Raw genomic sequence first — 55,716 nt, 5'->3', positions numbered from 1 at the left:
CGCGCACCTCACCCTTGCCGGCGACGGCACGGCCGTCGGGCGGTTCCTGGAGGACGACGTCTACTTCATGACCGCCCGCCCCCACGGCCCGCCCCCGATGTCCTCTCCCCTTCTCGGGATCGGCGACGGCAGGAGCAGCCGGGTGGACCCGCGTGTCCTGGACGGTCCGGCCGGGCTGTTCGCGGCGCAACTGGCCGCGCCGTCGGCGGTGAAGCTGGGGGGTGGGGAGAAAGTCGTCCTGCTGGACGTGGCCACCGGTTCGCAGGCCACCACCCGGCCCGACCCGGCGGGCGGGTGGACGGTTCGCCAGCACGGCCCGCTGCGGCTGTGGGACGCGGTGGAGGACGCCGTCCTGGTCTGGCAGGACGCGGGATCTCCGCACCAGTCGGCGTACGGGCTCACCGTGAGCGGGGAGCGTCAGCGTGTCTGGCTGGGCGACCCCGGCGGGCCGAGCTGGGACCTGCCCATATGAACTTCCCGGCCGCGAGATCTCGCCGCAGGCCGGTTCGTCCTGAACCGCCCTCACCGCCCCATCACCGTCATCTGGGAATGACATCTGGCGAACGCGACCGATGCCACGCCGTTTACGCCGACGACCCAAAGGAGAGCGGACCGTGAGACCGCAGTGGAGCGATCTTCCCGGAGGCGTACGCGACGCCGTCCAGGCCCGGATCGGTCACGTCCTCAAGACCGAACCCGTGACCACGGGGTTCATGCCGGGGCTCACCGCCCGCCTGTACACCGATGACCACAGGATCGCTTTCCTCAAGGCCGTTCCCGTCGACAGCCCGGCCGCGTCACTGTACGCGCGAGAGCGAGAGACGGGTGCCGTCCTGCCACCCGGTCTTCCCACGCCTCGCCTGCTGTGGAGCGGCGAGGGGGAAGGGTGGATCGTGCTGCTGCACGAGTACGTCGGCTGAGCCGAGAACCGATGCGTCGATCAGCCGACCTCGGCCACGATGGCCGGCTTGTACCCGGCGCTGAACCTACGCCGCTTGGGCCGCTCGGCCCGAGGCTTGTCCGGCTTCGGCGCTGAACCCACGCTTCCATCATCACGCACGCCGACACCCAGGTCGGCAATCGTCAAGGGCACGATCGTCAACAGTCCTGTCTCGCCCTACACGCAGCTCTGAAGGGTACTTCCTCCCGATGTCTCGCCTGCCCCTGCCAAAGAGGGCCTCGCCGGCCTTGCCCGGCAGGGGCAGCCGGTCGATCGCAGCGGCACCGGTGTAATAGAGGTCTATCCTGTGGCATCGCTCAAATGCTGGGGTCTGCCCCACAACGGTTACAAACGCTCAGCGAATCGGGCGGACGGGCACCGCCGGCTTGGCGAGCTCGGAGAATGCCGATGTATACCGGCAGGGCGCCCTGTGGACGCGTTAGTTTTGATATGTCCATATAAGAAAACAGGGGGCGGCCGCAAGTAGCCTTCCTGCGCTGGGGCCTGTGCGGCTCCAGGAGAACGGAGCCACGCCGTGAGGGCTGAACAGCACGAGAGAGTCGTGACACATGCCGCGGGGCGGACCAAGCGGCGGGGAAAACTCATGCTCGTCGTCGCTCTGGTCGCTCTGGTCGTCCTGGCCGCCGGCGGGTGGGCCGCATGGTCTTTCCTCATGCCCGCGTACCAGGGTCGTGACGACCCGTACACCGTGCTTTCCCGAAGCGAGGCCCTCCTTACCGGCGGGGACCAGAGGATCGACCGACTGAACCGCTTCGTGAGCAAGCGGGCCGAGCTGCACATGCCCAACAGCAGTTGGGCAAGTTGGGCTTCGAGCGATATAGGCGCCAACATACAACTGGATGTGAAGTACGAGCTGTATACCGCGACTTCCCGGAGCTCTGGGCGGGAGGCCGCCGCGGTCCGGCTGGACAAGCGGATCGCCCATGCCAAGGACCATTTCGTGAAGGTCACCAAGGTTCCTGACATCGGGGACGAGGCAGTGGAGATCAGAGTGCCGTCGGGGTACGAGGTGTTCGTCCGTGCGGGGAACGTGACGATCAAAATCGGTTACTCCGTCTACGGGACGGACGGCACCAAGGAAGGGGAACAGGTCCAGAAAACGGCCCGCCGAATGGCCGCTCTCGCTGTCGAGCACATCGAAAAGGCGAATCCCAGGGCAGCCTGACAACTCGCTCCGCCTTTGTCCGTCGGCGAACGCGACCGGTGCCACGCGGGCGCGCTCAGAACTCGGGCATCTCCCCGGTTACGGGAGTGGTTTCTCTGGGAAACACCGCACTGCCGCCCGGCCTGCCCACGCCCCGTCCGGACACCGGGAGCCGATTCACCGATCAGCTGACGCGGGCGGCGATGGCCCGCGCGCACGCCAGGGACTCGGTATGCGTCGTGTCCACCTCCACGCCGTAAACCACGCCGTCGTGAACCACGTCCGCCTGCGACGCGGCCATGCCCTGGACCCGGTCTCCACGTGCGACCTCGCGGCCCGCGGCGACCGCGGCCTCACATCTCACGCCGACCCACAGCACGTCCAGCTCGCCCAGAACCTTCCGCCACCGCCGCTGGGACGAGGCTCCACCGAGGAAGACGTCGTCGACGATGACCCTGGCGCCGGCACGGGCCGTGGCCGCGACGCCCCGCATCCAGGCCGCCTGCAGCGCCATGAAGTCCGCCCCGACGCTCACTCCGCCGTCGGCCCCGATCTCGAGCCCCTCGTCCGACGCACGCATCCGCGCGGGCATCGCGTCGACGAGCGAGTCCACGCCGAACGCCAGCCACGGATCGGGAAGAACGGCCTGCAGGCACCGTACGATCCCGGACTTCCCCGAGCTGGAACCACCGTTGATGATGATCACTTGAGTCGCCACCCCGCCACAGTAGAACCTCTTCCACACGGCCCAAAGCGGATTTCGGTCGACCCCGCCTCGCCGTCACGACCCGGTGAACGTTGCCGCCGCGAGGCCGGGGCGTCCGGTGGCGTCAAGATTTCGGCGCGGGCAGGTAGAGATCCGGTCCGCGGCTCCGACTCCCTACCGAGCGGGCCCCATTCGGGGGCTGCCGGAACAGGAGCGAAGCGACATGACAAAGGTGACGGCACAGATGTCGGTCTCACTCGACGGCCACTACGCCGGCCCGCGACACAGCGGCGAGGCGAGGGACTGGCTGGAGTCGGCGGAGGCCGCGGGCTTCTTCCGGGTCACCCGGTGGGTGATCGACGCCGCGGCCTGGCGTGAACGGCAGGGCTTCGCGGGCGGCGAACGGGACGTCAACTCCGACATCATGGCCGAGACGTTCGAGGCCGCCGGGGCCTACGTCATGGGGCGGAACATGGCGGACGGAGGCGAGGTCCCCTGGGGTGACGAGCCGCCGTTTCGCGCGCCGGTGTTCGTCGTGACCCACCGCCCCCGCGAGACCCTGGTGCGCAAGGGCGGGACGAGCTTCACCTACGTGACCGACGGCATCGCCAGTGCCGTGGAGCAGGCACGCGCCGCCGCGGGGGGCAAGAACGTGGCGGTCGCCGGAGGGGGCACCCTGCTGCGCCAGGTCATCCAGGCCGGTCTGCTGGACGAACTGGAACTGCATATCGTCCCGACCGTGCTCGGCAGGGGGATGCGCCTGCTCGACGCCGACCTCGGCGCGGGCCTCGGTCTCGACCTCGCGGAGAAGGAGGCGATCGAGCTCACGCCCACCAGGGTGATCCACACCCCCGAGGTCACGCACATCCGCTACACCGTCAACGGGCGGGCCGCCCTCGTCCTCGACGACCGCGGTAGGGGCAGCGGGGTGAACGCCCCGTAACCCTCCTGATCGATCGGCGCGCCTTCCCGGCGTACCGGTGGTCATAGGCTGCCGGGATGAACCGTACTCGGCGGGCCGTCGGCGCCGTCGTGGGATCCGCGGTGGGCGACGCGTTGGGCGCGCCTTTCGAGTTCGGGCTCGCCGGGGTGTTCTCCGCCCGGTTTCCCGTTCCCGGCCAGGACGACGAGATGTGCGGTGGCGGTGGCTGGGACGCGGGTGAGGCCACCGATGACACGCAGATGGCCGTGCATCTGGCGGAGTCGCTGCTGGAGCGTGGAGGGCTGGACCTGCCGGACATCTTCGCCCGCTTTCAGCGGTGGGCGGCCTGCGAACCCAAGGACATCGGGCTGCAGACCGAGGACGTCCTGACCAACGGCATGCCCTGGGACCGCGCGGCCGCCACCCACTTCCGGACCAACCACCGCGCCGCCGGGAACGGCTCGCTGATGCGGGCCACCACCTCCGCGGTGTACTTCGCCGGTCACGGACAGGGCGCCACCATGGACGCCGCCCGCCGTATCGCCGCGCTCACCCACGGAGACCCCGCGGCCTGGGAGGGAACGGCCGTCTTCCACGACCTGCTGCGCGTGGCGCTGGAGGGCGGCGATCCCGTCGCTGCTCTCCCGGACAGCCTCGCCCTCGTCGATCCCGACCAGCGCGAGCGATACTCCACGGTTCTCGCGCCTCGGTGGCATCCCGGTGAGGCCACCGAGTTCAACGGTGCCGTCTGGCCCTGCCTCGGCTCGGCGGTCTGGGCGTTGCGTACGACGTCCGGTTACGAGGACGCGGTACGCGCCGCGATCGACCTGGGCGGTGACACCGACACCGTCGCCGCGGTCACCGGCGGCCTCGCGGGTGCGGTCTACGGATTCGGCGCGATCCCCGAACGCTGGACCGGACCACTGCACGTCCCCCTCCCGGGCTCCGGCGAGCGGGTGCTGCGCCTGCCGGAACTGGTCGATCTCGCACGCCGCCTGGCGGGGTGAACGTACGGCGGCCACCCATGCACCGTTCGGGTTCTTCGTACTGTCCTCGGCCCAGTCGCCGTCTCCGCTGAAGTGGTTGAACCGCGGCCGCTCCCGCCCAGTGGTCAGAAGTCGTTGCCGGGCAGTGCGATCCCGGACGCCAGGTGCCTTCGCGCGTCATCGTGTTCGAGTGAAAGCAGAGTGTGATGGACCTGTGGCTCATAGCATCGACGCTATGAGCTGGGGTACCGTAGAACTGGAACCAGAGGTTCGGAAGTGGCTTGAAGATCTCTCTGCGGCGTCGTTCGCGAGGGTGGCTTTCTATGTCGATCTCCTGGCGGAGGAGGGACCCCTCCTGGGGGAGCCGTACACGAAGCAGCTTGACGGGAAACTTCGCGAGCTCCGGTTTCACCTCGACGAGTTCGCCATGCGTATCACCTATTGGATCGCGCCTTACCGCCGGATCGTGCTCTTGACCGTGTTCCATAAAACGCGGACGCGTGACGATCGTGAGATTGAGCGGGCTCGCCGGGCCATGCGTCGCTGTGTCCGACTGGCGCACACTCTCGACGAGGAGGAAGAAGCGATATGAGTGAGCGAGAGAACTGGCAGGAGCTCAGAGATCGCCGGATGGCCGAGCCGGGTGCGGCTGAGGCTTATGAGGCCACGCGTCTCGCCCATGAGCTGGGCAAGACGGTCCGGGCCATGCGTGAGGGGCGAGGGTGGAGCCAGAACGATCTGGCTCGCGCGGCCGGCATGACCCAGTCGGCGGTGGCGCGGTTCGAGGCGGGGGGAACCATCCCCACGTTGCCGGTGCTGGAGCGCCTGGCGCGCGCGTTGGACGCGGATGTCGAGGTCCGTCTGACACCTCGGGTTCCCGCTGCCTGAACCGGTGCTGCGCGTCCAGGGCGGTGGTGGCCGCGGCAGGGAGGGCGCCGGTGAGGCCACCGATGACACGCAGACGGTGTGCGTCTGGCGAAGTCGCCGCCGGAGCGTGAGGAGTGGATCTGCCGGACCGTCGCATATCCCTCCCGGGCTCCGGCGAGCGGGTGCTGCGCCCGCCGGAACTGGTCGATCTCGCACGCCGTCTGGCGGGGAGAACGACCGGCGACGACCGTCAGTGACTTTCCTGGCCGTCGCTTTCCGCCCGTACGCCGAAGGGGTTGTCGATGGCGTACCTCCAGTACCCGTCCTGCCCGCGTCGGGCGACGTCGGTCGCAGTGCCCTGGATGTGCACGGGCCGGCCGTCGCGGGACGTGCCGTCGATGACCCAGTCGACGATCAGGAGGGCGAGGTCGCCCGTGGTGTAGACGTGTCGTGGCCGGACGGCGATCGGCAGGCCCAGGGCCAGGAACCGGCCGTTGGCGGCGTCGATCTGCTGTCCGGTCAGCGCTGAGCCCGGCTCCGGGACGAACACGGCTCCACTCTCGTAGACCTCCGCCACCGCCTCCGCGTCACCGTGGTTGAAGCGCTCGGCGAAGACCGCGGGCACGTCCTCGGGGCGTTCGGCCAGCTGTCGCATCATCGACCTGTTTCCTTTCAGTCGGGTGGAGACCACGGTCGGGTAGAAACCGCGGTCGGGTAGAAATCAGTCAGACGCGGCAACGCTAGGAGGCGCCTTCGTGGCTCACCAAACGGTTGGTTTCCCGGGCCTGCCCGACGACCCTCGCGCGAGTGTCACCCAACCCACCCCGTCATGCCCGGTGGAGATCACTCTGGCGGCCCTGCACGGGCGCTGGACGACCCTGCTCATTCGTGAACTGCTGCGGGGCGACCGTACGTTCAGCGAACTTCGCCAGGCGCTGCCCGCGCTGTCGGACAAGGTGCTGTCCGATCGGCTGGCGCATCTGACCGAGGTCGGTGTGCTCGACCGCCACCGCCGGCCCGGCTGGCCACCCCGGGTGCGCTACAGCCTCACCTCCCGCGGGCGTGACCTCGGCCCCGTCCTCCAGGCGATGTGGGACTGGGGTGCGGGGCGACGACCGTGAGATACGTGAATCGCCAGGCTTCGGCCGGACGTCTTCGGCAGGGTCGGTCCGGGTTCGTGTCGGTGATGGTCGTTGCGGTCGCCGAGCGTTGTCGATCTTTTGCAGGGGGCTGCCGTGGCAGCAGGTCGGTCGTCCCTGCGGAACGGTGCGGCAGGCGTCAGGTGCGCATCCCCGCCTCGGCGGTGTCGAGGAGGGCGAACCGCTGGGCGAACGCGGACAGTTCCTCGCGTTGCTGTTCCGGTTCGGTGGCGGTGGCACTCACGACGATGCGGGTCACGCCTTGCGCGGCGAACGCGTCGACCTGGTCGACGGTCATGTCGATCGCCCCCGATCGCGTGTACTCCAGCGTTTCCGGGTCGCGGCCGGCCTCGACGGCGGCGGCCCGGGCGAGGTCCATCTGGAGGGCGCGCTCGTCCGGGGTGAGCGCGCCACCCGGGAAGTAGCCGTCGCCGCGTCGTCCGGCGCGGCGTGCGGCCGCCCGGCTCGATCCGCCGACGTGGATCGGCAGGTGGGTGACTCCGTAGGGCTTCGGGAACTGGCACAGTTCGTCGAAGGCGAAGAACTCCCCGTCGAAGCTGACACCCTCTTCGCCACCGGCCCAGAGCAGCCGCATCACGTCGATCGCCTCGTCGGCGCGACGCCCGCGGGTGCCGAAGTCGACCCCCACCGCCCTGGCCTCACCGGGCAGGGCGCCGAGCCCCACGGTCAGCAGCCGCATCCGCCCCTTGGACAGCACGTCGATGGTCGCCAGGCGCTTGGCGAGGATCACCGGATGGTGGTACGGCAGCAGCACACCCGTCCCGAGCAGGACTGGTCGAGCGTCCACTGGCACGTCTGGCGACGATCGGGCCGGATGGGGCGCCGCAGGTCCAGCCGTGGCCTTCTGGATGAACGCCGACGCCGGAACCATCGACATCGGTGGCCCGGCGTTGACCGAAAGCCAGAAGTTCCGCAACCTCCAGGCGGACCCGCGAGCATCCTTTGATGACCACGACGATCGATGTCCGCCGGCTGTGAGGACGTGATCTAACGAGGCCGGGGCAGCCAAACGGCCAGTGACGCACTGGTCGTCACGGTGACCGCGGTGGTGATCGCCGCGATCAGAATGGCGGTCGCCGCGGGAGCCAAGGACTGGCGCCACAGATCTTGGCGGGCCTCGCTCCGGGTGAGCCCAGCCGCCTGGAGCATCCTGTGCTCCCAGTACAGACCGAGGGTCAGGCAGGTGACCGCCAAGTTGCCTGTCCGGATGGCGAACCAGGGCAGGGCTCCCGGGATGTTCGAGGTGATGAGGCTTCCCCAGAGTTCCACCAGATATATGGGAATTGTCGTGAGGAACAGGGCAGCCGCTTTCTCGAACGGTCCGCGACCGCGCAATGCCGGATAGAAATAGCCGAACACGAAGGCCATCAACGCCGGTTGCAGGACCCAGAGGAGTTCGCGTACCAGTTGGATGGCCAGGAACTCGTTTATCCAGTCTGGCCCGAGCGAATACAGGTAGTAGCCTGCCAGCGGCAGATTGACCAGCAGACCGATCCCGAGCGCGGACGCCGCGTTCTGCCGGGGGGTGAAACCCGCGGACGAACCTTCCGCTGCCGACCCGACCGATATGTGGGTAGGGCCTCCGCGAGACCGGTGTGGTTCGAGCCCGCGCATGCGCTCCGCGACTTCCGCGGGCGTGATCTCCCCCGCGGCCAGTTTGCCGGGGGCCTCCCGGCTCAGAATCCGGGCGGCGGCGACGAGCATGCGTCGCTGTGACTCCAACCGCATCACCCGCGTGTATACCGGTGAGGACACCCCCGCGAGCCGAGCGGCTCGCCGCGTGCGCGCGGGCCACTGAAGCCAGGCGCAGACCGGGATCGCGACCGCCAAACCGACTACGGCGATCTCGGAGTAGACGAGTGGAGTGAGGATCACAACGCAGTAGGTCAGCCCGGCCGCCTGCACCGAGCGCTCGGTGAGGTTTGTGCCACTGCCGCCCCGAGACCACAAGAAGGCGGCGGTCCCGTACAACAGGAGCACCAGGGAAAGCGAGCCGAAGCCCTCGGTGAAGTAGTTGGTTCCTGGGATACCAAGAGGGCCACTGCTCCCCCTCGAATCGGGGTCCACGAAATTCGCCAAGGACAGGAAGGCCACACCGCTCAGCAGTGCGAGCATTCTGGTGGAGAAATAAGGGAGTGCCGTCCCCGCGATTCCCGCGACGGCGAAGGAGAGCGGGGCCCAGAGTATTCCGAAAATCACGAGCGTGACGAACGTCTGAAATAATTCGGCACTCTCGGAACGCATGGCGTATCCGTGTTCGAAACTCCAGATCCAGGCGTAGATCTCGGTCGCCAGCAGGAGCGCGCAGGCCGATGCCGCCAGGATGCCCCAGCGACGCAAGGTGAAGACACCAACGGTGAGCAGGGCGGCCAGAGCCGCAAGGGCCCGCCACCAGACGATGTGCCCGTCCATCCACATCTGTGTGACTCCGAGCAGGGCCACGGCGCCCGCCAGTGAGAGGGCCGTGTCGCGAGGAGACCACGGTCGCACGCCTCGGGACAACCGGGCTGTGACGACCGCTCCGATCGGCAGGACGCCGAGGAGGAAAGCCGCTCCCAGTGCTTTCTCCACGCTGTCATGTCCGTCGAGCAGCACTCCGGATGTCAGTGTGAGAAGCATCGCCGCGATGGCGATTCCTCTGACCGCGGGTCGCATGGTTCGCCACAGGGATACCAGCAGGACCACCCATATGGCGATGAAGACGACCGGATACAGCCCTCGCCGCGGGCGTGGGGCCCCATTGCCGATCTCCTCCGCTCCGTCTCGGAGCATGGTGATGAAAATACCGTCGTCGGGCGCCTGATCGTAGACGGCATTTTGCCGATCCTGACCGGTCGGCAGGATTTCATTGTGGAAGCCGAGGACGGCACCGCCGGTGACACTGAACCGGACGGAATGCGAGTCCAGTTCCTGGAGCAGCGGGCCGTCCCACTTCGACGGTTGGCCAGGGCCGAGGAGCACCGAGATCTGATCGAGGAGCGCTGATGAGCGTTCGAGACCGAAGTAACCGATCAGGCGGAGGGTACCTTCAGCGCCGCCTACGGGAAGGGTCACCTCGGGAGCTCTGTAGTCGGCGATGGTCCCGATCCTGACCGCGCTGTTCCACACATGTACGGTCACGGTGGCCACGCTGGAGAACAGGTCAGCCGGGCTGCTTCCCACGTCGTCGACCGTTCGCGTGTCAATGAAGATCGGATCTGCGGCCTTGAGCGTCGCGACGTGCTCGACTCGTACTTCCGCCTTGTTGCCGGGAAGGAACCGGACCGCGACCTCTGTCCGCACGGATCGTGGCCACTTCTCACCGCCGGCGGATTTATCGGCCTCCTGGTCTGAATAGTCAGTTGTATCGGTCGGCTCTGGCGCCGGAGGTTCCACGGATTGGGCTCCGACCGCGACGCCGGCCGCCGTCAACAGGACGGCGACGGCCAATGTGATCTTGCGCCACATAGCTCACCTCATGTGATTCGGCACGCCGGACGACTCAAGCCTTCATGGTGAACCACTTTCAGTACGGTCCGTTGGAGAACGCGTAACCGAATGGGGACGGCACTGGCTGGAAGAGAATGGGCGGGGCGGGGTTCAGGACAGCCGCGGGCTCCCGTTCCAGAGGCGCCGTCAGGAGGGCAGTGCTTTCGCCAAGTGAGAAAGACGGGATCGAGTCATGTCAGGGGAACCAGGTGCGACCACGCGTTTCGAAAACGTGTGCCGCAACGCCGGCATGGCGCTGGCATCGTGTGAGGGCTATTTCGTTCACCGGATGTCGTTCGACATCGTCAACGGCTGCGACGCGCTGGAGATCGGACTCAGGCGGGGTCCGGAATGGCCGGACGTCACCATCTCGCTGGAGAGCCTGTATCACCTGTCGATCAGCAAGCCTCCGGAATCCTCGAGCTGCTTCGTCGACGAGATTTCGGTGCTGTACCTTCCGAAACCACCGCGTCCGTGGCCTGACGGGGTCGTCGTCCGACGCCACCGGGGGTTACCCGAACTGGCTGTGCTGAGGCTGGTCGGCCCGATGGAGATCAAAGTCGTCGCGTCGATTCTGACCGTCTTCACCGCGATGAGCGACGACCGGGCCGCTGCCGGGCCGATGGCATGAGAACCGATACCTCTGGAACTCGTCAGGGCATCGGCCCGTCTGGCTCGGCGACCTGGACGGGCCGAGCCGGAACCGGTTGGTCTGAATCGACGGCCGACGAGGAAGAAGGGTGACGTGAGTGAGCGGGAAGGGCGACGACGTGTTGGTGAAGGTGAACACCGAGAAGGTGCTGTGCTACGTCGTACGCGACGGGCGGCTGCTCGTGTTCCGGCATGTCGACGAGAGCTACGAGGAGGTCGGGATCCAGGTTCCCGCCGGGACCGTCAAACCCGGTGAGACGCCCGAGGCGGCGGCGCTGCGCGAGGCGCGGGAGGAGACGGGCCTGCCCGAGTTAGAGATCGTGCGGAAACTCGGCACGACCAAGTACGACATCACCCCGTACCGGTTCGAGGTCCAGCGTCGCCATTTCTTCCACCTGGAGCTGACCGGGGACGCTCCGGAGCGGTGGAACAGCCAGGAGGACCATGACGGGGAGGGAGAACCAACCCGTTTCGAGTGCTTCTGGATCCCGCTGGAGACCGCCCACGTCCTCCAGGCCGGTCAGGGCGCACTGGTGGGTCGCCTGTTCGACGTCGATCCACCGGCGAGGGAAGCGGCGGAAGCCCAGGGACCGCCGGGTGGCCTGACCGGGGGTGGCTGAGGCTCGCGCCCCGACGTCGATGCCGGCACGGTCGGTCCGGTTTTGTGTCGGTGGTGGTCGTTACAGTCGCCGAGCACTGTAGATCTTTTGCTGAGGATTGTCGAGGAGACCGGATGACCGAGCCCGATGTGACGATGGCCAGGATCGGCCAAGGTGTCGAGCTGGGCCGGCGGGGTGAGCGAGAGGCCGCTCGGAAGCTGTTCTCCGAGCTGTGGGAGGAGATCGGTGTGACGGGCGACCCCCTGCACCGGTGCGCTCTCGCTCACTCGATGGCCGATGTCCAGGACGAGGTGCAGGAAGAACTGCTCTGGGACCTGCGCGCCCTGGAGGCGGCCGACCTGGTGACCGACGAGCGGGCTCGGCAGGCGGGGGTCGCCGGTCCAGTGAGCGGTTTCTACCCTTCCCTGCACCTCAACCTGGGTGACGCCTACCGCAGGCTCGGCGACCTCGACCGGGCGCGCGACCACCTCGAACGCGGGCGTGCCGCCGTTGGCGCACTCGGTGACGACGGGTACGGGCAGATGATCAGGCAGGGCCTGGAGCGGCTCGCCGGGCGGCTGTCGACCTCCTAGACGAGTGGGTCCCGCGTTCGATCGGTGACGAGGGCGGGCCGGATGGTGGCGGCCGGTGCCAGGACGCGCCCCGGGTCACCCGGCGTGGCAGGAGCCCGACCAGCGAAGGCAGACGGGAAGGCGGCTCTTCGCGTCGAGCACCACCCGGTCGCCCAGCGGTTCCCGGAGCCGGACGACGCCCTCGCCGGACGCGCCGACACCCGTGCACAGGCCGATTCTGCGCTCGCGGATCTCGATTCCGAGGACCACGACGTCGGGCCGCTCGTCGGTCCGCAGGTGCACGGTTGGCCTCTTTTCGCCGAGGCAGATGCCGTAGTCGTAGCTCACCCGCAGCGTGCGCTCGTCGAGCACCTCGAAGCCTTCGACATCGGGGGACAGGTGGTTGCCGACCGCGTCCTCGACGGTGCCGAGCGTGGCCCGGTCGACCGCGAGGTGGTCGATCGGGCCGGGCAGGTTCGCGAAGGACAGCCGCCACGCCGGGACGGTGGCCATGCCGCGCAGGGTCCGCAGGCGCATGGTCGTGAAGGTGGCGGCGGTCATCTTGTACGCCCGGTCGTCCCGGGCGGAGGCCTCCATCTCGTAGGGGGACAGTTCGATCAGCGCCTGGCGTGCGCCGATCACGGGGACCCGCATGGTGGAGCCGTCGTCCCAGCGGATCCGCGCCTCCTCGGGGGTGGCGGGGAGCGGGCCGGCCACGGCGAAGCCGTACTCCTCGTCACTCGAGATCTGCTTTTCCACGTCGTGCCGCATCTTGCTCAGGCCCTCCGTCGGGACGAAGCCGTCACGCCAGATCTCCGCCGCGCCGCTGGTCCGCCAGGTCCAGACGGCGCGGATGGCGTGGTCATCGAAGGTGATCTGTCCGACGAGGAGGTGGCCGCCGCTGAGGAGCAGGGTCACCATCAGGAGCGTCAGGAGTAATCGCGGCATCCGAAGATTATTGGGGTGCCCTGGCAGGCTTGGGGGCTACTCGGCCGAATGCCCGTTCCGCGAGAGGGAGCCCGGCCGGGCCGCGATGATCGTACGGTCGGGTGTATGAGCGTCGAAGATCGGAAGACCGGCGGCGAGGGGAAGGGCGCCCGTCGTGCCGGGCGCCGGGCGTGGGGACGGGAAGCGCCGGACGGAAGGTCCGGCGGGCCTTCGAAGTCACGGCCGCGCGGGTGGGTTCTCGCGTCGGCCGGCGTGCTGGTGGCGGGGGTTCTGGCATTCCCCGCCGTGGTGCCCAACACCGTGGGCAATCTCGGCAGCCTGCTGGAGACCTTCCTGCCCTGGGCGGGCATGGCCGTTCCGGTGCTGCTGGGTCTGGCGCTGCTGCGCCGCTCGGCCCTCGCGGCGGTGTCCCTGGTGCTGCCCGCGGTGGTCTGGGCCGTGGTCTTCGGCGGGCGGATGCTGCCCGCCGACCGGGCGGCGGCGGGCGACCTGACCGTGCTCCAGCACAACGTCGGCGAGGAGAACCCCGACCACGAGGGGACCGCGCTGGCCCTGGTACGGGCCGGGGCCGACCTCGTCGCCCTGGAGGAGCTGACGCCTGCCGTCCGGCCCGTCTACGAGAACGCCCTAGCGTCCGGCCACCCCCATCGCGCGGCCGCGGGCACCGTCGGCCTCTGGTCCAGGTATCCCCTGGCGGACCCGCGGCCGGTGGACATCAGGCCCGCGGGCGTCGGGCCCGACTGGAACCGCGGGCTGCGGGTCACCGCGCGGACGCCGCACGGGGACGTGGCCGTGTACGTCGCCCACCTGCCCTCGATCCGCATCCGGCCGCCGGACGGTTTCGGGTCCGGCCGCAGGGACGAGAGCGCCGCCAAACTGGGGGCGGCCGTCGCCTCGGAGAAGCTGGACAGGATCATCCTGCTGGGCGACCTCAACGGCACCCTCGACGACCGCGGCCTGGCCCCGCTCACCTCCCGGCTGGCCTCGACGCGGAGGGGGTTCGGTTTCAGCTGGCCCGCCGCCCTCCCCCTCGCCCGGATCGACCACGTCATGACCCGTACGGCGATCCCCGTCGCCGCGTGGACCCTGCCCGCCACCGGCAGCGACCACCTGCCGCTCATGGCCCGGGTCGACCTCTGACGCCCGGGTCGACCTCTGACGCCCGGGTCGGCCTCTGGCGCCCGCGTCGGCCTCTGGCGCCCGCGTCGGCCGTGTCGATGTCGTTCGAGCTGTTCGTACTTTTCGCTCCGTTCATGCGGTTCATGCCGTTCGCTCTGTTCGCTCCGTTCGCCTCGGGCTCCGGCCCCGCAGGTGGCGGGATCCGTGCCCTTCCGGGAGGCCGGGCCGTCAAGACCCGGCGATCCGGGCTTGGTTATGCTCGGGCGGTGAGCTCCCCGAGAACGCTCGTGCTGTGGGACATCGACCACACGCTGATCGACGCCGGCGGTGTCACCGCCGACACCTATGACCACGCGTTGCACGCCACCACCGGCCGCCGGCTGGAGCACTCGGTGCAGGTGGCTGGGCGGACCGAGCGGGCGATCATCACCGAGATCCTCCAGGCGCACGACGTCGAGGTGTCGGACCGGCTCCTCGACTCCTTCTACGTCGCCCTCGCCGAGGCGTTCGTCGTACGCGAGGCCGTCATGCGGGAGCGCGGCCGGGCACTGTCGGGGGCACGTGAGGTGCTCGCGGCGCTGGCGGAACGCCGGGACGTGGTGCAGTCGGTGCTCACCGGCAACACCGAGCCGGTCTCGGTCGGCAAGCTCACCGTGTTCGGGCTGGAGGGCTTCGTGGACTTCGAGGTGGGCGCGTACGGCACCGACCACGAGGACCGCGCCGCGCTGGTGGCCCTCGCGCAGCGGCGCGCCGCCGGCAAGTACGGGGAGCCCTTCACCGCACGCAACACCGTGCTGATCGGTGACACGCCGAACGACGTCCGCGCCGGCCACGAGGGCGGGGCGAGGGTGATCGCGGTGGCCACCGGCTTCAACGACGCGAGCGTCCTGGGCGAGGCCGGACCCGAGCTGGTGCTGGAGGACCTCGCCGACACCGACACCGTCGTACGGTCCGTGCTGGGCGTGCCGGACCGGGCGAGCGGCGACCGTTAGACCAAGACAGCCGTAACCAGACCTGGACGGCCGTAACGGCCCGCACCACCGGCCACCGGCCTGCTTCCGAGGGGCCTGCGCGGTTCGGTCTCCCGTCCGGGGAACCGGTGGGGGAACCGGCCAGTCCTGTACGGGACGAGCCGGAGCTACGCGGGGTCAAGCCGGGGTCACGCGGGGATGAGCCGGGCGAGCCGCCCGCGCAGCACCGCCAGGGCGCTCTCCGCGTCGCGCTGCCCGGCCAGCACGGCGATGCCCAGTCCGGCGGCGGTGGCCAGCAGCACGATCGCCTCCGTACGGGGGTCGAGGTCCGCCGCCATGTCGCCGTCGTCCTGTGCCTGGGCGAGCCGGCCGGCCACGAACGACTCCATCGCGTCCGGTGCGGCCAGGAAGGGGTGCGCGGCCAGTGCCTCGTCGGTGACGGCCAGCACCGCGTAGGACGTGTAGGCGAGGTGGAAGGTCCGGCTGCGTTCGTCGGCCGGGATCGACTCGGTGAGGATGACCTCCAGCACCTCGCGCGGCCGGTGCCTCCCGGCCAGCTTCGCCTTCAGCCGCTCCGCCATCTGCTCCGCGAGCCGCCGCAGCGCGAAGAGCGTGAGCTGCTCCTTGGTGTCGAAATAGTGCTGCACCAGGTGGAGCGAGACGCCCGCCTCGGCGGCGACGGCGCGCATCGTGACGGCGTGCAGCCCGCGCGTGCCCATCACCCGCAGGAGCGCCTCGGCGATGTCGTTGCGTCGGCTCTCGCGGTTGTCGGCGCGGCTCATGCGACCTCTCCATGGACAGGGCCTCGATTAGTTGGTACAACCGTACCCTATACGTCTGTACCAACTTAATAAGGGGCAGATCATGGACGGCGGCACCCGCGCTCAGGTCGGGCACTTCACCAGCGAGGCGGCGGAACGGGAGTTCCGGACCGCCTACGACACCGCGATGACACTGTGGCCGCCCCACGACACGATCGACGTGGAGACCGGGTTCGGAACCACCCGGGTCTACCGCTGCGGGCCGGTGGCGGGAGAGCCGATCGTGTTGCTCCACGGACACGGTGCCAACGCCTCCACCTGGTACCACCAGGTGGTCGAACTCGGAAGGCACCGTCCGGTCTACGCGATCGACACGATCGACGACCCCGGCGGCAGCGTGCAGCGCAGGCCCGTGACCGGCTCCGGCGACGCCGCGGCCTGGATGTCGGAGGTCCTCGCCGGTCTCGACCTGACCCGCGCGCATCTGGTCGGCCTCTCCTACGGCGGCTGGCTCGTGCTCAACCAGGCCGTCCACCGGCCGGAGCGGCTCGCCTCCGTCACGCTGCTCGACCCCGGCGGCCTGGAGAAGGTGCCCGCTCGGTTCCTCCTCAGCCTGTTCGCGGCGGTGTTCGCGATGCGGGCGCCCGCGTCCTGGCGACCCGCGCTAGCCCGCCTTCTGGCCGTGCACGCCCTGGTCGAGCGCTCCGAGATCATGGATCCCGTTCTGCTCGGCGCCCACGCCTTCCGCCCGCACCGCAGCCCCTCGCGGCGGTTCACCGACGACGAGCTCCGTCGCGTGACCGTGCCCACGCAGCTCCTCCTCGCGGCGCGCACCACGTTGATGCGGCCCGCCCGGGCCCTCGCCCGTGCCCGGCGGTTCCTGCCGCTGCGCCACGCGGAGATCGTGCCCGGCATCGGCCACGCGATCCCGTTGGAGGCACCCGACCTGGTCACCGACCGCGTTCTCGGCTTCGTCGACCGTACTGCGGACCAGGTCTGAGCAGGGGACGGGGAGGAGAGACGATGGCGGGCAGAGCACTGGTGCTGGGTAGTGGCGGGATCGTCGGCATCGCGTGGGAGATCGGCGTCCTGGCCGGTCTGGCCGAGCACGGTGTCGACCTGGGCGAGGCCGATCTGGTGATCGGCACGTCCGCCGGGGCCGTGGTGGGCGCGCGGCTCGCCGCCGGCGTCGGTGTCGAGCACCTGTACGGCGGGCAGCTCGCGCCACCGGACGGCGAGCATGCTCCCAGGACCTCGGCGTTCGGCCTGGTACGCCTTGTCTGGGCGCTGAGCCGGTCGAGGACCACCGCCGAGTTCGGCACCCGCATGGGCAGGATCGCCCTGGCCGCCAGGACCGCGCCGGAGGCCGAACGCCGGGCGGAGATCGCCCGGTGGCTCGGCGGGACACGCGAGTGGCCGGATCGGCCGCTGATGATCACCGCTGTGGACGCCGTGACCGGCGAGCGGGTCACGTTCGAGGCCGGAAGCGGAGCGGACCTGGTGGACTGCGTCGCGGCCAGTACCGCGGGACCGGGCACCCGCCCGCCGGCCACCGTCGGCGGCCGGTGGTACATCGACGGCGGCATGTGTTCCCCGGGCAACGTCGACCTGGCCGCCGGCTACGACCGCGTCGTCGTGCTCGCGCCCGTGACACGCGGCGGCGGCGTCATGAAGGGAGTGGCGGAGCAGATCGCCGAGCTGGGTCCGGGCTCCGAGGCGGCGCTGATCGAGCCCGAGCCGGAGGCGTGGAAGAAGGTCGTCGGCAGAGGTCTCGGCGGCATGCTGGACCCGGCCCGCCGTGCCCCCGCCGCCCGGGCGGGCCGCGTCCAGGCCGCCCGGGTGGCACCCCGGATAGCCCGCCTCTGGAACCCCTGACCCCAACGGCTCCCGGCGAGATCGTCGCCGGCCCGCGGGCATCGACGAGAACCACCTGCGGGACCGGGCCAAGGTCCGCCTCCGGCGGGGCGAGGGGCTCGACGTGCCGGACGGAACGCGACCCCGGACCTCGTCGCGCCGGTGCCGTCGTACGGGTCGCGCTCGTCCGGCGGATCAGTGCGGCGAGCCGGTGGACACCGCCCCGGTGTCGATGAGGCGGACCAGTTCCGGGAGGACCGTGCCCAGGGGGGCGTCGATGGTGAGGGCCGCGTAGCCGTCGCCCCGGGTCGGGCCCTGGTTCACGATCGCCACGGGGATGCCGAGCTTCGCGGCGTGCAGCACGAACCGGCGGCCCGACATCACCGTCAGGGACGAGCCGAGGACCAGGAGCAGGCGCGCCCCCTCCACGAGCGCGTAGCACTCGCGCACCCGCTCCGCGGGGACGGTCTCTCCGAAGAAGACGACGTCGGGCTTCAGGATCCCTTCCTCGCACGCCCGGCACCCGACCATCTGGAACGCGTCGATCTCCTCGTCCCGCAGCTCGACGTCACCGTCAGGGTTGATCGCGGTGGGCCGGGCGCCGAACCGCGGGTTCGCCTGGGTCAGGCGGTGGTCCAGCTCCTCGCGCGGGCTGGTGTGGCCGCAGCCCAGGCAGACCACGTCCCGCAGGCTGCCGTGCAGCTCGATGACCGCCCCGGCGCCGCCCGCCTGGTGCAGGCCGTCGACGTTCTGCGTCACGATGCCGGACACCAGCCCCCGCCGCTGCAGGGACGCGACGGCGTGGTGACCGCTGTTCGGCGTGGCCCGGGTCATCGCCCGCCACCCGATGTAGCTGCGGGCCCAGTAGCGCCGCCTGGCCACCGGATCGCCGACGAACGCCTGGTAGGTCATGGGAGTGTGCCGGGTCAGGGTGCCGCCCGGTCCCCGATAGTCGGGGATCCCCGACTCCGTCGATATCCCGGCGCCGCTCAGCACCAGGACGCCGCCCTCGGCCAGCAGTTCCGCCAGCGTGCTCGTACCCTCGCTCACCCCTCCATGCTGCCCCACCCGCACGGGCCGGGCGGCCCCGGGGCCCGTCCGGGGGCCGGTCCGGGAGGCGGCGGGAAGGGCCGGGGACGCGTGGTGACCGCCGGTTTCCGGTGCGTGGTACGGCCGTGATCTCGCGGAGTCCGTCATGCGCCGGTGTGATCGTCGACCCGGGCCAGCAGCGTGCCGAACGCGACGGTGAAGAAGGAGTCGAAGGCGCTCACCGAACGGTCGGCGCGGGCCACGACGAGGGTGCCCTCCCAGGCGCCGAGAAGGAAGCGGGCCGTCGCCTCCGGGTCGAGGTCGGGGCGCAGGGACCCGGCGTGACGGGCTTCGGCGAGCGCCGCCGCGATCAGGGCGGTCCACTGCTGGAAACTCCGGTGCACGGCCGTGCGGATGACGTCGCTGCGATCGGCGATCTCGGCGCCGAAGTTGCCGATGAGGCATCCCCGGGTGAATCCGTGCCGTACGGTCTCGTCGCGGAGGAACTCGAAGTGCCTGCGCAGGCGGGTGAGGGGTTCCACCTCGCCGTCGGCGAGATCCTCCATGCGAAGCCCCGCGCCGTAGTGTTCCAGGGCGACGACGGCGAGGGACTCCTTGCTGTCGAAGTGGTTGTAGAAGGACCCCTTCGGCGTGCCGGCCGCGTCGGTGATGTCCTTCACCCCGGCCGCGTTGTAGCCCCGGATGTGGAACTGCTCCAGCGCGGCCCCGACGATCTCCGCGCGCATGCTCTTTCTGGCCATGGCTCCCCCTCGGTCCCCAATATGGTCGGTCGTCTTGATGGCTGTCAAGCCGATGGGCCGGGAGATCCCGCCAGATCACAGTGCTGTTGACACTTCTAAGACGACCGGTCATATTGAAAACGCCCGGGACACCTCCGGGACCGTTTCGCCGGCCGCCACGGCCGCGAAGCGGGTGCGAACCCCCATGACGAACCCCCAGGAGGAGAACGATGTCCACCTACCGTGCCTTCGAAGTGACCGGATCGCGGAAGTTCGAGCTCGTGACCCGCGAGCTCCGGCAGCCGCCCGTGGGGCAGGTCCGGATCCGGGTCGAGAGCTGCGGGGTCTGTCACACCGACTTCCTCGCCGTCGAGGGAGTCCGGGCCGACCCGGAACGGCCCGTCGTTCCCGGCCACGAGATCGTCGGCGTCATCGACGCGGTGGGCGAGGGCGTGACCGGCTGGCGGGTGGGGGACCGGGTGGGCGTCGGGTTCCTGGGCGGTCAGTGCGGTGAGTGCGACCCCTGCCGGAGGGGCGACTTCGTCAACTGCGCGAACCAGCACCAGATGGGGACCACCGTGGACGGTGGCTACGCCGAGGTCGTCTTCGCCAGGGGCAGCGGGCTCGTACGCATTCCTGAGGGCATGAGCTCCATCGAGGCGGCGCCGCTGCTGTGCGCCGGTCTCACGACGTTCAAGGCGTTGCAGCAGGTGGACGGCCCCCCGGGAGCCCTGGTGGCCGTGCAGGGGATCGGGGGGCTCGGTCACCTCGGCCTGCAGTACGCCGCCAGGCTCGGTTACCGCGTGGCCGCCATCGCCCGGGGAACGGGCAAGGCCGAGCTGGCGAGGCGGCTGGGGGCGGACCACTACATCGACAGTTCCAGTGAGGACCCGGGGGCCGCTCTGCGGGAGCTCGGGGGCGCGGCCGCGATCATCGCGACGGCCGCGAGCGGTGCCTCGATGACGGGGCTGGTCACCGGCCTCGCGCCTCGCGGCCGCATGGTGGTCGTCGGAGCCGCCATGGACCCCATCTCCGTCAACACCGCGGACCTCATCTTCGGCACCCGCACGCTCAGCGGGAGCCTCACCGGCAGCTCGATCGAGAACGAGGACAACCTCGCCTTCAGCGGGAGGCACGGTATCCGCGCGATGATCGAGACCGTGCCTTTGGCGGAGGCGCCGAAGGCGTACGAACGCATGATGAGCGGTGAGGCCCGGTTCCGCGTCGTCCTCGACGCGGCGGCCTGAGCCGGGCGGGCGTCTCGATTCGAAAGAATGGCGTTCGCGGGGAGAAAGGCTGTCGAGATCGGGTTTCGGGCTTCGACTCCTTCGTGTGAAAGGGTGCCCTTCTCCGCCTTCCGCGAAAGGGCACCGCGAGGACACCCGGCCGGGGACGCACGTCCGCGGGCCGCGTCTCACCTGGAGGAGAGCCGATGTATCCCGCGAAGGTGGAAAGCCTGAAGCTGCCGGGCGCGTGTCTTCACTACGAGGTGCGGGGCTCCGGCCCCGTCCTGCTGATGATCCCCGCGGGCCCGATGGACGCCGACGTGTTCGCGGAGGTGGCGGGACTTCTCGCCGGCAGGTACACGGTCGTGACGTACGACACGCGCGGCAACTCGCGCAGCGTCTTCGACGGCCCGCCCGAGGACCGGAGCGTCGCGGACCACGCCGACGACGCGCACCACCTGCTCGCCGCGCTCGGCTCGGAGCCCGCGTACGTGTTCGGCACCAGCAGCGGCGCGCTGATCGGGCTCGGCCTGGTGGCCGCGCATCCCGGTCAGGTCCGTGCCCTGGTGGCCCACGAGCCGCCGGTCACGGAGCTGCTCGACGAGGCCGGGCACCATCGCGCCGAGGGGCGGAGGATCCACGAGACCTACCTCGCGGAAGGAGCCGACGCGGCGCTGGCCTCCATGATCCGGAGCGGCGAGATGGACGGCGACCGGGAGGAACCGGAAGGTCCGGGGCCCGAGGGGGAGCCGGGCCCCGGGATACCGGAGATGACGGCCCGGATGCGGAAGAACGTCGAGTTCTACTTCGCCCACCAGTGGCTGCCGCTCATCGGCCACGTGCCCGACATCGCGGGGCTGCGGGCCGCGCCGACCAGGATCGTCGTGGCCGGCGGCGTGGAGTCACGGGAACAGGTGGCAGGCCGGGCGGCGGCGGCCCTGGCCGGGCGTCTCGGCACCACCGTCGTGGACTTCCCCGGTGACCACGGGGGCGGCCTCGCGGACCGGCCCGCCGAGTTCGCCGAGAGGCTCCACTCGGTTCTCGCCGGCGGGGAGGAACGGTACGCGGCTCGCGGCTCGTCGGGGCCGTCCTAGCCGGCCGGTGACGGGGTGGGCGCGGGGTCGTCGCGGTCGTGCCCGGGGACGCGGGTACGGGTGGTCATGCGGTCTCCTTCGTCATGCGGTCTCCTTCGTCGTGCCGGGCGGATTCGTCGTGCCGGGCGGAACGGCGGGCTCGGTGTCCGCCGGTCCGGTCGACGCCGAGCCGTGCAGGCGTTCCCCCTGGTCGTCGAGCTGCCCGTCGAGGCGCTTGCGGAGCAGCCCGGCCCAGGAGCCGGGCAGCACCTCGGGGTGGTCGAGCAGGCGCCGGGCGGCGGCCAGGTCGGCGCGGTCGACGTTGAGCACGCGGTGCGCCTCGGCGGCGGTGATGCCGTGGCCGGGACTGAACAGCAGGTCGAGGCCGTCACCGGCCTCCAGCCGCCCGGGGCGCAGCACCCGGCAGTAGAAGCCCGTCCTGCCGCTGCGCTGGGTCAGGACGGCCAGGTCCGCGATGCCGTGGTGGGCGGCCAGCTTGTAGCAGGGCCTGCGCGGCTGGGTCACCTGCAGTACGGCGGTGCCGACGGCGTAGACCGAGCCCAGCACGGCGTCGTCCTCCACGATCCCGGAGATCGTGAGGTTCTCCCCGAACGCGGGCGGGGTGAGGTGACCGAGCCGCCGGGCCCATGCCCGGTAGTGCTCGACGGGGTAGAGCAGGAGCGCCTTGTCCGGTCCTCCGTGGTGTTTCCGGTCCCCCTGCTCGTCGCCCGTCACGCCGAGCAGGGTGATCTCGACCGGCCCGTGGACGGGGCTCTTCCCGATGGCCGACGCCACGGTGCGCCCGTGCCAGGGCAGGGGGCGCACGACCCCGGTGGACACGACCAGCACCCGTCCGGCGGTCACCGCCGCTCACCTGCCGTGGCCGGCGGGTGCTCGGCCCAGCTGGGCATCCGCCCCTCGGTGCCGGTCGCGGGCAGCGCCGGCGCGATCGGGCCAGGGCCCTCGAACGGGACGTGCCTGCTCACCACCGCGTGCATGCGGGCCTCCTCTTGGCTGGGCCGATTTCGTCAGGCCGATTTCGTCAGGTTGATTTCGTCAGGTTGATTTCGTCAGGCCGATTTCGTTGGGTCGCTTCCGGAAAGTTGGGTCGCTTCCGGAAAGCGGTACGTGCAGGGGCCGACGGGGCGGGACGCGGGCGGCGGGCGAGTCGCCCGCCGCCCGCCCCGCCCGGTCAGCCGGCCTTGCGCAGGGCGACCTTCGGGAAGTCGACGGGGACCGACAGCGCGACATTGACGTAGTTGGTGAAGAGGTTGAGCGCGACGTGCGCCACCAGCTCCACGATCTCCTCGTCGTCGAAGCCGGCCGCGCGCAGCGCCTCGACGTCGGAGTCCGTCACCTGCGCGCGGTCCTCCACCAGTTTGGCGGCGAATCCGAGCGCGGCGCCGACGCGCGGGTCGTGCGAGTGGCCGTCCTGGGCCCGGCTCATGTCCTCCGCGGAGACGCCGGCCTTGCGGCCCAGGGCGGTGTGGGCGGCCAGGCAGTACTCGCAACTGTTGCGGTCGGCGACGAGCACGGCGATCTGCTCGCCGAGCCGGGCGCCCAGGCGTCCGCCGCCGAGGGCCCCGAAGCCGGCCCACATCATCTTGAGCGCGGCCGGTGAGTTGGCGACGGCCTTGAACATGGCCGGCGTCGTGCCGAATGTCGCGGTGATGTCGTCCAGCAGAGGCTTGGACTCACCGGTAGCGCCCTGAGCGTCGATCAGTTTGACACGGGACATCGGGTGGTGCTCCTGTCATCATCATCATCGAGAGAGGGGTGAGGTGCCGTGAGCGTGCGCTGCCTGCGCACACACGTCCGAAGGCTGAGACGGAGGTCTCACGGTCGTGATCGAGGCCGATCGCCAAACCGGCGCGACTGAGCATGACGAACAGAGTCTGCGCAGGTGAACGTCCTGGAAACGCTTGGCTCAATCAACCGTTAGCAGTACTATCAATGCTGGACGGTGCTACGTCAAGCCAAAGTTAGGAGTACTGAACATGACTGAGGGCTTCGACGCGATCAGCGAGCCTGTCGCGAGGCGCGTGACGAGCGGCCTCTCCAAGATCGGCATGGTGCTCCGGAGCAGGGCGTGGAAGGGCGCCGGGCCCGCGGGCGTGACGCCGACCCAGGCGCAGGCCCTGGAGCTGCTGCGCGGGCGGCCGACGAGTCTCGGCGGCCTCGCCGCCCGCCTGGGCGTCTCGGCCGCGACCGCGAGCAACGCCGTGGGCACGCTCGTGGAGAAAGGGCTCGTGGTGAAGGAGCCCGGGGTGAACAAGCGATCCGTGACCCTGCGTCTCACCCCCGCCGGCGAGACGACGGCGGATCAGGCGAGCGAGTGGCCCGGCTTCCTGAGCGGCGCCGTCGAAACGCTCGACTCCCGCGAGCAGACCGCCATGTTACGGTCGCTGATCAAGCTGATCCGCACCTTGCAGCAGAACGGCGACATCCCGCCGCAACGCATCTGCGTCACCTGCCGCTTCTTCCAGCCGCACGTCCACGCGGACCCCGCGAACCCTCACCACTGCGACTACCTGAACGAACCGTTCGGGGATCGGCATCTGCGCCTGGACTGCGCCGAGCAGGCCGACGCCTCCCCCGAGCAACAGCAGCTCGCCTGGCAGCGCTTCACCTCCGCGCGGACGGCCTAGATCACGGTTCGTCGCTCCAGCGGAACCATGCCTCGCCGTTCTGGACGTGAAGCAGGGACTCTGTCACCGGACGATGAGGTCCTGTCAGGCGCACCGCTCGCGTGAGGTCGCCGTACCTCGCCACTGGAGCCCACGTACCCGGCCGGTCAGGTCGTCGGCCAGGCGTACTCGAACTCGGGCAGTTCAAAGCCCTGCGGGAAACGGCACATCCGCTCGTCCGTGCGGCGGGCGCCGTGTCGTTCGTAGAAGGCGATGGCGCGCGTGTTCGCACGGAGCACCTCCAGATAGACCTCCCTGCCGGGGTGCTCGTCCGCCGCCCATGCCAGCCCTCGCCGCAGCAGTCGCGTTCCGATGCCTGAGCCGGTGCTCCCCGGCCGCACGTGGAGGTTGTCAAGGAGGATCCGCCCGCCGGGAGCCGGAAGCAGGTAGACGAAGCCGGCCAGCTCTCCGTCGCCGTCGCGAGCGACGAACAGCCCCGATCCCCGTACGGGCGAAGTCAGCCGTTCCCGCCACAACACCAGCCGATCGTCGGCCAGGGGTCCGTTCAGGAAGCTGTCGGGCATGATCCCCGCGTACGCTGAACGCCAACTGTCCACGTGCAGGGCAACGATGGAAAAAATGTCATCAGCTATGCCGCTTCTCATTTGCATGGCAGCGAGCGTCCCATATAGGACGAAATGAGATGCATGGTGCCCTGACCGTAGAGGGTGACCGTCCAGCGGTGACCTGCCGAGCCGAATGGTCGGCGCTGAAGCGATCTCATGCTCCGGACCTCATGCGGGCCCTGGCTCGGGGTGCGTCAGAGGAAGTCGCCGGCGTGGTCGGCCGCCCATCGCCGGAACGGGGTGGCCGGTCTCCCGGTGAGCTCCTCCACCGTGGAGGTGGCCGGCTCGGGGGAGGTCACCATCTGCCCGTACGCGTCGATCATCTCCTCCGCCGCCGCGGGCGGCCAGCCCTGGTCGAGCAGCCCGCGCAACGCGACCTCGGGCGAGAGCTCCTCCCAGCGGACCGGCCGGCCGACGGCCTCGCCGATGACGGTCACCTGCTCGACCTGGGTCAGGGTCTCGGGGCCGCTCAGCACGTACCTCGCCCCGGCGTGGCCGGTGCCGGTGAGCACGCTCACCCCGGCGGCGGCGATGTCACCCTCGTGAATCAGTGCCCTGGAGGCGGCTCCGTGGATCCAGCGGACGGTCCCGGTCTCCCGGATCTGCGAGGCCCACACCAGGGTGTTGGCGGCGAACCCGTCGGGCCGCAGGAACGTCCACTCCAGCCCGGACCGCTCGATCAGCCGCTCGACGAGGGCGTGGGAGCCGAGGATCGAGTGCGGGTCCTGCTCGGGCGCGCCCGGCACGGGGTCGGGGACGCCGCGCGCGGAGACGTAGACGATCCGGCTGGCGCGCCCGGCGATCGCCTCGATGGTCGCGGGGGCCGCGCGGTCGGCCGAGAGGGTGGGCCAGACGAGGAACACCGACTCGACCCCGTCCAGGGCGTCGTCCAGCGTGGCGGGGTCGGCCAGGTCGCCGCGTACGACCTCGGCGCCCTCCGGGAGGGTCAGGGTCGCGGACGCGGGGTCGCGGGTCAGCGCGCGCACCGCGACGCCCGCGTCGAGGAGCTGGGACACGGCCTGCCCGCCGACCTTGCCGGTCGCTCCGGTGACCAGGATCATGCGGTTCTCCTTCGATGGTGGGGATGTCCAGGCCAGCCTGCGACCTCACCTTCGGTTGAAGTCAAGGGGACGCGGCACGGGCCGGACGCGCCTGGGGAGAGGGCACCGGCCGGGCACTCCCGGGCCGGGAAGGTCCCCTTCGCCGAGCGGAGGCAGGACTTCGCGGGCTTCTACCTCGTCGACTGCGCGGACCTGGACGAGGCCCTGGAGATCGCCGCGCGCTGTCCGATGGGTGCCGGCGTCGAGGTCAGGCCGGTCTGGGACGCGCCCTCCTGAACCGCCGGGGCGGATTGTGGCGGTGACCTGCGGCCGTGCCGGACACCCGAGACGCCCGGCACCACCCGCACGCGTACACCGCGCGGGTGGTGCCGGGCGGGCGGCGGGGCTCAGCGTACGGCGGCCTCCTCGTCGTCCGTGACCACGGCGCCGCTGAACTGCGCCGAGTACAGGCGGTGGTAGGCGCCCCTCGCGGCGAGCAGCTCGTCGTGGGTGCCGTGCTCGACGATGCGCCCCGCGTCCATCACCAGGATGAGGTCGGCGTCGCGGATGGTGGACAGCCGGTGGGCGATGACGAAGCTGGTGCGGTCCGAGCGGAGCGCGGCCATGGCGTGCTGCACCAGGACCTCGGTGCGGGTGTCGACCGAGCTGGTGGCCTCGTCCAGGATGAGCAGGGACGGGTTGGCGAGGAAGGCGCGGGCGATGGTCAGCAGCTGCTTCTCCCCGGCGCTGACGTTGCTCCCCTCCTCGTCGATCACGGTGTCGTAGCCGTCGGGCAGCGTGCGGACGAACCGGTCGACGAACGTGGCGCGCGCGGCGGCCTGGAGCTGCTCCTCGGTGGCCCGCGGGTTGCCGTAGGCGATGTTCTCGCGGATGGTGCCGCCGAACAGCCAGGTGTCCTGGAGCACCATGCCGATGTGCGAGCGCAGGTCGTCGCGGCGCATCGCGGTGATGTCGACGCCGTCGAGGGTGATCCGTCCCGAGTCCAGCTCGTAGAAGCGCATGACGAGGTTGACCAGGGTGGTCTTGCCCGCGCCGGTCGGGCCGACGATCGCGACCGTGTGCCCGGGTTCGGCCACCAGGGACAGGTCCTCGATGAGGGGCTGCTCCGGGTCGTAGCTGAAGGACACGTGCTCGAACTCGACGCGGCCCCGCCTGACGGTCGGAGGCACCGGGACCGCGGGGTCCGGGGCCTGCTCCTCGGCGTCGAGCAGCTCGAAGACGCGCTCGGCCGAGGCCACCCCCGACTGCAGCAGGTTGGCCATCGAGGCGACCTGGGTGAGCGGCTGGGTGAACTGCCGCGAGTACTGGATGAACGCCTGCACGTCGCCCAGGCTCATCGACCCGGTGGCGACCCGCAGGCCGCCGACGACGGCGATGGCGACGTAGTTGAGGTTCCCGATGAACATCATCGTCGGCATGATGATCCCGGAGACGAACTGGGCGCCGAAGCTGGCCTTGAACAGCTCCTCGTTGCGCTGCCTGAACACCTCCTCGACCTCGGGGCGGCGTCCGAACACCTTCACCAGCTCGTGACCGGTGAACGCCTCCTCGATGTGGGCGTTCAGGGTGCCGGTGTGGGCCCACTGCGCGACGAAGTGCTTCTGCGAGCGCTTCGCGATCTGCGCGGTGACGACCATCGACAGCGGGATGGTGATCAGGGCGATCAGCGCGAGCAGCGGCGAGATGAAGAACATCATCGCCAGCACGCCGATCACGGTCAGCAGCGAGGTCAGCAGCTGGCTCATCGTCTGCTGCAGGGTCTGGGAGACGTTGTCGATGTCGTTGGTGACCCGGCTGAGCAGCTCGCCGCGCGGCTGGCCGTCGAAGAACCGCAGGGGGAGCCGGTTCAGCTTGTCCTCGACGTCCTCGCGCAGCCGGAACACGGTGCGCTGCACCACGTCGTTGAGCACGTAACCCTGGATCCAGGCGAAGGCCGACGCCGCGACGTAGATCCCCAGGACCCACAGCAGGACCGTGCCCAGCGCGCCGAAGTCGATGCCCCGGCCCGGTACGAAGTCCTCCAGCCCCGCGAGCAGGTTGGCGAAGTTGTCGTTGCCCGACGCGCGGGCGGCGGCGATCGCCTGCTCGGGGGTCGTGCCGGCGGGCAGCTGCTTGCCGATCACCCCGGTGAAGATCAGGTCCGTCGCGTGGCCGAGGATCTTCGGTCCGATGACGTTCAGCACCACGCTGGTCACGGCGAGGGCGATCACGATGATGAGTTTCGGGCGGTCGGGATCCAGGCGCCGCATCAGCCGGCGCGCGGACGGCCCGAAGGTCATCGATTTCTCCGCGGGCATCCCGGCTCCGCCGAAGGGACCGCGGCCGAAGCCGGGCCCTCCGGCCGGGGGGCCCGGGGGGCGCGGTCGCGTGGTCGTCGTGGGCCGGTCGCTCATGCTGCGGTCTCCGCGGCTAGTTGGGACTCGACGATCTCGAGGTACGTGGGGCAGGAATCCAGCAGCTCGTCGTGGGTTCCCAGGCCGACGATCACGCCGTCGTCCAGGACGATGATCTGGTCGGCGTCGGCGATGGTGGAGACCCGCTGGCCGACGATGACGACGGCGGCGTCGGCGGTGTGCGGGCGCAGTGCGGCCCGCAGCCGCGCGTCGGTGGCCAGGTCGAGGGCCGAGAACGAGTCGTCGAACAGGTAGATCTCGGGCTTGCTGACCAGCGCCCTGGCGATGGCGAGCCGCTGCCGCTGCCCGCCGGACACGTTCGTGCCGCCCTGCGCGATGGGCGCCTCCAGGCCCTCGGGCATCGCCTCGACGAAGTCGCGGGCCTGGGCGACCTCCAGCGCCTCCCACAGCTCCGCGTCGCTCGCGTCCGGGTTGCCGTACCGCAGGTTGCTCGCGACGGTGCCGCTGAACAGGTACGGCCGCTGCGGCACCAGGCCGATGCGCGTCCAGAGCGTCTGGGGGTCGAGGTCGCGGATGTCGACGCCGTCGACCGACACCGTGCCCGAGGTGGCGTCGAACAGCCGGGGTATCAGGGAGATCAGCGTCGTCTTGCCGGAGCCCGTGCTGCCGATGACGGCGGTGGTCCGTCCCGCGCTCGCGCGAAAGGAGATGCCGGACAGTACCGGTGCCGCCGCGCCCGGGTAGCGGAACTCGACGTCGCGCATCTCCAGCTCGGCGCGGCCGCTCACCTGCCGTACCGGGTCGCGGGGCGGTGTCACCGACGACTCGGTGTCGAGCACCTCGCCGATGCGCTCGGCGCAGACCGCGGCGCGCGGGATCATCATCGAGATGAAGGTGGCCATCATCATCGACATGAGGATCTGCATCAGGTACATGAGGAACGCGGTGAGGGCGCCGATCTGCATCTCGCCGCTGTCCACCCGCGCGGCGCCGAACCAGAGTACGGCGATGCTGGAGACGTTGAGGATCAGCATCACGGTCGGGAAGATGAGCGCGGTCAGCCGTCCGACGCGCAGCGACGTGTCGGTCAGCGCCTGGTTGGCCTCGGCGAACCTGCGGGTCTCCTCGCGCTCGCGGACGAAGGCGCGCACCACGCGGATGCCGGTGAGCTGCTCGCGCAGCACCCGGTTGACCGTGTCGATGCGGTCCTGCATCGCGCGGAACTGGGGGACCATGCGGGTGATGATCAGGCCGATCGACACCAGCAGCGCGGGGACGCAGACCAGCATGAGCCAGGACAGGCCGAGGTCCTGGCGCAGGGCCATGATGATGCCGCCGACGCCCATGATCGGCGCGGCGACCAGCATCGTGCAGGTCATCACGACGAGCATCTGGACCTGCTGCACGTCGTTGGTGCCGCGGGTGATCAGCGAGGGGGCCCCGAACTGGGAGACCTCCCTGGCGGAGAACCCGCCGACCTGGTGGAAGACGGCCGAGCGGACGTCCCGCCCGAAGCCCATGGCCGCGAGGGAGCCGTAGTAGACCGCCGCGATCGCGCAGGCGATCTGCACGAGGGAGACGAGCAGCATCCAGCCGCCGGCGGACAGGATGTAGCCGGTGTCGCCGGTGGCGACGCCCCGGTCGATGATGTCGGCGTTCAGGCTGGGCAGGTACAGGGAGGCGATGGTGCCGACGAGCTGCAGCACCACCACGGCGGTCAGCACCCACGAGTAGGGGCGCAGGTACGTGCGGAGCAGGCGGGTCAGCATGAGGTCTCTTCACGTGGGGTGGCCGGGCGAGGGGCGTCGTGCCGGGGATCCGGCCGCCGGCCGGTCTCGCCCGTCGCCCCGGTAACCGGGATCAAGGGGATCTCCTCCAGGGAGTGTCGGGGATCAGCCTGCGACGTGAACCTCGGTTGAGGTCAAGGAGGACGTCGAGGCGAGGGAGCGGGTCGGGACGGATCGGGTCGGGGGGTCGGGTCGAGGCGGAGAGGGCCAGGGCCGTTCGGGTCGGGGGTCGGGTCGAGGCGGAGAGGGCCAGGGCCGTCGGACCGCCGGACTGTCGGGACCGTCGGGGTCAGGGAAGCGGTTCGGGGGCGCCGGGGCGCAGGCGGACCCCGTCGAGCAGCATGGAGACGATCTCCGAGGCTGCCACCGGGTCGTTCTCGACGAGCCGGGGATGGGTGAACGAGATGGTCAGCAGGTGCAGCCGGCGCGCGGCCTCGCGCGGCTCGAACCGTAGCCGGTCGCGGGCGGGTTCGATCAGGTCGGTGAGCGCCTGCCGGATGAGGGAGCTCTCCTCGGAGAGGCTCTGGTGGTTGCGGCCTGCCTCGACGGCTTTCAGTCCTATCGCGTCCACCACGCGGAAGATGCGCGCGGTGCGCCGCTGCAGGATCTCGACCGCCGCGACGAGCCGGACGTCCAGGGGAGCCGTACGGTCGACGGCCTCCAGCTCGTCCAGCAGCGGTGCGGAGTCGAAGGCGCTGGCGACGGCCGCGTTCACGAGCTCGTCCTTGGTGGTGAAGACCCGGAAGATCGTCCCCTCGGCCACGCCCGCGGCCTGCGCGATCTGCCGGGTGCTCACGTCGGGGCCCTCGGCGAGCACGAGCGACAGGGTGGAGGCGACGAGCGCCGCGCGCCGCTCGTCGGGGGGGAGGGGGGTCGCCCGCTGTGAGGTCGATGTCACGCCGGGCATCCTACCCAAGGAGTGAGTGAGTTGCTCACTCATTTAAATGAGCCCGGTCGTGCGGCCCCGAGGCGATCCCGGCGCGCGGCCCCGAGGCGGTCTCGTGGTGCGGTCCTGAGACGAGCCCGTCGTGCGGTCCTGAGGCCGCCCGGTCTTCGGCTCGAGCGGTCGTCGTGCGGCCCCGAAGCGGTCCCGTTCCGATGCCGCGGGGCCGTCGGTCCGGGGAGACGGAAGGTGCGTCTGGTGTCCCCGTGGAAGAAGTGATCTTTTTCCGGCAAATGTAGGAAAAAGCAGCTAGAAAGCCCATCTTTCACCCGATGCGCCGGGCTCAGTCGGCGATCTAACGTCGTGTGGCAGACACCGTGACGTCATCGCGACAGCCGTCTGCCTGTCGGCCAGGAGATCATCCGATGCCCCGTGCCCTCGCTCACCGCCCCTGGGTGCCCGCCACCACCGAGGATCGCATCCAGTCCGTCCTGAAGGGCGTGACGGACCAGACAGCCTCCACGGTCCAGAACGAGATCGAAAGGCTGGTGGCCGACAACCGCCGCATCCACCACATAGAGTCGGTCAACCTGAACCCGGCCACGAACATCATGAACCCGCGGGCCGAGGCCCTGCTCTCGGCCAACCTCGGGTCGCGGCCGTCGCTGGGCTACCCGGGTGAGAAGTACGAGATGGGCCTGGAGGCGATCGAGCAGATCGAGATCGTCGCCGCCGAGCTGGTCGCGGAGGTCTTCGGCGCGCGCTACGCCGAGGTGCGCGTCGGTTCGGGGGCGCTCGCGAACCTCTACACGTTCATGGCCACCTGCGAACCCGGTGACACGATCATCGCCCCTCCGGCGAGCATCGGCGGCCACGTCACCCACCACCAGCCGGGCGCGGCCGGCCTGTACGGGCTGCGGATCGTTCCCGCCCCCGTCACCTCCGACGGCTACACGGTGGACGTCGACGCCCTGCGAGAGCTCGCCGGGCGGGTACGGCCGAAGCTGATCACCATCGGCGGCAGCCTCAACCTGTTCCACCACCCCGTGGCCCGGATCCGTGAGATCGCCGACTCGGTCGGCGCCCGCGTGCTCTTCGACGCCGCCCACCTGTGCGGGATGATCGCCGGGAAGGTCTGGCCGCAGCCGCTCGACGAGGGCGCCCATCTGATCACCATGAGCACGTACAAGAGCCTGGGCGGTCCCGCGGGCGGCCTCGTCGTGACCGACGACGCCGAGCTGGCCCAGCGGCTCGAGGCGATCGCCTACCCGGGGCTGACCGCGAACTTCGACGCGGGAAAGACCGCGGCGCTCGCCATGACGATGCTCGACTGGAAGGCCGCGGGACCCGCCTACGCGCGGGAGATGGTCGCGACCGCGCGGCGGCTGGCGGAGGAGCTGCTCGCCCTCGGGGTCCCGGTCTTCGCCGCCGAGCGCGGCTGTACCCGCTCCCACCAGTTCGCCGTCCTGGCCCACCGCTACGGCGGCGGCCAGCGGGCCGCCCGGCGGCTGCGCGAGGCCAACCTTCTCGCCTGCGGCATCGGCCTGCCGTCGGAGGCGGTCGAGGGGGACACGAACGGCCTGCGCGTCGGTACGCCGGAAATCGTCAGGCTCGGGATGGCCGAGGCGGACATGCCGGAGCTGGCCGCGTTCGTCGCCCGGGGCCTGGACGAGAACGTCGACCCGGGCACCGTGGCGCCGGAGGTCACCGAGTGGCGGAGCCGCTTCTCCGGAGTGCGCTTCACGGTGGACGACCCCGCCTGAGGAGGGCCGGCCGGTCAGGTTTGCCTCGGAGGGGTCTGTCCTGGACGGGACGTCCCGGGGTGACGGCGCGGCTTACTGACGCCGGCCGCCCTCGGGCGTCGCGGAACCGGCCACCGGGCAGGACGAGGGTGTCGAAGACCGGTTCGTGGCGACCGGCCTGGACACCCTCGTGACACATCTCATGTGAGGACCGACGACAGGTTCGAAGGAACGCGGCGCCCTGACCGGCCGTTCCCGCCCGGCGTGTCCCGGCGACGGCGCGAGGATCCGGCACGACAGGGCCGGCGCGCCGACCACCGGGTCACCGATCGTCCACGACCACCGGCCCGCTTCGGAACCTCTCAGGTCAGTACAGCTAGAAGGGGATGCCGGGCGAGAAGTACTGATTGCCGCGCACGGAGTAGTGCTGGCGGCCAGGTGAGGAGCCGTCCTGGCGGCCGGTCTCGGGTTGTTGCTGCTGGCGGCCGGGTGAGGAGCGGTGTTGCTGGCCGGTCTCGGGTCGTTGCTGCTGGCGGCCGGGCGAGAAACGGTGCTGCTGGCGGCCGGGTGAGGAGCGGGGCTGGTAATGGCCGGGTGAGGAGCGGTGCCGTCGGTGACCGCCGGGAGACGGATCACTCAGAAGTACGGATACCGGAGCGGCTTCCTGGGGTGCCGCGTTCGCCCCGGCGGGCTGAACCGGCATCGTCATGGCGACGATGAAGCCGGAGGCCGCCAATGTGCCGATGGTGAGAACGTGCTTGAACATGTCACTCCGTCTCTGATGTTTCAGTCCGGCATGCCGCCTTGTCCTGAAGGGCGCCAATCCGGTTTTCAGAAATATGTGGAATCGATGTCACACAAAACGCTAGTTCAGGGGCATCCGGGTGTTCACCCCGCACAAGACAAAGCCTTGGTCCGGGATCGCCGCCGAAGAGAAAGGCCGAGGTTGCGCCGGAGCGAGAATTGCAGGTTCAACTCTGGTGACAAATTTCGTCTTAAATTCTGACATTTAGGAAAATGGCAGCTGAATGGCTCTGGTCGCATGAGATCACTCTGCGGCAGGGCCGCCTTCCCCTCCTTGAGGACTTTTTCAGCAGGCCCGTCCGAGAGGGTTCTGTTTCTGAGGGCTCGGCCGATCGGCCGCCGCTGCCCGGACAGGGGCGTGCGCTCGGAGGGCGGCCCCGCCCGAGGGTGGCTCTCGTCCGGCTGTGGAGGTCTCTTTCCCCATCCGTGCCCCGGCTCTCGTGTTAGTCGGTGTGAAAGCCGGGGTAGGGCGGGCCGTGCGCCCGTCACCGCGCGCACTCCCGCCGGTGGCCGGTTCGTGTCCGGGGCGTGGCCGTACCGGCCCGGCATGAGAGGAGAGCACGATGGCCGACGAATCGGATCTGATCCTCGACCTGGTGTGGCAGGAGTTCCACGAGGTCGTGAACATGACGTCGGAGGAGCTGAGGGCCTTCCTGCTCGCCTCGGCCTCGACGTCGGCGGGCGGGGCCGACGCGGTGAGCCCTGAGGCGGCCATGCCGCCGCTCGGGCGTCAGGTGCTCCAGGTTCTCGGCAAGCGGAAGGCCGACCTGACCGCCGACGACGTCGAGACGATGCGGCAGGCCGTCGACCGCGTCGAGGACACGCTGGCCGAGGGAGCGGTCGACGAGGACGACGACGACCGGCGGCGGGCGCTGCTGGAGGTCGGGCACAACCCGCTGCGGCCGTCACGGCTGGGAGGCTGACCCCGGGCCGTGACCGAAAGCCGCTGATTTCCGGCCGTCGGACGATGACCGTCGTCCGACGGCCGGAAATCAGCGGCCGGAGGCCGGAGTTCGTTTCTAGGCGCCGCGCGCGGACCAGCGGGACAGCAGCTCGGCCTCCCTGGCGGGGGTGATGGCGGCGTCCGTCGAGAAGGACGACTCCGCCTCGCGGATCTCGCGGATCGATTGTCCCAGGGGCCGCGGGTCGAGCCCCGCGGCGCGGGCCGCGGCGGGATCGGCGGTGTTGACCGACATCCAGGGATCACCCTCGGACCACAGAGGGAGCGACCGGCCGGTCTCGCCCTCGGCGAGCAGGAAGTCCTGCCCGACCCAGGTCAGGGTCGTTCCCGGCGGCCCGACCTCGGCCGCGATCGCCTCCAGCATGTCGCCGAAGGAGAACGGCGGGGGAGGGCTGACCGTGTGGAAGGTGCCCGAACGCGTCCCCTCGACCATGGAGACGATCCAGGCGGCCAGGTCGCGGGCGTCGATGACCTGGATGGGGTCGCCGGGATCGCCGGGCGCGAGGACCTCGCCGCCCCGCGCGATCCGGTTGACCCAGTAGGTGAAGCGGCCGGTGTGGTCGTGCGGGCCGATGACGTACGTGGGCCGCACGATCAGCGTCGGGAAGCCGAACGCCTCCGCCGCGGCCCGCTCGCACAGCACCTTCAGCGCCCCGTACGTCTCGCTCGTCACCGTCTCGGGGACCGGCCCGTCGATCTCCGCCAGCGGCGAGTCCTCGGTGAAGCCCCGCGCCTCGGGCGTCCGGTAGACCGCGGTGCTGGAGACGAAGGCGTACTGGCCGGTGGAGAGCGCGCCGGAGAGCGAGGTCACCTGCGACGGGAAATACGCGCTGACGTCGATCGTCGCCTCCCACTGCCGGTCGTGCAGTACGGACAGGTCGCCGTCGCGGTCGGCCGTCAGGTGCTCGGCCTCGGGGAACAGCCCGGGGCCGGACCGGCCGCGGTGCAGCAGGGAGACCTCGTGTCCGGCCGCGAGCGCGGCCTCGGTGATGTGCCGGCCGACGAACCGGGTGCCGCCGACGATCAGGATTCGCATACCCGCCATTGTCCCCAGCCGGGCGGGGGCGCCCGCGTCGCGGTACGCGCTCCCGCGAGCCGGGGCTCTCCATCCGCCGCACGGATGAGGGAGGTTCCGCCCGGTGACGTTCCCTTCGGTGAAGTCCTGCTCGCCGGGCTCCCGTTCGGACCTCGCCGGGCTCCCGTGCGGACGGAGTGCTTCGCGCACGCCGGCCGCTCCCGCGAACGTTCAGTGGCCGCCGAACCAGCCGGGGACGTCCAGGCGGAAGACGTCCTGCGGGGTCACGGCGCGCAGGTCGGACTCCAGGGCGCGCAGACGGTCCTCGCCGAGGGTCCTCGCCCAGCCCGCGCGCAGGTCCTCGAAGATGCGCGCCGACCGGACGAGGCTGTCGACGCCCCGCTCGGTGAGCCGCACGATCTTGCGGCGGGCGTCGCCGGGGTCGGAGCCGCGCTCGACGTAGCCCAGCTGCTCCAGGGTGTCGACAGTCTTGCCCGCCGCCTGCTTGGAGACGCCCAGCCGTCGGCCGAGCTCCACGGCCGTGGTGCCCTCGGGGCCGATCGCCTGCATCACGAAGCCGTGCATCGGCCGCACGTCAGGGTGCCCCTGGCGGGCGAGCTCCGCGTGGAGCTCGTCGATGAGCACCCGGAAACCGAGGAAGAGCCGGAGCGGCAGCTCGAAGCCCGGAGGGTCCGCCGTCACGATCGCCTCCCGGCTCGCCGTCCCGACAATGGTGTTGTCGAGCTTAGGGACCGCCGCCGTACCCTGTCATCCGCGGCGCGGAGCTCTCACCGTGCGCGGCCGTCGGGGCGGCGCTGGTCCTGGAGCCACTTGTCGGTCTGGCGGGTCGCGTTGGGCGCGGCGGGAGTGCCGGGCGAGCGGCGCGTGGCGCGGGTCTCGGTCACGGTGAAGTCGGCCACCACGTGCCGGTTGTGCAGCAGGAAGCCGACGACGCCCGCGATCGCCTGCACGCTGTCACCCGCGCGGGCGCGGCCGGTCAGCAGGTAGACCAGCGGCGTGGACGGCTGGTCGAGGGCGAAATGGCGGCCGTGGTGGTGCGCGTCCTGGAGCGTCCTGATCGGGATCGGCCGCGAGGTGGTGAACCACGCGGCGACCTCCCAGAAGGGATTCGACGTGTCGGGGTCGCTGGACTCCTCGTAGCAGGTCGTGCAACCCCGGCGAGCGTCCTGCCCGTGGGGGCACGCCCAGGCGGCGAGGTCATGCGGCATGCTGCGCTCGGACATGAACCGACCGTACCTTCCCGTACCGGGAGACCGGTGCTTCCCCCGCTCCCACGCGCCGGGCGCCGTGTTTTCCCGGGCGTTTCCCGGCACCTCCCGGTGTCTCCCCGGCCTCTCCCCGGCGTCCCCCGGCGTCTTCGCGGTGGTTCCGCCGGTTCGCGGTGGGGACCGTTACGCCTTTCCTGCTGCCGGAAGTGGCCAGTGGACCTTGATGGAGTCGCGGATCTTTTTGGGATACCTTCTTTCCTATTCTGCGCACACTGGGGTGCGCGTCCGATGGTTTCCGTGGATTCATCGTGAGCGCGCCGCGCCCCCCGCACCCAGGCGCCGCGCTGTCCCGGCGTACCCGTGGAGACGTCGTCACAGGGGGATGAGGCCATGTCCGTCGCCGATCTGTCCGATGCCAGGCGGGATCTGCTCAGGCGCAGGCTCCGGGGCGGGGCCGTCGACACCGAACGTCCCGAGATCCCGCGCAGGCCCGAGGGCACGCCTCCCCCGCTCTCCCCGGCCCAGGAGCCCCTGTGGTTCATGGAGCACTTCACCCCGGGCACCTCCACGTACACCCTCCCGGTCGCGGTGCGGCTGCGCGGCCCGCTCGACGTCGACCGGCTGCGCGACCTGCTGGCCACGCTGACGGACCGGCACGAGAGCCTGCGCCACCGCTTCCCCGCGACGGAGGACGGGCAGCCCGCGGTCCACGTCGTCCCCGCCGCGCCGGTGCCGCTGCGCCTGGCCGAGGCCGCCACGGACGCGGAGGCCGCCGAGCTGATCGGCGCGGAGAGCGCCGAGCCGCTGGACCTGGCCGAGGGGCCGCTGCTGCGCGCCACCCTGATCAGGATCGCCGACGACGAGCACGTCCTGGCATTGTTCGTGCACCACATCGCCGCCGACGGGCAGTCGACCCAGCTGCTCTTCGCCGACCTCCTCGCGCTGTACCGGGGAGACGCCCCCGCCGCACCCGCCGTCCGGTACGGGGACTTCGCGCTCTGGCAGTGTGAGCGGCCGTTCGAGCGCGAGCTGGCGTTCTGGCGCGGGGAACTGGCCGGGCTGCCCCGCGCGGAGCTGCCCTCGGACCGGCCGCGCCCGCCCCGGCTGACCTTCGACGGCGCCTCCCACGTCCACCGGCTCGACCCCGAGCTGGTCACCGCCCTGACCGGGCTGGGCGCGGAGCGCGGCGCGACCCGCTTCATGACCCTGCTCGCCGCCTTCCAGGCGCTGCTCGCCCGCTACAGCGGCCGGGACGACCTCGCCGTCGGCACGCCGGTCGCCGGGCGGACCAGGGACGGGCTGGACGACGTGGTCGGCATGTTCGTCAACACCCTCGTGCTCCGCGCCCGCCTCGGCGGCGACCCCGGTTTCGCCGAGCTCGTCACCCGCACCCGCGACGTGGTCATCGACGCCCTCGACCACCAGGAACTGCCCTTCACGCGGCTGGTCGACGCACTCGACGTGCCGCGCGACCCGAGCAGGCAGCCGCTGGCCGACGCGCTCTTCTCCATGCACGACTTCGCCGTCGCCGCGGGCGCCGCCGGTGACCTGGCGGCCGAGGACTTCGCGATGGCGCCGGGCTCGGCGCGCTACGACATCGAGCTCTACCTGGTGCCCGCCGCCGACGGCGGCATGACCGCCACCTTCACCTACCGGACCGCGCTGTTCGACGCCGCGACCGTCGAGCGGATGGCCGGGCACCTGGAGAACCTCCTGCGGGACGCCGTCGCCCGCCCCGGCGTCCCGGTGAGCGAGCTGGAGCTGCTCGGGGAGGCCGAGCGCCGTCTCCTCACCGAGGAGTGGAACGCCACGGCGGCCGACTTCCCCTCCGACGCGACGCTGCACGGCCTCGTCGAGGCCCAGGTGGCACGGAGCCCCGACGCCCCCGCGGTCACCTTCAGGGGGGAGTCGCTGACCTACCGGGAGCTCGACGAGCGGGCCGCCGGGGTGGCCCGCGTGCTGCGCGGCTCGGGGGCAGGGCCGGGATCGCTGGTCGCGGTCTGCGCGGAGCGGTCGGCGGAGCTGGTGGCCGGGCTGCTGGGCGTGCTCAAGTCGGGGGCGGCCTACGTGCCGCTCGACCCCGACTACCCCGCCGACCGGCTCGCCTTCATGCTCTCCGACGCGGGCGCCGCCGTGGTGCTGACCCAGCGGCACCTGGCGGACCGGCTGGCCGGGCACGGCGCCACCGTCCTCGCTCTGGACGATCCCGCCGTCTGGGCCGCCACCGGGAACGCCGGGGAAGCCGGGGAAGCCGGGGACGACTGGGGCGTCGAAGACGCCGGCGCCGCTCCGGGTGGCGCGGGCGAGCCGGGCGCGGGTGGCACGGGTGGTGCGGGCGGTGCGGAGGGTCCGGGCTCGGGTGGCGTCGGCGGCACGAGCGGCGCGGTGGAGCCGGGCGCGGCGGCGTACATGATCTACACCTCCGGCTCGACGGGCAGGCCGAAGGGCGTGCCGAACAGCCACCGCGGCATCGTCAACCGCCTCGACTGGATGCAGAGGCGCTACGGCCTGACGCCGGACGACGTCGTCCTGCAGAAGACGCCCGCCGGCTTCGACGTGTCGGTCTGGGAGTTCTTCTGGCCGCTCATGACGGGCGCCAGGATGGTGCTGGCCGAGCCGGGCGGGCACCGCGACCCGGCCTACCTGCGCGAACTGGTGGCCTCGGAGGGCGTCACCACGACGCACTTCGTCCCCTCGATGCTGGGAATCTTCCTGTCGGAGGACGGCATACGGGACCTGACCTCGCTGCGGCGCGTCATCTGCAGCGGTGAGGAGCTCCCGGTCGACCTGGCCCTGCGCTGCCTCGCGACGCTGCCGGGCGCCGAGCTGCACAACCTCTACGGCCCCACCGAGGCCGCCGTCGACGTCTCCTCCTGGCACTGCACCGCCGAGGCGCTCGCGGGCAGGACGAGCGTGCCGATCGGCGCGCCGATCCAGAACATCACGCTGCACGTGCTGGACCCGCACCGCCGCCCGGTGCCGGTGGGCGTGCCCGGCGAGCTGCACATCGGCGGGGTCGGCGTCGCCCTCGGCTACCACCGGCGGCCCGAGCTCACCGCCGAGCGGTTCTTCCCCCTCGGCCACGACCGCGTCTACCGGACCGGCGACGCGGCCCGGTGGCTGCCCGACGGCACGATCGAGTTCCTCGGCCGCCTGGACGACCAGGTCAAGCTGCACGGCCTGCGGATCGAGCTGGGAGAGATCGAGACGGCGCTGCGGGAGCGCGCGGGGGTGCGCGACGCCGCGGTGATCGTGAGGGAGGACGTGCCGGGGGACCGGCGGCTCGTCGCCTACCTCGTCGCGGACGAGCCGCCGGAGACCGCCCGGGTGCGGGTCGCCCTCGGCGGCACCCTGCCCGACCACATGGTCCCCTCGATGTTCGTCACCCTGGACGCGCTGCCGCTGACGCCGAACGGCAAGCTGGACCGCAAGGCCCTGCCCGCCCCTGAGAAGCCCGGGGCCGCCGAGTACGTCGAGCCGGAGAACGACGCCGAGCGGGCGATCGCCGCCGTCTGGGAGCAGGTGCTCTCGGTGGAGCGCGTCGGCGCGGGCGACGACTTCTTCGACCTGGGCGGCAACTCCCTGCTGGCCATCCAGGTCGTGGCCAAGCTGCGCAGGGCCCTGCCCGAGGGCAGCCTGCAGGTCGGCCTGGTGGACCTGTTCTCCTTCCGCACCGTGCGGGAGCTGGCCGGGTTCGTCGGCGGCCCCGGCGGCGGAGGGGTCCGCCCGCTGCTCCAGCGGCTCACTCCTCGCCGTACCGTGACGCGCAGCTACGTCTGCGTCCCGTACGGCTCGGGCAGCGCGATCGTCTACCAGCCGCTCGCCGACGCGCTCCCCGAGGACCAGGCGCTCTACGCCGTCGCCATCCCGGGCAACGACGTCGGGCTGGACGAGGAGCCCGAGGACTTCGACGAGGTCGCCGGGCGCTGCACCGAGGAGATCCTGCGGACCGTCGAGGGGCCGGTCGTGATCTACGGCCACTGCGGGGTCGGCGCGGGACTCGCCACCGAGCTGGCCAGGCGCGTGGAGGCGGCGGGACGCGAGGTCGAGGCCGTCTACATCGGGGCGATCTTCCCCTTCGCCCGTCCCCGGGGCCTGATGCGGACCCTGTCGCGCATCGGGGAGTTCGAGAGCCTGCGCCGCAGCCAGGGCGACATCAACTGGCTCAAGGCACGGGGCGTCGACCTGGAGGAGCTCGACCCGGGGGTGGCCGACCGGATCGTCCGCACGATGCGCCACGACGGCAAGGCGGCCGAGAAGTACTTCACCGACCTGTTCGACACCCCCGACCGCGTACGGCTGCGCGCCCCGGTCGTCTCGGTGATCGGCGAGCGCGACCCGGCGACCGACTTCTACGAGGAGCGGTTCAGGGAGTGGCACTTCATCGCCGACACCGCGGCCCTGGTCGTCCTCGACGAGGGCGGGCACTTCTTCCTGCGCTACCGGGCCGAGGAGCTGGCCGGGATCCTGCAGATCCACGACCGGCTGGACGCGCCCCCGGAACGCGGGCCCGACGACACCTGGTGGGTCCACGGGGTCGCCAGGACCTCGGACACGAAGGACGGGACAGACGGGAAGGACGGGAAGGACGCCGTGCAGCCCAGCATGGCGCGCTTCCTCACCTTCTCCGCGGGCCAGCAGATATCCATGATCGGTTCCGCGCTCGTCGGGTGGGCGCTGCCGCTCACGGTGCTGGTCGACTCGGGTTCGGTGACGCAGTTCTCGATCCTGGCCGTGCTCAACCTCGCGGGGCTGCTGATCTCGCCGCTGGCCGGCGCGATCGTGGACCGGGGGGACCGGCGCAGGGTGATCCTGCTGGCCGACTGCGCCTCGGCCGCCATCCAGGCGGTACTCGCCGGGATCATCCTGTTCGGTGACCTGCAGCTCTGGCACATCTACCTGCTGATCATCTCGTTGTCGGTCGCGAGCAGCTTCCAGCGGCTGGCCTACAACTCCGCGGTCCCGCAGCTGGTCCCCAAGCACTACCTCGGCCACGCGATCGGGGTCACCCAGATGGCGGGCGGCGTGGCGCAGCTGGTCGTACCGCTGATCGCCGCCGGCCTGCTGGCCTGGATCGGGCTGGGCGGCATCGTCGCCATCGACGTGGCCAGCTACGTCTTCGCGATCGTCGTCGTGCTCCTCGTCCGCTTCCCCTCCACGCTGCCGTGGCGGCCCAGGGAGCCGCTGACCACCGAGATCGCCAAGGGGTTCGGCTACACCTGGAACGAGCGGGGCCTGCGCTCGATGCTCGCCTTCTTCGCGGTGCTCAACATCTTCCTGTCGCCGCTCATGCTGCTGGTGTCCCCGCTGGTGCTCTCCTTCGCGACCCTCGCCGACGTCAGCCGCATCTCGGTGGTGAGCGGCCTCGGCGTGCTGCTCGGCGGGCTCACCATGGCACTGTGGGGCGGGCCGCCCAAGCGGCGCTTCCGCGGTGTCCTGGCCGCCACGCTGGCCATGGCCGCGGGAAGCGTGATCGTCGGCCTCGGCCCGTCGCTGGTGACGATCGGGATCGGCGCGTTCGCGCTGACCTTCTTCCTCACCGTGATGAACTCGATCTACACCACGATCGTCCAGATCAAGGTGCCGTACCGCTACCACGGCCGGGTCTTCGCGCTGAACACCCTGGTCGCCTGGTCGACCCTGCCGATCGGCATGGGGCTGGTGGCCCCCCTGGGCACCGCCCTGCTCGACCCGCTGCTCGTCCCCGGCGGCCCTCTCGCCTCGACGGTCGGCGCGGTGATCGGGGTGGGACCCGGCCGAGGCATCGGGCTGCTCTACCTGGTCTGCGCTCTCGGGATGGTGCTGGTCGTCGCCGGGTCGCTGCGGGTCAGGAGGCTGGTGGGGCTCGACACCGAGATGCCCGACGCCCTCCCCGACGACCAGGTGGGACTGGAGGCGATCGAGGCCCGCCGCGCCAGGGTGAACGCCTGACGACTCTCCCCGGCGACTCGCCTGTACCGCTTCCCCGACGGCCCGCGCCTGACGAGTGGTTGTCTCAAGACTCGCGCCCGAGCGCGCTCCCGGGACGACCCGGCCACCGAGTGGTCAGGTCGCCCGGGTGGCGCCACCGGTCGCCGGAAGCGTCGCAGGGCGGGTCGGGAGCGTCACCGGGAGCCCCCGGAGCGTCGCAGGGCGGGTCAGGGGCGGTCGAGATAGGCGTTCAGGCCGCCAAGGTCCTTGTTGGCGATGAACACCGCGGCCACGAAGAGGGCCTCCTCCGCGTGCGCGGTGCAGGCCCACGCCGAGTCGCCCCAGCCGTCGGCGATCTTTAGCTCGGCGGGTTCGCCGCACTGCCGTCCCGAGCCGCCGAGCTGGCACAGCGCGGGGTGGCCCGTCTCGCGTTCCTCGGCGGCGACCTGGCGCAGCCGCTCGGCGAGCGCGGCGGTCACGGCGCCGCGCTCGTCGGCCTCCTCGCGGAGCAGCCGCTCGGCGCGTATGGCGTGGACGGTCTCCAGGCGCAGGTCCAGATGCCGGGCGACCAGCGCGGCGAGCCCGGTCAGCACCGCCGTCTGCGTGGCGGTGACCTCCCTCGGGCGCCGGTCGATGACGTTCACGGTGCCCAGCCGATGTCCCTCGGCGGTGACGATCGGGGCGGCCGCGTAGAACCGCAGCCCCAGCTCCCCGCGGACCAGCGGGTGATCGCGGGTACGCGGGTCGACCGCCGCGTCCTCCACGACGTACGGGCCGTCCGCCAGCACCGCCGAGGCGCACAGGCCGGGCTCGACGCCGACCTGTTCCACCCCGTCCAGCCCGTGGGCGGCGGCGAACCACACCCGGTCGGTGCCGACGACGCCGACCGTGGCGATGGGGGCGTCGAACACGGTCGCGGCCAGTTTGGCGATCTGGTCGAGGGTTCCGTCCGAGGACGCGCCGAGGATCTCGTACCGCCGCAGCGCGGCCAGCCGCCCGGTTTCGGCGTCGTCACCGTGAGCGGGGCGTGCGGTTCCGGTGCCGTCCGCGCGGTCCGCTCGCGCGGTGCCGGTGTCGTCACCGTGGGCCGGTCGTTCGGTTCCGGTGTCACCCGCGGGAGCCGGTCGCTCGGCCGCGTCTCCGGGGACGGGCACGGCCGGGGGCGGTCCGCCGCTCGCGACGGTGGACGGGTCGGCGGACGCCGACGCGGATGGAGAGGCAGACACCAGGACCGCTTCCGGTAGGGGGACGGGCGGGAACCGCGGGATGTCGAGGTTCTCCATGGCATGACCGTAAACGGTCATGCCAAACATCCCGAATCGATCACGCGCCCCGCCGAACGCGGGCCCGTCCCGAGGAGAGCGGTACCACCCCGATCCGGACGGCGGAAGTGCGGCCCGGGCTAACCGGAGTACCCGCATATTTCGTTGTTTCTGCAGTTCATCGGAAGGAAGCAGCGATCTTGGGGGCGTTTCGCGGGCTCGGGGGCGGGCATCGGACCGGTCTGGGGGTCATCGAACGGGGGGACGCATGGCGCGCGGGTTCGACGCGTCCGCTCACTACGGGCGGCGTATCGCCGACGTCCACGACGACGGCACCACGGTGAAGGATCCCCCGGGGGTCGCGAGCGGATCCCTGACGGCTCCCGGTCTTCCCGCGTCCCCGAACCTCCCGGCCCCCTCGGAGTCTCCGTTACGGCCGCGCACGCCGGGACGCTCCGAGGCCTCCGGACCGTCGCACCTCCCGGAGCTCCCGGAGGCCCCGACCCGGGCGCGCACGCCGAGGCTCCCGAGGTCCTCCGGCCCGTCACGTTCTCCGGCGCCCTCGAAGTTCCCGCCGTCCCCGCCGTCCCAGCCCGCCTCGCCGTCCCCGTCGCCTTCGTCGCGCTCGAAACGGGACCTGCCGAACCCGCGGGATCCGCGGGTTCCCGGCAGGGCTCCGGCGCTGCCCGCCGTGCGGGGCCCGATCACCTCCCTGCTCTTCGAACGGCTGGTACGCCCGCCGCACCGCTTCGGTCTCCTCTCGCTCCCGCTCCTGTCGTTCCCGGCGCGTTTCGCGGGCCCGGTCCTCGTGGACGAGGACGTGCAGCTGGCCCTCTTCGTCTGCTACGAGCTGCACTACCAGGGCTTCGACGGTGTGGACGACCGGTGGGAGTGGAACCCCTCCCTGCTGGAGGTGCGGGAGATCCTGGAGGCGCGGTTCGAGGAGGGGCTGGCACGGGCCGTCCAGTACCCGCCGGGCTCGCGGACCGAGCGGACGCGCCAGGCCCTGGCCGAGCTGGTGGCCGCCGCCGACGACGGGCCCGACCTGGCGGGGTTCCTCCAGAGGCAGGCCGACCTGGAGCAGTTCCGCGAGTTCGTCGCGCACCGGTCGATCCACCACCTCAAGGAGGCCGACCCGCACACCCTGGCGATTCCCCGGCTGAGCGGCCGCCCCAAGGCCGCGCTGGTGGAGATCCAGGCCGACGCGTACGGCGGCGGGAGGGCCGAGCGGATGCGCTCGGAGCTGTTCAGGGCCACGATGCGCGGGCTGGACATGGACGACTCCTACGGCGCCCACCTCGACCGGGTCCCGGCGATCACGCTGGCCGTCTCCAACGCCATGTCTCTGTTCGGCTTGCACCGGCGCCACCTCGGAGCGCTGCTGGGCCACCTGGCGGCGGTCGAGATGACCTCCTCGGCGCTCAACCACCGCTACTCCCTGGGCCTGCGCAGGCTGGGCGGCGACGAGGCGGTGCGGCGTTTCTACGACGAGCACGTGCGCGCCGACGCCGTCCACGAGCAGATCGCCGCCGACGACATGTGCGGCGGGTTCGCGACGCAGCACCCCTCGCGGGCCGGTGACGTCCTGTACGGCGCGGCCTGCGCCCTGACCCTGGACCGGCTCTTCGCCGAGCACGTCATGAGCCACTGGCGCCGCGGCACCTCCTCGCTGCGGGAGGCGGGCGCGGCGACGAGGCCGTGACCGGTCCCGCCCCCGCCTCGACCCCCCCGGGCCACCAGGCCTCACCCCCGTGACAGGCCACCACCGACCTCGGCCCCCGGGCCACGGTCTCACCCCCGGGCCCCGTGACCGGCCACCACCGGCGAGAGCGGCGGGCGGACGTCGTACCTCAGCCGCCGTGCCCCCGCATGGCCTGGCGGATCACGTCGCGCGTCCGGTCCACGATCGCCAGAGGCGGTCCGAACAGCAGGTTCATGACCATCGACTCCGTGCCCGGGTGCGGGTGGGTCGGGGCCAGCGCCTCGGCCGCCTTCACCCCGGCCGCCATCGCCCGGCGCTCGGCCACGCTCGTCTGGTCGCGCAACCGGGCGAACTCGTAGCGCTCCTCGGCCTGGGCATGGGCCAGCACCGCCGCCCGCAGCACCTGGAGATGCCCGGAGAAGTCGGGATGGTCGGTGCCCAGCTTCTCCAGGTCGGCGAGCAGCTGCTTCGCCTCCCTCTCCTCCGCGAGGCGGTCGCCGACCACCTCTTCCCCATCCTCGATCTTGAGACGCGCGTAGGGGTGCACGATCTCCTCCTCGGCGGTCTCGTGCACCGCCAGCATCCGCACGAGGCGCTCGAAGGCGTCGGTCCGCCGTGCCCCCACGGGGGATTCCTCGACCTCGTCGAACAGATCCCTGATCATCGCGTGCTGGCGCACCAGCAGGTCCACGACGTCGTTCTCGCCCATCAACTCGGGCACGGCCTGGTGGTCACTCATGAGTCCCCCTGTGTCGTCTACCAGGTCGATTACCCCCACCTGGGCACCGAAACCCGGGGGCCGTCGCGGGACGCGGACGGGCGCGCGCCGGAAGCCGCGCCCACCGCGCGGGCCGTCGTCAGACGGTGATCCACTCGGTGACGACCGTCGCGTCCCCGAGACGGCAGCGGAGGCTGAACGGGCCGGCGGGAACATCGTCGTAGATGAACCTGCCCAGGTCGTCGGACGTCAGCGTGACCGGCCGGCTTCCGAGGACCTCGACCTCCACGTGGCGCGGGGGCATCAGCTGGCCCACCACCCGCCCGCCGGTGGCGGTCACGGTGACCTCCAGGTCGACGGTGAGTCCCGCGCCCTGGAAGGTCAGCACGCGCGGCCGCCGCTCACCCCGCACCTGTGAGGATCCGCTCAGCGAGTCGAAGACCAGCTCGGCCAGCTCCGCGTCGAGCGTGCGCAGCGTGTACGCCTCGACCGCGATCTGCAGGAGATGCGAGGGAACGGGATCGAACAGCTCGATGGCGTGGCGCAGCTCCGCCTCCAGCTCGTCGTCGCCCATGGGAAGCCCCGCCTGCCCAGAAGTCATTGGAAACCCCTCCTGCCCAGGAGGACGCGCAGTCGGCGCAGGCAGCGCTGCCTGATCGGCCCGATGCTCCCGACGGCGATGCCGAGCGTCGCCGACACCTCCTGGTAGCTGGACGGCGGTGACGCCGTGAGCAGGCGCAGCAACCGCTGGCAGCTCTCACCGAGCTCCTGGAAGGCCTGCCAGGTCGCCCGCGCCCGCTCCCGCTCCCTCGCGGCGTCCTCCGAGTCGATCACCGCCTGTTCCGGAGTGCGGTCGTCGGCGGCGCGGTCGAACACCTCCGGGTCGCCGCTCGGCGAGACCCGCCGGGCGGCCCTGATCACCTTGATGCACTCGTTGCGCGCCGTGCTGGCCAGCCACGCGCCGACCCTGTCCGGCTCGCGGATCCGCGTGAGGTTCTGCGCGAGCCGGAACCAGGTCGTCTGGTAGACCTCCTGCGCGTCCGCGTCTCTCAGCCCGTGAGCGCGCACGACGGACCACACGAGGGGGCTGAGACCTTCCACCAGGGATTTCCACGCCGCGGCGTCGTCGGTGTCCACCGCGGCGCGGAAGAGGATGCCGATCGAGTCTCGATCCACGGTGAGGTCCCCTTGCTTTCGGGACTGTCATCGTACGCCGGAGGGCCGATCCGCCCGCAGTGGTTTTCAGCGCGTGGCCGGAACACTTCGCACGCTCGCCGGGGTCCAGGTGGCGGGGATGAGAGCCGGGACGGGGACGCTCTGCAGGATGCCGGCGGGGGTCTCGTCCAGAAGCCTTCTGGCGGCCTCCCGGGAACCGGTCCCCTTCCGCGTCATGTAGTCGGCGATCATGCCCGCCACCAGGGGCGTGGAGAAGGAGGTGCCGCTCCACTCCGCCAGGCCGTCGAACACGACGCGCTCGGGGGCCGCGGCCGGCGACGCCTTCGTGCTCTCGCTGAGCTCGCCACGGTGCGCGGGGAACTGGCAGGTGCAGTCGTACCGGTGGCCGTACCGGCACCGGGGGAAGGTGGAGTGCTGGTAGTCGTACACCACGGGGGTGGAGTCCACCGCGGTGAAGGCGCTCACCAGGCGCTCACCGGGCGCGTACGCCGTCACCCACGGCCCGTGGTTGCTGAAGCAGGCGCGGTCCGCGCCGTCCTTCCTCAGTGCCCCCACCGACACGACGGCACCGGCGTAGCCGGGGTGGTCGGCGTAGGCCGCGGGCCAGAACCTCACGTCGTTGCCGTTGTTGCCCGCGGCCGCCACGAGCAGCGTCTCGGGGTGGTCCATCAGCGCGTCCATGAAGCGTTCGAGCCCCAGGAGCGTTTCCGAGCACGTGCTCGGCGTCCCCGCGGACAGGTTGATGATGTCGGGCCACCTCCCCTGGGGCAGCATCCCGCCGAGCAGCCTGTCGCCCAGGACCTTCTCGCTGATGGCGCCCGCGTTGACGAGCGTCCCGTGCACCGTGACGTCGGTGCCGGGCGCGACGGCGCTGACCAGCCCGGCGATGAAGGTGCCGTGCCCGACGTACTGCTTGAGGACGCCCTCCCTGTCGAGCTCGACCTCCTTGCCCACGCCCTCGACGCGGTGCATCCACGGGTGCGACCTGTAGTTCTCCACCAGCCCGGTGTCGACCACGAGGACGGACACCGGAACCTCCCCCCGGCCGGAGAACTCGGCCACCGCCGGGTTGGGCGGCCTGTCCCGGGGCACCGGCACCGGCTCGTCGCCGGGGCAGCAGTTCACCGCGATGGACACGATGTGGTTCCTGGACACCATGCGACGGCTGTTGTCACGCTCCAGGCCCTCGACGGCCCTCAGCGCGTCCGACACGTCCCGGTCGCTGGAGCGTTCGCTCCGGTCCGGTTCCCCGACCCGGATCCTGAGCACGCCACCCGGGCTGTCGTCCCGCTCCACCCGCACGTTGTCGGCCTGGTCGCCGCCGCGATCCCGGACGAACGCGTCCCTGACCACCGAGGCGACCTCGTCGGCGTCGTCGGCGCGGGCGAGCACGTAGCCCTTCTCGTAGAGGAACATGCGCTCCGGACCCTCGAAACCCGCCGCGAGCACGATCTCGTCCCCCATGGCGTCCTGGATCTGGTCGAACTGTTCCTGGAACCTGTCCGGTACCGCATTCGCCGTATTGGCCGCGTTCGCCATATTCGCCGTCCTCGTCTCAGAGATGTCCTGACGTCGCCACGGGTTAAGAGCCGCCGGTTGCCTCGTTGATACACCCCCCGAGCGGATTTCCGGGCGCGAACGGGAGTCCGGAGCCGGACAGGGGCGTCCTGGGAGGGCTCCGCGGCATGGACGCCCTGAACACACCACGTCTAACATCGATCCGTGACCGGGGGAAGCTCGCGGATCCCGCCGCCCGCGGGAGACCCGCTCTCCCTGCTGCCCCTGGTGTTCGCCCGCCCGGCGGACGCGCTGGCCGGAGCGCGGGCCGTGTTGTCGGGGGTGCCGGGGGTGCCGGGCGCCCCCTCCCCGCACGACGCCTCCGTCGCCCACCAGGTGATCGGCATCTGGCATCGCGACTTCGGCGACCTCATGGTGGCGATCGGCCACCTCCGGCAGGCCCGCGCCCTCGCCGCCAGGTCCGGTTCCCCGAACCGCGAGGCGGACGTGCTGGCTACCCTGGGCGCCGCCCTCATCCACGCGGGCCGTACCCGCCAGGGGATGGCGGCGCTGGAGACGGCCGCCGAGAGGGGCAGCGGGGTCACCGGGGCCCGCGTGCTGTTCCGCCGCGGCTACGCCTGGTGGGTCCTCGGCGGGCACCGCGAGGCGCTCGACGACCTGCGGCGGGCCATCCCCACCCTGCGCCGCGCCCAGGACACGATCTGGACCGCGCGTGCGCTCACGCTCAGGGCGACCGTCCACCTCGCCATGGGGTCCGTCGAGCGGGCCGAGGCCGACTTCGTCGCCGCCGAGCGGCTGTGGGACACCACCGACCAGGAGCACGACAAGGCCGACGCCGTGGAGAGCCGCGGGCTGGCGGCGTTCAGGTCCGGCGACCTCCCCGCGGCGCTGCGTCTCTTCGACGAGGCCGCGAGCCGCTACGAGGCCCTCGGCACGCCCATGTTCGTGCTGCACATCCGGCGGTGCGGGGTGCTCCTGGCGGCCGGGCTGGCGCGCGAGGCGCTGGAGGAGGCCGACGCCGCCACGGAACAGCTGAACCGCATGGGAGGGCAGACGACCCGCAGCGCCGAGCTCCTCCTGATCGCCGCGCGGGCCGCGATCGCGGCGGGCGAGCCGCACGCGGCGATCGCCCGCGCGAGCACGGCCATCCGGCTGTTCTCCAGCCAGCGCCGCGACTGGTGGCAGGCCCACGCACGGCTGGTGCTGGTCCAGGCCAGGTTCGCGGCGGGAAAGGTCTCCGGCCGCTCGGTGCGCGACGCCGCCGAGGTCGCCGTACGGCTGGCGGAGCTGCGCTCCCCCGAGGCGGTCCAGGCCTCGCTGCTGGCCGGCCGCACCGCCCTCGCCCTCGGCTGGGAGGCCGACGCGGAACGGCACCTGGCCGCCGCGGCCAGGACCAGGGGACGCGGGCCCGCCTTCGCCCGGGTGGACGGCTGGGTGGCACAGGCGCTCAGGGCGGCCGCGGCGGGACGCACGCGCGGCGTGCTGGACGCCTGCCGCCGGGGGCTCGACCTGCTGGACGAGTACAGGATGACCCTGGGCGCGTCGGAGCTGCGGGCGCGGGCCAGCGCGCAGGGGGCGGAGCTGGCCGTGCTCGCGCAGCGGGCGACCCTCGCCGGGGGGAGCCCGCGCCGGTTCCTCGGCTGGAGCGAGCGCTGGCGGGCCACCGTGCTCGCGGTCCCGCCGACCCGGCCCCCGGACGATCCCGAGCTGCTGCGCGACGTGACGGCCTTCCGCGAGATCAGCAGCCGGGTCGACACGGCGAGGCCGGGAGGCGTGCCGGTCCCCGCGCTGGAGCGCGAGCAGCGGCGGCTGGAGAAGGCGATCCGCGCCCGCACGCTCCGCACCCGCAGCGCGGGCGGCTTCGACGGGCACCGCTTCGACGCGGGCCCCCTGCTCGACGGGCTCGGCGACGGGTGGCTGATCGAGATCGTCGCCGTCGACGGCGAGCTGCACGTCCTGCTCTGCGGCCGGGGCCGGGTGCGCAGGTTCGCCGCGGGACGGCTGGCCGACGCGGCGATCGACGCCGACCACGCCCGCGCGGGCCTCGCGCGGATCGCGTACGGAGGCTCGGAGGGCAGGCTGCCCGTCCTCGAAGCGGGCGGGCGCCGCCTCCAGGAGACGCTGCTCGGTCCCGCCGTGCGCCACCTCGGGGACGGTCCCGTGGTCGTCGTCCCGCCGGGCAGGCTGCACGGGGTTCCCTGGGCGCTGCTGCCGGCGCTGGGCGAGCGGGTGCTGAGCGTGTCGCCGTCCGCCAGCGCCTGGCTCCGCGCCCGGCGGATCGAGCCGTCGCCGGCGAAGGAGCGGGTCGTGCTGGTCAGGGGGCCGGGGCTGGCGACGGGCGGTGCCGAGATCCCGCTGCTGGCCGCGCGGTACGGGGAGGCGACCGTGCTGGGGTCGGGCACCGCGGTCGCGCCGGCCGTGCTCGCGGCGCTCGACGGCAGCAGGCTCGCCCACATCGCCGCGCACGGCACCTTCCGCTCCGACAGCCCGATGTTCTCCTCCCTGAGGATGGACGACGGCCCGCTCACGGTGCACGACGTCGAACGGCTGCACAGCGCCCCGTACCGGATCGTCCTGTCCAGCTGCGACTCCGGCAGGCTGCAGCCGGTCGGCGCGAACGAGCTGCTCGGCCTCGCCGCGGCGCTGCTGCCGCTGGGCACGGCCGGGATCGTGGCGAGTTCGGTGCCCGTCGACGACCGGGCCGTGGTTCCGCTGATGCTCGCCCTGCACGAGGGGCTGCGGCGCGGCCTGAGCATGGCCGAGGCCCTGCGCGACGCCAGGCTGGCGATGCCCGGCGACGCCCTCAACCGGGCGACCGGCTGGTCCTTCTCCGCCATCGGCGGGGCCTGACGGCTCCGGCCGGGGGCCTCCGGTGCTTCCGGCCGGTTGGGGCCTGACGGCTCCGGTCCGGGGCGTCCGGTGCTTCCGGCCGGTTGGGGCCTGACCCTCTGGCCGGCCGGGGCCTGATCCTCTGGCCGGCCGGGGCCTGGCCCTCTGGCCGGGGGCGCCCGGCGTCCGGCCGGCCGGGCGGGCCGCCCGGCGTGCCCGGCCGGCCCGCCGCGCCGGCCGACGGCGAGCCGCGCTAGCCGACGGTGAAGAGCCTTCCCAGGCCGGCGCGGTCGCTGCTGCCGAGCCGCGCGTAGGCGTCGCACAGGTGGTTGGCCACCGTACGGATCGACACGGTGAGCTGCTCGGCGATCTGCCGGTTGGTCAGGCCCGCCGCGGCCAGGCTGACGATCTGCCGCTGGCGTGCGGTCAGCCTGGGCAGCGCGAGGTTGACCAGGGCGGAACTGCGCGCCCCCTGGCAGGCGCCCGCCAGCGCGGAGGCCCGGTTCCTGGAGGCCTGCGAGGCGCGCCGGTCCTCGTGGACGAGGGCCGCGTGCGCGAACGCCTCCGCCGCGTGCAGCGTCAGGCCGAGGCCGGCGAGACCCCGCGCCACCTTGTCCAGGGCCTCACCGTCGCGTCCGGCCAGCGCCCGGGCGTGCCGCGCCAGCAGGGGGGCGAGGTCTCCCCGCACGCGGCCGGCCAGCTCCCCGAGCCGGTCGACGACCAGCTCGGGGGTCCCGAGCCGCACCACGTCGTGCAGGGCGAACAGGTCGTCTTCGAGCGGGTCGTCTCCGGCGGCACGCAGCGCGGAGCGCAGGGCCCCGCCGAGGTCTCCCTCGGCGGCGAGCGTCCAGGTCCGCGCCCGCGCGTCCCCGCCGGGGGCCGGACCGCGCGACAGGGCCTGCCGCGCCGTCGTCAGGTCGCCGAGGTAGGCGGAGGCGTGCGCGAGTTCGGCCAGGCAGGCGCGGTGGTGGGGGGAACGGCGCAGTCCCTCGCGGCTCCAGGCGACGGCCTCACGGGTCTCCCCGCGAAGCCGGGCCACCCGGGCGCGCAGCGCGCAGAACTCCGGCATCGCGGGCTCGTCCCAGCCGGTGTCGTCCTCGGCCATCCGCTCGCCGGTGCCGCGCGGTATCCCCGAGAGCCGTCCCGCGTACGCGCGTGCGGCCAGCTCCTCGCACTCGCCCGCCAGTGCCGTGGCCGCGGCCGAGGCCCGCGGGAGCGGTGGCGAGCCGGACGCGCCCCCCGTCCCCGGGCGGCTCGCGGCGACCCGGAGCACCGGGCCGTGCAGCGGGTGGGTGAGCCGCACCGACAGCCGGTCGTCCACGGTGACCAGCCCTTTCGCCCGCAGGCGTTCGAGGACGCCGAAGGCCGTCCCGGCGCCCGGCGCGCCCGGGAGCGGGGGCTCACCGGGCGAGAGGAGCTCCGGGAGCGTGCCGGACGAGGTGGGTTCCGAGGGCGCGCCGGACGCGGTGGATGCCGGAGGCGTGCCGGACGCGGTGGGTACCGGGGGCGCGGACGCGGTGGTGGGTTCCCGCGGCCCGCCGGACATGACGAGCCTCAGCGGCCTGCCGGACGCGATGAGCTCCAGCGCCTCCCGTTCCTCCCCGTCGACGTCGCGGATCGTGTCCTCGACCAGCTCCCTGACGCGCGCCGTCATCGGGGGGGTACCCCGCCAGGTCCAGGTGCCCGACACGTTGCTCAGGTCCCCTCCGGCGTGGACGGCGACGACCAGCTCGCGCAGGAGGCGGAGGTCACCGCGGCTCGCCCGGTGCAGGCGCCGGACGGTGAGGGTGTCCACGTAGCCGCCCACCGCCCGGGACAGCAGTTCGCCGCACTCGCTCTCCGCCATGGGGGCCAGCGTCACGCGCGGCAGGAGGTTCTCCCTCCAGAGCCTGGAGACGTCCTCCGGCACGGACACACCCTCCCTGACCGTGACGAGCAGGCGGGTACGCCCCCTGAGCGCCAGGCGGTGGACGAGGGCGGCCGAGGAGTCGTCGAGGAGGTGGGCGTCGTCCACGACGAGCACGCGCACCCCGTCCAGAGCCTCGACCGGGTCCGGCGGGCAGAGAAGCCCCGCGGGGCGCGGGAAGGATCCCGTGAGGGACGGGGAGGCGGGGAGCCCCGCGGAACCCCGGGCGGTGGAAAGCCCGGCGCGGCGCGGGGAGCGGGAGAGGAGATGGGCGAAGGCGGCGAGCGGGGTGTCCAGGGCGTCCGGCGTTCCCGTGACCCGCGCGTGCACCGGCCCGGTCACGGCTTCGGGCAGGGCCTCGGGCACGGGTACGGCCTCGGCGGCCAGGCGGCTCCTGCCGCTCCCCGCCGCGCCGGTCACGACGACGCCACGGCGACCGGCCGTCAGGTTTCGCCGTACGAGATCGAGTTCCTCAGTCCTGGCCGTGAACGGCCAGGGGGACCGTGGGTTTCTCACAGCGGTATGAGCCGGGCCGCCCGCCCGTGATACACGTGGAATTGAGTAGGCCCTACTCATGCGCGCCCGGGATTCCGTCCCCAGTCTCGTGGCATGTGGACACGGTTTCCTTGATCTCTCCACCCCGCCCGCGGGCGGGGGCCGCCACGCCGCGGGGGCGTCGATGAGGGCGGGCGGCGGCGGACGCGTCCGGCACTGCTCGCTCCCGCCGTACCCGGCCTGCGCGCCGCCGGACGGGCTCGAGGGGAGGCGGCGCGCGGCCCTGCTCTCGGGGCGGCGGGCGTGGCTGAACGGCACGGTCCTGCACTACTGCTTCCTGGGCGGGCGGCATGACGGCGAGCACGGCGACGGCGGGCAGCGCGAAGCCGTGCGCCGGGGGTTCCAGGAATGGAAGGACCTCGGCATCGGGCTGGAGTTCGCCGAGGTCGCCGACCGTACCGAGGCGGAGGTGCGGATCGGGTTCCGGCGGGACGCCGGATCGTGGTCGGCCGTGGGACGCGACGCGCTCCGCGTCGGGACCGCCTCCCGCACGGTGAACTTCGGCTGGGACCTCACCGGGGCGCACGGCCGGGGCACCGTGCTGCACCAGATCGGCCACGTCATCGGCATGGTCCACGAGCACCAGAACCCGTACTCGGGCATCCTCTGGGACGAGGAGGCCGTCTACGAGGACTTCGCGGGACCGCCGAATCTCTGGCCGAGGTCGCGGACGTTCCACAACGTCATCCGCAGGCTCGACGAGAGCGAGGTGAACGGCCCCGTATGGGATCCGCTGTCCGTCATGGGGTACCGGCTCGGCCCGGGGCTCATCCTGGAGCCCCCGTGCCACCGGGCGGGGATCGTGCCGCCGGGCACCGTCTCCGGGCCCGACGCCGCGTTCGCCCGCCGCTGGTACCCGCCCCCGGGCGCCGGGCCGCTCCCCGAGCTGCGGCCGTTCCGTTCCGCCCCGCTCGGCACCGGGGCGGGGGAGCAGCGCGACTTCGTGATCACGCCTCGCGCCACCCGTGACTACACCGTCGCCGTCTTCGGCGAGTGCGACACGGTGCTGGCGCTGTTCGAGGAGGTCGGCGGCGAACCGCGCTATCTGGCGGGCGACGACGACGGCGGGTGCCCGCGCAACGCCTCCCTCCGCGTCCACCTGCTCAGGGACCGCCGCTACGTCCTGCGCGCGCGTGTCCACTCCAGCTGGGGACCCGGCCAGGCGGCCGTCATGTGCTGGTGAGCGCCGGGTGCCGGAACCGTCGTACGCGTCGTGCAGGATCGCCGTCGCCGTCGCCGGCGCCGGCGCCGGCGCCGGCGACGGCGACGGGCCGGCGAGGTGGCGACACGGAGG

General features: G+C 71.7%; 52 protein-coding genes (1 of these 52 only partly in view). 25 read left to right on the top strand and 27 right to left on the bottom strand.

Annotated elements, in window-relative coordinates:
• The 3 genes from tgmC to AB0G15_RS29510 form a co-directional block, all read left to right on the top strand.
• On the top strand, positions 1-472 hold the end of the coding sequence (tgmC, locus tag AB0G15_RS29520) for an ATP-grasp peptide maturase system methyltransferase (protein WP_362846021.1). 689 nt of this gene lie to the left of the window's left edge; only the last 472 of its 1,161 coding nucleotides appear in the window; its start codon lies beyond the left edge, outside the window; the stop codon is at positions 470-472.
• A 142-nt stretch (positions 473-614) separates the two neighbouring features.
• On the top strand, positions 615-920 hold the full coding sequence (locus AB0G15_RS29515) for a hypothetical protein (RefSeq protein WP_362846019.1): 306 nt from the start codon (positions 615-617) through the stop codon (positions 918-920).
• A 624-nt stretch (positions 921-1,544) separates the two neighbouring features.
• Positions 1,545-2,126: a hypothetical protein gene (locus AB0G15_RS29510; protein ID WP_362846017.1), complete on the top strand. Its 582-nt coding sequence runs from the start codon at positions 1,545-1,547 to the stop codon at positions 2,124-2,126.
• 163 nt (positions 2,127-2,289) lie between these two features.
• Here the strand turns inward: AB0G15_RS29510 and cpt are convergent, their stop codons facing one another.
• Entirely contained in the window at positions 2,290-2,823 is a 534-nt protein-coding gene (gene cpt / locus AB0G15_RS29505; protein WP_362846015.1) for a chloramphenicol phosphotransferase CPT, read from the bottom strand.
• Between the two features lie 211 nt (positions 2,824-3,034).
• Between cpt and AB0G15_RS29500 the strand changes: the two genes are divergently transcribed.
• From AB0G15_RS29500 to AB0G15_RS29485, 4 genes are all read left to right on the top strand, one after another.
• Positions 3,035-3,754, top strand: a complete 720-nt coding sequence (locus AB0G15_RS29500) for a dihydrofolate reductase family protein (RefSeq protein WP_362846013.1) — start codon at positions 3,035-3,037, stop codon at positions 3,752-3,754.
• Positions 3,755-3,810: 56 nt separating this feature from the next.
• Positions 3,811-4,740 (top strand): ADP-ribosylglycohydrolase family protein, encoded by a 930-nt coding sequence (locus AB0G15_RS29495; protein WP_362846011.1) that lies wholly within the window; start codon positions 3,811-3,813, stop codon positions 4,738-4,740.
• 214 nt (positions 4,741-4,954) lie between these two features.
• Complete coding sequence (locus AB0G15_RS29490) at positions 4,955-5,311, top strand: type II toxin-antitoxin system RelE/ParE family toxin (RefSeq protein WP_362846009.1); 357 nt, start codon at positions 4,955-4,957, stop codon at positions 5,309-5,311.
• Positions 5,308-5,607, top strand: a complete 300-nt coding sequence (locus tag AB0G15_RS29485; RefSeq protein WP_362846007.1) for a helix-turn-helix transcriptional regulator — start codon at positions 5,308-5,310, stop codon at positions 5,605-5,607. Before AB0G15_RS29490 ends, AB0G15_RS29485 begins: the two co-directional genes overlap by 4 nt.
• 229 nt (positions 5,608-5,836) lie before the next feature.
• Here the strand turns inward: AB0G15_RS29485 and AB0G15_RS29480 are convergent, their stop codons facing one another.
• Complete coding sequence (locus AB0G15_RS29480) at positions 5,837-6,244, bottom strand: DUF4440 domain-containing protein (protein WP_362846005.1); 408 nt, start codon at positions 6,242-6,244, stop codon at positions 5,837-5,839.
• 97 nt (positions 6,245-6,341) lie between these two features.
• On the opposite strand from AB0G15_RS29480, the gene AB0G15_RS29475 reads away from it, so the two are divergent.
• Entirely contained in the window at positions 6,342-6,707 is a 366-nt protein-coding gene (locus AB0G15_RS29475; RefSeq protein WP_362846003.1) for a helix-turn-helix domain-containing protein, read from the top strand.
• Positions 6,708-6,864: 157 nt separating this feature from the next.
• Here AB0G15_RS29475 and AB0G15_RS29470 read toward each other — a convergent pair whose 3' ends face one another.
• Both AB0G15_RS29470 and AB0G15_RS29465 read right to left on the bottom strand, forming a co-directional pair.
• The gene (locus AB0G15_RS29470; RefSeq protein ID WP_362846001.1) at positions 6,865-7,533 is read right to left on the bottom strand and encodes a TIGR03619 family F420-dependent LLM class oxidoreductase; all 669 of its coding nucleotides are present in this window, start codon (positions 7,531-7,533) and stop codon (positions 6,865-6,867) included.
• Between the two features lie 200 nt (positions 7,534-7,733).
• Complete coding sequence (locus tag AB0G15_RS29465; protein WP_362845999.1) at positions 7,734-10,193, bottom strand: hypothetical protein; 2,460 nt, start codon at positions 10,191-10,193, stop codon at positions 7,734-7,736.
• A gap of 214 nt (positions 10,194-10,407) precedes the next feature.
• Here AB0G15_RS29465 and AB0G15_RS29460 point away from each other — a divergent pair, with 214 nt between their 5' ends.
• The 3 genes from AB0G15_RS29460 to AB0G15_RS29450 all read left to right on the top strand — a co-directional run bounded on the left by AB0G15_RS29460 (position 10,408) and on the right by AB0G15_RS29450 (position 12,057).
• On the top strand, positions 10,408-10,845 hold the full coding sequence (locus AB0G15_RS29460; protein ID WP_362845997.1) for a hypothetical protein: 438 nt from the start codon (positions 10,408-10,410) through the stop codon (positions 10,843-10,845).
• 118 nt (positions 10,846-10,963) lie between these two features.
• Entirely contained in the window at positions 10,964-11,485 is a 522-nt protein-coding gene (locus AB0G15_RS29455) for an NUDIX domain-containing protein (protein ID WP_362845995.1), read from the top strand.
• A 113-nt stretch (positions 11,486-11,598) separates the two neighbouring features.
• A complete protein-coding gene (locus tag AB0G15_RS29450) occupies positions 11,599-12,057 on the top strand; it encodes a hypothetical protein (RefSeq protein WP_362845993.1) in 459 nt (152 codons plus the stop codon).
• Between the two features lie 75 nt (positions 12,058-12,132).
• Here AB0G15_RS29450 and AB0G15_RS29445 read toward each other — a convergent pair whose 3' ends face one another.
• Positions 12,133-12,984: a hypothetical protein gene (locus AB0G15_RS29445; RefSeq protein ID WP_362845991.1), complete on the bottom strand. Its 852-nt coding sequence runs from the start codon at positions 12,982-12,984 to the stop codon at positions 12,133-12,135.
• A gap of 105 nt (positions 12,985-13,089) precedes the next feature.
• Here AB0G15_RS29445 and AB0G15_RS29440 point away from each other — a divergent pair, with 105 nt between their 5' ends.
• Both AB0G15_RS29440 and AB0G15_RS29435 read left to right on the top strand, forming a co-directional pair.
• On the top strand, positions 13,090-14,124 hold the full coding sequence (locus tag AB0G15_RS29440) for an endonuclease/exonuclease/phosphatase family protein (RefSeq protein ID WP_362845989.1): 1,035 nt from the start codon (positions 13,090-13,092) through the stop codon (positions 14,122-14,124).
• A gap of 245 nt (positions 14,125-14,369) precedes the next feature.
• Positions 14,370-15,095 carry an HAD hydrolase-like protein gene (locus tag AB0G15_RS29435; protein ID WP_362845987.1) on the top strand — a complete coding sequence of 242 codons (726 nt, stop codon included), beginning with the start codon at positions 14,370-14,372 and terminating at the stop codon, positions 15,093-15,095.
• Between the two features lie 167 nt (positions 15,096-15,262).
• Here AB0G15_RS29435 and AB0G15_RS29430 read toward each other — a convergent pair whose 3' ends face one another.
• A complete protein-coding gene (locus AB0G15_RS29430) occupies positions 15,263-15,856 on the bottom strand; it encodes a TetR family transcriptional regulator (RefSeq protein WP_362845985.1) in 594 nt (197 codons plus the stop codon).
• Between the two features lie 82 nt (positions 15,857-15,938).
• On the opposite strand from AB0G15_RS29430, the gene AB0G15_RS29425 reads away from it, so the two are divergent.
• Both AB0G15_RS29425 and AB0G15_RS29420 read left to right on the top strand, forming a co-directional pair.
• Entirely contained in the window at positions 15,939-16,835 is an 897-nt protein-coding gene (locus AB0G15_RS29425; RefSeq protein ID WP_362845983.1) for an alpha/beta fold hydrolase, read from the top strand.
• A gap of 23 nt (positions 16,836-16,858) precedes the next feature.
• The gene (locus AB0G15_RS29420; protein ID WP_362845981.1) at positions 16,859-17,710 is read left to right on the top strand and encodes a patatin-like phospholipase family protein; all 852 of its coding nucleotides are present in this window, start codon (positions 16,859-16,861) and stop codon (positions 17,708-17,710) included.
• 174 nt (positions 17,711-17,884) lie between these two features.
• Here the strand turns inward: AB0G15_RS29420 and AB0G15_RS29415 are convergent, their stop codons facing one another.
• Positions 17,885-18,739, bottom strand: a complete 855-nt coding sequence (locus AB0G15_RS29415; protein ID WP_362845979.1) for an NAD-dependent protein deacetylase — start codon at positions 18,737-18,739, stop codon at positions 17,885-17,887.
• 143 nt (positions 18,740-18,882) lie between these two features.
• Entirely contained in the window at positions 18,883-19,479 is a 597-nt protein-coding gene (locus tag AB0G15_RS29410) for a TetR family transcriptional regulator C-terminal domain-containing protein (RefSeq protein WP_362845977.1), read from the bottom strand.
• A 209-nt stretch (positions 19,480-19,688) separates the two neighbouring features.
• On the opposite strand from AB0G15_RS29410, the gene AB0G15_RS29405 reads away from it, so the two are divergent.
• Both AB0G15_RS29405 and AB0G15_RS29400 read left to right on the top strand, forming a co-directional pair.
• On the top strand, positions 19,689-20,705 hold the full coding sequence (locus AB0G15_RS29405; protein WP_362845976.1) for an alcohol dehydrogenase catalytic domain-containing protein: 1,017 nt from the start codon (positions 19,689-19,691) through the stop codon (positions 20,703-20,705).
• A gap of 185 nt (positions 20,706-20,890) precedes the next feature.
• Positions 20,891-21,778, top strand: coding sequence for an alpha/beta hydrolase (locus AB0G15_RS29400; protein ID WP_362845975.1), 888 nt, complete (start codon positions 20,891-20,893; stop codon positions 21,776-21,778).
• Between the two features lie 81 nt (positions 21,779-21,859).
• On the opposite strand, the gene AB0G15_RS29395 is transcribed toward AB0G15_RS29400, so the two are convergent.
• The 3 genes from AB0G15_RS29395 to AB0G15_RS29385 all read right to left on the bottom strand — a co-directional run bounded on the left by AB0G15_RS29395 (position 21,860) and on the right by AB0G15_RS29385 (position 23,495).
• Positions 21,860-22,621 carry an MOSC domain-containing protein gene (locus tag AB0G15_RS29395; RefSeq protein WP_362845974.1) on the bottom strand — a complete coding sequence of 254 codons (762 nt, stop codon included), beginning with the start codon at positions 22,619-22,621 and terminating at the stop codon, positions 21,860-21,862.
• Positions 22,618-22,755, bottom strand: a complete 138-nt coding sequence (locus AB0G15_RS29390; RefSeq protein ID WP_362845972.1) for a hypothetical protein — start codon at positions 22,753-22,755, stop codon at positions 22,618-22,620. Before AB0G15_RS29390 ends, AB0G15_RS29395 begins: the two co-directional genes overlap by 4 nt.
• A 194-nt stretch (positions 22,756-22,949) precedes the next feature.
• Complete coding sequence (locus AB0G15_RS29385; RefSeq protein ID WP_362696355.1) at positions 22,950-23,495, bottom strand: peroxidase-related enzyme; 546 nt, start codon at positions 23,493-23,495, stop codon at positions 22,950-22,952.
• Positions 23,496-23,754: 259 nt separating this feature from the next.
• Here AB0G15_RS29385 and AB0G15_RS29380 point away from each other — a divergent pair, with 259 nt between their 5' ends.
• The gene (locus tag AB0G15_RS29380) at positions 23,755-24,405 is read left to right on the top strand and encodes a MarR family winged helix-turn-helix transcriptional regulator (RefSeq protein ID WP_362845970.1); all 651 of its coding nucleotides are present in this window, start codon (positions 23,755-23,757) and stop codon (positions 24,403-24,405) included.
• Positions 24,406-24,551: 146 nt separating this feature from the next.
• Here the strand turns inward: AB0G15_RS29380 and AB0G15_RS29375 are convergent, their stop codons facing one another.
• Both AB0G15_RS29375 and AB0G15_RS29370 read right to left on the bottom strand, forming a co-directional pair.
• Positions 24,552-24,968: a GNAT family N-acetyltransferase gene (locus AB0G15_RS29375; protein ID WP_362696359.1), complete on the bottom strand. Its 417-nt coding sequence runs from the start codon at positions 24,966-24,968 to the stop codon at positions 24,552-24,554.
• Positions 24,969-25,204: 236 nt separating this feature from the next.
• The gene (locus tag AB0G15_RS29370) at positions 25,205-26,071 is read right to left on the bottom strand and encodes an NAD(P)H-binding protein (RefSeq protein ID WP_362845968.1); all 867 of its coding nucleotides are present in this window, start codon (positions 26,069-26,071) and stop codon (positions 25,205-25,207) included.
• Here AB0G15_RS29370 and AB0G15_RS29365 point away from each other — a divergent pair.
• Positions 26,018-26,347, top strand: a complete 330-nt coding sequence (locus AB0G15_RS29365; RefSeq protein WP_362846053.1) for a YciI family protein — start codon at positions 26,018-26,020, stop codon at positions 26,345-26,347. The two genes, AB0G15_RS29370 and AB0G15_RS29365, sit on opposite strands and share 54 nt — an antisense overlap.
• A gap of 110 nt (positions 26,348-26,457) precedes the next feature.
• Here AB0G15_RS29365 and AB0G15_RS29360 read toward each other — a convergent pair whose 3' ends face one another.
• The 3 genes from AB0G15_RS29360 to AB0G15_RS29350 all read right to left on the bottom strand — a co-directional run bounded on the left by AB0G15_RS29360 (position 26,458) and on the right by AB0G15_RS29350 (position 31,110).
• Positions 26,458-28,368, bottom strand: coding sequence for an ABC transporter ATP-binding protein (locus tag AB0G15_RS29360; RefSeq protein ID WP_362845966.1), 1,911 nt, complete (start codon positions 28,366-28,368; stop codon positions 26,458-26,460).
• Positions 28,369-28,460: 92 nt separating this feature from the next.
• Positions 28,461-30,194: an ABC transporter ATP-binding protein gene (locus tag AB0G15_RS29355; RefSeq protein ID WP_362845964.1), complete on the bottom strand. Its 1,734-nt coding sequence runs from the start codon at positions 30,192-30,194 to the stop codon at positions 28,461-28,463.
• Positions 30,195-30,501: 307 nt separating this feature from the next.
• A complete protein-coding gene (locus tag AB0G15_RS29350) occupies positions 30,502-31,110 on the bottom strand; it encodes a TetR/AcrR family transcriptional regulator (protein ID WP_362845962.1) in 609 nt (202 codons plus the stop codon).
• A 410-nt stretch (positions 31,111-31,520) separates the two neighbouring features.
• Here AB0G15_RS29350 and AB0G15_RS29345 point away from each other — a divergent pair, with 410 nt between their 5' ends.
• Complete coding sequence (locus AB0G15_RS29345) at positions 31,521-32,858, top strand: aminotransferase class I/II-fold pyridoxal phosphate-dependent enzyme (protein WP_362845960.1); 1,338 nt, start codon at positions 31,521-31,523, stop codon at positions 32,856-32,858.
• Between the two features lie 355 nt (positions 32,859-33,213).
• Here AB0G15_RS29345 and AB0G15_RS29340 read toward each other — a convergent pair whose 3' ends face one another.
• A complete protein-coding gene (locus AB0G15_RS29340) occupies positions 33,214-33,603 on the bottom strand; it encodes a hypothetical protein (RefSeq protein ID WP_362845958.1) in 390 nt (129 codons plus the stop codon).
• A gap of 601 nt (positions 33,604-34,204) precedes the next feature.
• On the opposite strand from AB0G15_RS29340, the gene AB0G15_RS29335 reads away from it, so the two are divergent.
• Positions 34,205-34,564 (top strand): DUF3140 domain-containing protein, encoded by a 360-nt coding sequence (locus AB0G15_RS29335; protein ID WP_362845956.1) that lies wholly within the window; start codon positions 34,205-34,207, stop codon positions 34,562-34,564.
• 96 nt (positions 34,565-34,660) lie between these two features.
• On the opposite strand, the gene AB0G15_RS29330 is transcribed toward AB0G15_RS29335, so the two are convergent.
• From AB0G15_RS29330 to AB0G15_RS29320, 3 genes are all read right to left on the bottom strand, one after another.
• Positions 34,661-35,638: an NAD-dependent epimerase/dehydratase family protein gene (locus AB0G15_RS29330; RefSeq protein ID WP_362845954.1), complete on the bottom strand. Its 978-nt coding sequence runs from the start codon at positions 35,636-35,638 to the stop codon at positions 34,661-34,663.
• 210 nt (positions 35,639-35,848) lie between these two features.
• Positions 35,849-36,319 carry a MarR family winged helix-turn-helix transcriptional regulator gene (locus tag AB0G15_RS29325; RefSeq protein ID WP_362845952.1) on the bottom strand — a complete coding sequence of 157 codons (471 nt, stop codon included), beginning with the start codon at positions 36,317-36,319 and terminating at the stop codon, positions 35,849-35,851.
• Positions 36,320-36,405: 86 nt separating this feature from the next.
• Positions 36,406-36,861, bottom strand: a complete 456-nt coding sequence (locus tag AB0G15_RS29320) for a hypothetical protein (protein WP_362845950.1) — start codon at positions 36,859-36,861, stop codon at positions 36,406-36,408.
• Between the two features lie 375 nt (positions 36,862-37,236).
• Here AB0G15_RS29320 and AB0G15_RS29315 point away from each other — a divergent pair, with 375 nt between their 5' ends.
• Positions 37,237-42,777, top strand: a complete 5,541-nt coding sequence (locus tag AB0G15_RS29315) for an amino acid adenylation domain-containing protein (RefSeq protein WP_362845948.1) — start codon at positions 37,237-37,239, stop codon at positions 42,775-42,777.
• A 206-nt stretch (positions 42,778-42,983) separates the two neighbouring features.
• Here AB0G15_RS29315 and AB0G15_RS29310 read toward each other — a convergent pair whose 3' ends face one another.
• Both AB0G15_RS29310 and AB0G15_RS29305 read right to left on the bottom strand, forming a co-directional pair.
• Complete coding sequence (locus tag AB0G15_RS29310; RefSeq protein WP_362845946.1) at positions 42,984-44,039, bottom strand: GAF domain-containing protein; 1,056 nt, start codon at positions 44,037-44,039, stop codon at positions 42,984-42,986.
• 276 nt (positions 44,040-44,315) lie between these two features.
• Complete coding sequence (locus AB0G15_RS29305; RefSeq protein ID WP_362845944.1) at positions 44,316-44,726, bottom strand: hypothetical protein; 411 nt, start codon at positions 44,724-44,726, stop codon at positions 44,316-44,318.
• On the opposite strand from AB0G15_RS29305, the gene AB0G15_RS29300 reads away from it, so the two are divergent.
• Positions 44,710-45,720 carry an iron-containing redox enzyme family protein gene (locus AB0G15_RS29300; protein ID WP_362845942.1) on the top strand — a complete coding sequence of 337 codons (1,011 nt, stop codon included), beginning with the start codon at positions 44,710-44,712 and terminating at the stop codon, positions 45,718-45,720. The genes AB0G15_RS29305 and AB0G15_RS29300 overlap by 17 nt on opposite strands.
• Before the next feature lie 148 nt (positions 45,721-45,868).
• On the opposite strand, the gene AB0G15_RS29295 is transcribed toward AB0G15_RS29300, so the two are convergent.
• The 4 genes from AB0G15_RS29295 to AB0G15_RS29280 form a co-directional block, all read right to left on the bottom strand.
• Positions 45,869-46,459: a hemerythrin domain-containing protein gene (locus AB0G15_RS29295; RefSeq protein WP_362845940.1), complete on the bottom strand. Its 591-nt coding sequence runs from the start codon at positions 46,457-46,459 to the stop codon at positions 45,869-45,871.
• A 118-nt stretch (positions 46,460-46,577) separates the two neighbouring features.
• Positions 46,578-47,039 carry a hypothetical protein gene (locus tag AB0G15_RS29290; RefSeq protein WP_362845938.1) on the bottom strand — a complete coding sequence of 154 codons (462 nt, stop codon included), beginning with the start codon at positions 47,037-47,039 and terminating at the stop codon, positions 46,578-46,580.
• On the bottom strand, positions 47,036-47,614 hold the full coding sequence (locus AB0G15_RS29285) for a sigma-70 family RNA polymerase sigma factor (protein ID WP_362845936.1): 579 nt from the start codon (positions 47,612-47,614) through the stop codon (positions 47,036-47,038). Before AB0G15_RS29285 ends, AB0G15_RS29290 begins: the two co-directional genes overlap by 4 nt.
• A 66-nt stretch (positions 47,615-47,680) precedes the next feature.
• Entirely contained in the window at positions 47,681-49,153 is a 1,473-nt protein-coding gene (locus AB0G15_RS29280; RefSeq protein ID WP_362845934.1) for a S8/S53 family peptidase, read from the bottom strand.
• Between the two features lie 183 nt (positions 49,154-49,336).
• Here AB0G15_RS29280 and AB0G15_RS29275 point away from each other — a divergent pair, with 183 nt between their 5' ends.
• Complete coding sequence (locus AB0G15_RS29275; protein ID WP_362845932.1) at positions 49,337-51,982, top strand: CHAT domain-containing protein; 2,646 nt, start codon at positions 49,337-49,339, stop codon at positions 51,980-51,982.
• 232 nt (positions 51,983-52,214) lie between these two features.
• Here the strand turns inward: AB0G15_RS29275 and AB0G15_RS29270 are convergent, their stop codons facing one another.
• The gene (locus tag AB0G15_RS29270; RefSeq protein WP_362845930.1) at positions 52,215-54,383 is read right to left on the bottom strand and encodes a LuxR family transcriptional regulator; all 2,169 of its coding nucleotides are present in this window, start codon (positions 54,381-54,383) and stop codon (positions 52,215-52,217) included.
• 88 nt (positions 54,384-54,471) lie between these two features.
• Between AB0G15_RS29270 and AB0G15_RS29265 the strand changes: the two genes are divergently transcribed.
• A complete protein-coding gene (locus AB0G15_RS29265) occupies positions 54,472-55,605 on the top strand; it encodes a M12 family metallopeptidase (protein ID WP_362845928.1) in 1,134 nt (377 codons plus the stop codon).
• Positions 55,606-55,716: the final 111 nt, after the last annotated feature.

Origin of the sequence: Streptosporangium sp. NPDC023825 (assembly GCF_040639575.1) — a bacterium.
In the GTDB taxonomy this organism is placed as follows: domain Bacteria; phylum Actinomycetota; class Actinomycetes; order Streptosporangiales; family Streptosporangiaceae; genus Streptosporangium.
The sequence above is the reverse complement of the archived record's forward strand: the minus strand, read 5'-3'. Positions and strand labels throughout refer to the sequence as shown.

Excerpts from the sequence above, each read along its gene's own strand:
- AB0G15_RS29510 (WP_362846017.1), top strand. The coding sequence starts at position 1,545 with ATGCTCGTCGTCGCTCTGGTCGCTCTGGTCGTCCTGGCCGCCGGCGGG.
- AB0G15_RS29500 (WP_362846013.1), top strand. The coding sequence starts at position 3,035 with ATGACAAAGGTGACGGCACAGATGTCGGTCTCACTCGACGGCCACTAC.
- AB0G15_RS29495 (WP_362846011.1), top strand. The coding sequence starts at position 3,811 with ATGAACCGTACTCGGCGGGCCGTCGGCGCCGTCGTGGGATCCGCGGTG.
- AB0G15_RS29490 (WP_362846009.1), top strand. The coding sequence starts at position 4,955 with ATGAGCTGGGGTACCGTAGAACTGGAACCAGAGGTTCGGAAGTGGCTT.
- AB0G15_RS29485 (WP_362846007.1), top strand. The coding sequence starts at position 5,308 with ATGAGTGAGCGAGAGAACTGGCAGGAGCTCAGAGATCGCCGGATGGCC.
- AB0G15_RS29480 (WP_362846005.1), bottom strand. The coding sequence starts at position 6,244 with ATGATGCGACAGCTGGCCGAACGCCCCGAGGACGTGCCCGCGGTCTTC.
- AB0G15_RS29465 (WP_362845999.1), bottom strand. The coding sequence starts at position 10,193 with ATGTGGCGCAAGATCACATTGGCCGTCGCCGTCCTGTTGACGGCGGCC.
- AB0G15_RS29460 (WP_362845997.1), top strand. The coding sequence starts at position 10,408 with ATGTCAGGGGAACCAGGTGCGACCACGCGTTTCGAAAACGTGTGCCGC.
- AB0G15_RS29450 (WP_362845993.1), top strand. The coding sequence starts at position 11,599 with ATGACCGAGCCCGATGTGACGATGGCCAGGATCGGCCAAGGTGTCGAG.
- AB0G15_RS29445 (WP_362845991.1), bottom strand. The coding sequence starts at position 12,984 with ATGCCGCGATTACTCCTGACGCTCCTGATGGTGACCCTGCTCCTCAGC.
- AB0G15_RS29440 (WP_362845989.1), top strand. The coding sequence starts at position 13,090 with ATGAGCGTCGAAGATCGGAAGACCGGCGGCGAGGGGAAGGGCGCCCGT.
- AB0G15_RS29430 (WP_362845985.1), bottom strand. The coding sequence starts at position 15,856 with ATGAGCCGCGCCGACAACCGCGAGAGCCGACGCAACGACATCGCCGAG.
- AB0G15_RS29425 (WP_362845983.1), top strand. The coding sequence starts at position 15,939 with ATGGACGGCGGCACCCGCGCTCAGGTCGGGCACTTCACCAGCGAGGCG.
- AB0G15_RS29420 (WP_362845981.1), top strand. The coding sequence starts at position 16,859 with ATGGCGGGCAGAGCACTGGTGCTGGGTAGTGGCGGGATCGTCGGCATC.
- AB0G15_RS29410 (WP_362845977.1), bottom strand. The coding sequence starts at position 19,479 with ATGGCCAGAAAGAGCATGCGCGCGGAGATCGTCGGGGCCGCGCTGGAG.
- AB0G15_RS29405 (WP_362845976.1), top strand. The coding sequence starts at position 19,689 with ATGTCCACCTACCGTGCCTTCGAAGTGACCGGATCGCGGAAGTTCGAG.
- AB0G15_RS29400 (WP_362845975.1), top strand. The coding sequence starts at position 20,891 with ATGTATCCCGCGAAGGTGGAAAGCCTGAAGCTGCCGGGCGCGTGTCTT.
- AB0G15_RS29390 (WP_362845972.1), bottom strand. The coding sequence starts at position 22,755 with ATGCACGCGGTGGTGAGCAGGCACGTCCCGTTCGAGGGCCCTGGCCCG.
- AB0G15_RS29385 (WP_362696355.1), bottom strand. The coding sequence starts at position 23,495 with ATGTCCCGTGTCAAACTGATCGACGCTCAGGGCGCTACCGGTGAGTCC.
- AB0G15_RS29380 (WP_362845970.1), top strand. The coding sequence starts at position 23,755 with ATGACTGAGGGCTTCGACGCGATCAGCGAGCCTGTCGCGAGGCGCGTG.
- AB0G15_RS29375 (WP_362696359.1), bottom strand. The coding sequence starts at position 24,968 with ATGCCCGACAGCTTCCTGAACGGACCCCTGGCCGACGATCGGCTGGTG.
- AB0G15_RS29370 (WP_362845968.1), bottom strand. The coding sequence starts at position 26,071 with ATGATCCTGGTCACCGGAGCGACCGGCAAGGTCGGCGGGCAGGCCGTG.
- AB0G15_RS29360 (WP_362845966.1), bottom strand. The coding sequence starts at position 28,368 with ATGCCCGCGGAGAAATCGATGACCTTCGGGCCGTCCGCGCGCCGGCTG.
- AB0G15_RS29355 (WP_362845964.1), bottom strand. The coding sequence starts at position 30,194 with ATGCTGACCCGCCTGCTCCGCACGTACCTGCGCCCCTACTCGTGGGTG.
- AB0G15_RS29345 (WP_362845960.1), top strand. The coding sequence starts at position 31,521 with ATGCCCCGTGCCCTCGCTCACCGCCCCTGGGTGCCCGCCACCACCGAG.
- AB0G15_RS29340 (WP_362845958.1), bottom strand. The coding sequence starts at position 33,603 with ATGTTCAAGCACGTTCTCACCATCGGCACATTGGCGGCCTCCGGCTTC.
- AB0G15_RS29335 (WP_362845956.1), top strand. The coding sequence starts at position 34,205 with ATGGCCGACGAATCGGATCTGATCCTCGACCTGGTGTGGCAGGAGTTC.
- AB0G15_RS29330 (WP_362845954.1), bottom strand. The coding sequence starts at position 35,638 with ATGCGAATCCTGATCGTCGGCGGCACCCGGTTCGTCGGCCGGCACATC.
- AB0G15_RS29320 (WP_362845950.1), bottom strand. The coding sequence starts at position 36,861 with ATGTCCGAGCGCAGCATGCCGCATGACCTCGCCGCCTGGGCGTGCCCC.
- AB0G15_RS29315 (WP_362845948.1), top strand. The coding sequence starts at position 37,237 with ATGTCCGTCGCCGATCTGTCCGATGCCAGGCGGGATCTGCTCAGGCGC.
- AB0G15_RS29310 (WP_362845946.1), bottom strand. The coding sequence starts at position 44,039 with ATGGAGAACCTCGACATCCCGCGGTTCCCGCCCGTCCCCCTACCGGAA.
- AB0G15_RS29295 (WP_362845940.1), bottom strand. The coding sequence starts at position 46,459 with ATGAGTGACCACCAGGCCGTGCCCGAGTTGATGGGCGAGAACGACGTC.
- AB0G15_RS29290 (WP_362845938.1), bottom strand. The coding sequence starts at position 47,039 with ATGACTTCTGGGCAGGCGGGGCTTCCCATGGGCGACGACGAGCTGGAG.
- AB0G15_RS29280 (WP_362845934.1), bottom strand. The coding sequence starts at position 49,153 with ATGGCGAACGCGGCCAATACGGCGAATGCGGTACCGGACAGGTTCCAG.